This is a genomic window from Pseudoblastomonas aquimaris, from assembly GCF_035481675.1.
Classification (GTDB): Bacteria; Pseudomonadota; Alphaproteobacteria; order Sphingomonadales; family Sphingomonadaceae; genus Alteriqipengyuania_B.
Genome location: NZ_JAYJJW010000001.1, coordinates 1,959,411 through 2,009,310 on the forward strand (window position 1 = coordinate 1,959,411; position 49,900 = coordinate 2,009,310).

57 protein-coding genes (1 of these 57 running past the window's edge) are annotated in these 49,900 nt (G+C 66.6%); 28 read left to right on the top strand and 29 right to left on the bottom strand.

Going from position 1 to position 49,900, the window contains the following annotated elements; genetic code table 11:
* The 4 genes in view from VCJ71_RS09790 to VCJ71_RS09805 are tightly spaced (at most 51 nt apart) and all read left to right on the top strand, a layout consistent with a single transcriptional unit that may run on beyond the window.
* Positions 1–162: the 3' portion of a hypothetical protein gene (locus tag VCJ71_RS09790; RefSeq protein WP_324640781.1), read on the top strand. Its footprint begins 102 nt before the window's first position; 162 of the gene's 264 nt are visible here — the last part of the coding sequence; the start codon falls outside the window, past its left edge; it ends in the stop codon at positions 160–162.
* A gap of 46 nt (positions 163–208) precedes the next feature.
* A complete protein-coding gene (locus VCJ71_RS09795) occupies positions 209–1,051 on the top strand; it encodes a diacylglycerol kinase family protein (protein ID WP_324640783.1) in 843 nt (280 codons plus the stop codon).
* Positions 1,048–1,929, top strand: coding sequence for a metallophosphoesterase family protein (locus VCJ71_RS09800; RefSeq protein ID WP_324640784.1), 882 nt, complete (start codon positions 1,048–1,050; stop codon positions 1,927–1,929). Before VCJ71_RS09795 ends, VCJ71_RS09800 begins: the two co-directional genes overlap by 4 nt.
* Before the next feature lie 51 nt (positions 1,930–1,980).
* Positions 1,981–2,181: a hypothetical protein gene (locus tag VCJ71_RS09805; protein WP_324640785.1), complete on the top strand. Its 201-nt coding sequence runs from the start codon at positions 1,981–1,983 to the stop codon at positions 2,179–2,181.
* Between the two features lie 78 nt (positions 2,182–2,259).
* On the opposite strand, the gene rpsI is transcribed toward VCJ71_RS09805, so the two are convergent.
* From rpsI to VCJ71_RS09825, 4 genes are all read right to left on the bottom strand, one after another.
* Positions 2,260–2,790, bottom strand: coding sequence for a 30S ribosomal protein S9 (gene rpsI, locus VCJ71_RS09810; protein WP_324640787.1), 531 nt, complete (start codon positions 2,788–2,790; stop codon positions 2,260–2,262).
* Complete coding sequence (gene rplM, locus VCJ71_RS09815; protein WP_324640789.1) at positions 2,790–3,269, bottom strand: 50S ribosomal protein L13; 480 nt, start codon at positions 3,267–3,269, stop codon at positions 2,790–2,792. The genes rpsI and rplM overlap by 1 nt, the downstream gene beginning before the upstream one ends.
* Positions 3,270–3,469: 200 nt before the next feature.
* Positions 3,470–3,793, bottom strand: a complete 324-nt coding sequence (gene cutA / locus VCJ71_RS09820) for a divalent-cation tolerance protein CutA (RefSeq protein ID WP_324640790.1) — start codon at positions 3,791–3,793, stop codon at positions 3,470–3,472.
* Entirely contained in the window at positions 3,790–4,848 is a 1,059-nt protein-coding gene (locus VCJ71_RS09825) for a COX15/CtaA family protein (protein WP_324640791.1), read from the bottom strand. Before VCJ71_RS09825 ends, cutA begins: the two co-directional genes overlap by 4 nt.
* Positions 4,849–4,972: 124 nt before the next feature.
* Between VCJ71_RS09825 and VCJ71_RS09830 the strand changes: the two genes are divergently transcribed.
* From VCJ71_RS09830 to VCJ71_RS09850, 5 genes are all read left to right on the top strand, one after another.
* Complete coding sequence (locus VCJ71_RS09830) at positions 4,973–5,344, top strand: MerC domain-containing protein (protein WP_324640792.1); 372 nt, start codon at positions 4,973–4,975, stop codon at positions 5,342–5,344.
* On the top strand, positions 5,334–5,570 hold the full coding sequence (gene thiS, locus VCJ71_RS09835) for a sulfur carrier protein ThiS (RefSeq protein ID WP_324640793.1): 237 nt from the start codon (positions 5,334–5,336) through the stop codon (positions 5,568–5,570). Before VCJ71_RS09830 ends, thiS begins: the two co-directional genes overlap by 11 nt.
* A gap of 58 nt (positions 5,571–5,628) precedes the next feature.
* A complete protein-coding gene (locus tag VCJ71_RS09840; RefSeq protein ID WP_324640795.1) occupies positions 5,629–6,429 on the top strand; it encodes a bifunctional sulfur carrier protein/thiazole synthase protein in 801 nt (266 codons plus the stop codon).
* 142 nt (positions 6,430–6,571) lie between these two features.
* A complete protein-coding gene (locus VCJ71_RS09845) occupies positions 6,572–6,742 on the top strand; it encodes a CsbD family protein (protein WP_324640796.1) in 171 nt (56 codons plus the stop codon).
* Between the two features lie 136 nt (positions 6,743–6,878).
* Positions 6,879–7,400, top strand: coding sequence for a hypothetical protein (locus tag VCJ71_RS09850; RefSeq protein WP_324640797.1), 522 nt, complete (start codon positions 6,879–6,881; stop codon positions 7,398–7,400).
* Between the two features lie 6 nt (positions 7,401–7,406).
* Here the strand turns inward: VCJ71_RS09850 and VCJ71_RS09855 are convergent, their stop codons facing one another.
* The 4 genes from VCJ71_RS09855 to VCJ71_RS09870 form a co-directional block, all read right to left on the bottom strand.
* Positions 7,407–7,679, bottom strand: coding sequence for a cupin domain-containing protein (locus tag VCJ71_RS09855; protein ID WP_324640798.1), 273 nt, complete (start codon positions 7,677–7,679; stop codon positions 7,407–7,409).
* Between the two features lie 130 nt (positions 7,680–7,809).
* Positions 7,810–9,597, bottom strand: coding sequence for an AMP-dependent synthetase/ligase (locus VCJ71_RS09860; protein WP_324640927.1), 1,788 nt, complete (start codon positions 9,595–9,597; stop codon positions 7,810–7,812).
* Between the two features lie 142 nt (positions 9,598–9,739).
* Positions 9,740–11,479, bottom strand: coding sequence for a gamma-glutamyltransferase (gene ggt / locus VCJ71_RS09865; protein ID WP_324640799.1), 1,740 nt, complete (start codon positions 11,477–11,479; stop codon positions 9,740–9,742).
* A gap of 10 nt (positions 11,480–11,489) precedes the next feature.
* A complete protein-coding gene (locus VCJ71_RS09870; protein ID WP_324640800.1) occupies positions 11,490–12,521 on the bottom strand; it encodes a quinone-dependent dihydroorotate dehydrogenase in 1,032 nt (343 codons plus the stop codon).
* A 157-nt stretch (positions 12,522–12,678) separates the two neighbouring features.
* On the opposite strand from VCJ71_RS09870, the gene VCJ71_RS09875 reads away from it, so the two are divergent.
* From VCJ71_RS09875 to VCJ71_RS09925, 11 genes are all read left to right on the top strand, one after another.
* Positions 12,679–13,575, top strand: coding sequence for a helix-turn-helix transcriptional regulator (locus tag VCJ71_RS09875; RefSeq protein WP_324640801.1), 897 nt, complete (start codon positions 12,679–12,681; stop codon positions 13,573–13,575).
* A 68-nt stretch (positions 13,576–13,643) separates the two neighbouring features.
* Positions 13,644–14,600, top strand: a complete 957-nt coding sequence (locus VCJ71_RS09880) for an AraC family transcriptional regulator (protein WP_324640802.1) — start codon at positions 13,644–13,646, stop codon at positions 14,598–14,600.
* Positions 14,601–14,709: 109 nt separating this feature from the next.
* Positions 14,710–15,135 carry an SUF system Fe-S cluster assembly regulator gene (locus VCJ71_RS09885; RefSeq protein WP_324640803.1) on the top strand — a complete coding sequence of 142 codons (426 nt, stop codon included), beginning with the start codon at positions 14,710–14,712 and terminating at the stop codon, positions 15,133–15,135.
* Complete coding sequence (sufB, locus tag VCJ71_RS09890) at positions 15,132–16,628, top strand: Fe-S cluster assembly protein SufB (RefSeq protein ID WP_324640804.1); 1,497 nt, start codon at positions 15,132–15,134, stop codon at positions 16,626–16,628. Before VCJ71_RS09885 ends, sufB begins: the two co-directional genes overlap by 4 nt.
* A 256-nt stretch (positions 16,629–16,884) precedes the next feature.
* A complete protein-coding gene (locus tag VCJ71_RS09895; RefSeq protein WP_324640805.1) occupies positions 16,885–17,376 on the top strand; it encodes an endonuclease domain-containing protein in 492 nt (163 codons plus the stop codon).
* A complete protein-coding gene (locus VCJ71_RS09900) occupies positions 17,373–18,065 on the top strand; it encodes a hypothetical protein (RefSeq protein ID WP_324640806.1) in 693 nt (230 codons plus the stop codon). The genes VCJ71_RS09895 and VCJ71_RS09900 overlap by 4 nt, the downstream gene beginning before the upstream one ends.
* 1 nt (position 18,066) lies before the next feature.
* Positions 18,067–18,825, top strand: a complete 759-nt coding sequence (sufC, locus tag VCJ71_RS09905) for a Fe-S cluster assembly ATPase SufC (RefSeq protein ID WP_324640807.1) — start codon at positions 18,067–18,069, stop codon at positions 18,823–18,825.
* Positions 18,825–19,583, top strand: a complete 759-nt coding sequence (locus VCJ71_RS09910) for a SufD family Fe-S cluster assembly protein (protein ID WP_324640808.1) — start codon at positions 18,825–18,827, stop codon at positions 19,581–19,583. Before sufC ends, VCJ71_RS09910 begins: the two co-directional genes overlap by 1 nt.
* Positions 19,580–20,821, top strand: a complete 1,242-nt coding sequence (locus tag VCJ71_RS09915; protein ID WP_324640809.1) for a SufS family cysteine desulfurase — start codon at positions 19,580–19,582, stop codon at positions 20,819–20,821. Before VCJ71_RS09910 ends, VCJ71_RS09915 begins: the two co-directional genes overlap by 4 nt.
* A gap of 79 nt (positions 20,822–20,900) precedes the next feature.
* Positions 20,901–21,350: an SUF system Fe-S cluster assembly protein gene (locus VCJ71_RS09920; RefSeq protein ID WP_416379166.1), complete on the top strand. Its 450-nt coding sequence runs from the start codon at positions 20,901–20,903 to the stop codon at positions 21,348–21,350.
* The gene (locus tag VCJ71_RS09925) at positions 21,350–21,709 is read left to right on the top strand and encodes a HesB/IscA family protein (protein ID WP_324640811.1); all 360 of its coding nucleotides are present in this window, start codon (positions 21,350–21,352) and stop codon (positions 21,707–21,709) included. The genes VCJ71_RS09920 and VCJ71_RS09925 overlap by 1 nt, the downstream gene beginning before the upstream one ends.
* A gap of 21 nt (positions 21,710–21,730) precedes the next feature.
* On the opposite strand, the gene VCJ71_RS09930 is transcribed toward VCJ71_RS09925, so the two are convergent.
* The 3 genes from VCJ71_RS09930 to VCJ71_RS09940 form a co-directional block, all read right to left on the bottom strand.
* Complete coding sequence (locus VCJ71_RS09930) at positions 21,731–22,705, bottom strand: hypothetical protein (RefSeq protein WP_324640812.1); 975 nt, start codon at positions 22,703–22,705, stop codon at positions 21,731–21,733.
* An 82-nt stretch (positions 22,706–22,787) separates the two neighbouring features.
* Positions 22,788–23,105, bottom strand: coding sequence for a hypothetical protein (locus tag VCJ71_RS09935; protein WP_324640813.1), 318 nt, complete (start codon positions 23,103–23,105; stop codon positions 22,788–22,790).
* 85 nt (positions 23,106–23,190) lie between these two features.
* On the bottom strand, positions 23,191–23,919 hold the full coding sequence (locus VCJ71_RS09940; protein ID WP_324640928.1) for an EI24 domain-containing protein: 729 nt from the start codon (positions 23,917–23,919) through the stop codon (positions 23,191–23,193).
* Positions 23,920–24,128: 209 nt separating this feature from the next.
* Here VCJ71_RS09940 and VCJ71_RS09945 point away from each other — a divergent pair, with 209 nt between their 5' ends.
* Complete coding sequence (locus VCJ71_RS09945) at positions 24,129–25,124, top strand: adenosine kinase (RefSeq protein ID WP_324640814.1); 996 nt, start codon at positions 24,129–24,131, stop codon at positions 25,122–25,124.
* A 231-nt stretch (positions 25,125–25,355) separates the two neighbouring features.
* Here VCJ71_RS09945 and VCJ71_RS09950 read toward each other — a convergent pair whose 3' ends face one another.
* Together VCJ71_RS09950 and purD are read right to left on the bottom strand one after the other, a co-directional pair.
* Complete coding sequence (locus VCJ71_RS09950) at positions 25,356–26,054, bottom strand: class I SAM-dependent methyltransferase (protein ID WP_324640815.1); 699 nt, start codon at positions 26,052–26,054, stop codon at positions 25,356–25,358.
* A gap of 2 nt (positions 26,055–26,056) precedes the next feature.
* The gene (gene purD, locus VCJ71_RS09955; protein ID WP_324640816.1) at positions 26,057–27,352 is read right to left on the bottom strand and encodes a phosphoribosylamine--glycine ligase; all 1,296 of its coding nucleotides are present in this window, start codon (positions 27,350–27,352) and stop codon (positions 26,057–26,059) included.
* Between purD and xseA the strand changes: the two genes are divergently transcribed.
* Genes xseA through VCJ71_RS09975 form a run of 4 tightly spaced genes read left to right on the top strand, consistent with a single transcriptional unit; the run spans position 27,351 to position 30,959 of the window.
* Positions 27,351–28,835 carry an exodeoxyribonuclease VII large subunit gene (xseA, locus tag VCJ71_RS09960; protein WP_324640817.1) on the top strand — a complete coding sequence of 495 codons (1,485 nt, stop codon included), beginning with the start codon at positions 27,351–27,353 and terminating at the stop codon, positions 28,833–28,835. The genes purD and xseA overlap by 2 nt on opposite strands.
* A 27-nt stretch (positions 28,836–28,862) precedes the next feature.
* Positions 28,863–29,069 (top strand): DUF2093 domain-containing protein, encoded by a 207-nt coding sequence (locus tag VCJ71_RS09965; protein WP_324640818.1) that lies wholly within the window; start codon positions 28,863–28,865, stop codon positions 29,067–29,069.
* A complete protein-coding gene (locus VCJ71_RS09970) occupies positions 29,066–29,977 on the top strand; it encodes a M23 family metallopeptidase (RefSeq protein ID WP_324640819.1) in 912 nt (303 codons plus the stop codon). Before VCJ71_RS09965 ends, VCJ71_RS09970 begins: the two co-directional genes overlap by 4 nt.
* A gap of 10 nt (positions 29,978–29,987) precedes the next feature.
* On the top strand, positions 29,988–30,959 hold the full coding sequence (locus VCJ71_RS09975; RefSeq protein ID WP_324640820.1) for an esterase-like activity of phytase family protein: 972 nt from the start codon (positions 29,988–29,990) through the stop codon (positions 30,957–30,959).
* Positions 30,960–31,035: 76 nt separating this feature from the next.
* Here VCJ71_RS09975 and rpmB read toward each other — a convergent pair whose 3' ends face one another.
* The gene (gene rpmB, locus VCJ71_RS09980; RefSeq protein ID WP_324640821.1) at positions 31,036–31,332 is read right to left on the bottom strand and encodes a 50S ribosomal protein L28; all 297 of its coding nucleotides are present in this window, start codon (positions 31,330–31,332) and stop codon (positions 31,036–31,038) included.
* A gap of 122 nt (positions 31,333–31,454) precedes the next feature.
* Here rpmB and VCJ71_RS09985 point away from each other — a divergent pair, with 122 nt between their 5' ends.
* Positions 31,455–31,913 carry a nucleoside deaminase gene (locus tag VCJ71_RS09985; protein WP_324640822.1) on the top strand — a complete coding sequence of 153 codons (459 nt, stop codon included), beginning with the start codon at positions 31,455–31,457 and terminating at the stop codon, positions 31,911–31,913.
* On the opposite strand, the gene VCJ71_RS09990 is transcribed toward VCJ71_RS09985, so the two are convergent.
* The 15 genes from VCJ71_RS09990 to VCJ71_RS10060 form a co-directional block, all read right to left on the bottom strand.
* Positions 31,910–32,635 carry a ribonuclease T2 family protein gene (locus VCJ71_RS09990; protein ID WP_324640823.1) on the bottom strand — a complete coding sequence of 242 codons (726 nt, stop codon included), beginning with the start codon at positions 32,633–32,635 and terminating at the stop codon, positions 31,910–31,912. The two genes, VCJ71_RS09985 and VCJ71_RS09990, sit on opposite strands and share 4 nt — an antisense overlap.
* Positions 32,632–33,066 carry a hypothetical protein gene (locus VCJ71_RS09995; protein WP_324640824.1) on the bottom strand — a complete coding sequence of 145 codons (435 nt, stop codon included), beginning with the start codon at positions 33,064–33,066 and terminating at the stop codon, positions 32,632–32,634. Before VCJ71_RS09995 ends, VCJ71_RS09990 begins: the two co-directional genes overlap by 4 nt.
* Before the next feature lie 57 nt (positions 33,067–33,123).
* The gene (locus VCJ71_RS10000) at positions 33,124–33,597 is read right to left on the bottom strand and encodes an A24 family peptidase (RefSeq protein WP_324640825.1); all 474 of its coding nucleotides are present in this window, start codon (positions 33,595–33,597) and stop codon (positions 33,124–33,126) included.
* 6 nt (positions 33,598–33,603) lie between these two features.
* Positions 33,604–34,380, bottom strand: a complete 777-nt coding sequence (locus tag VCJ71_RS10005; RefSeq protein WP_324640826.1) for a tetratricopeptide repeat protein — start codon at positions 34,378–34,380, stop codon at positions 33,604–33,606.
* A 4-nt stretch (positions 34,381–34,384) separates the two neighbouring features.
* Positions 34,385–35,362, bottom strand: coding sequence for a type II secretion system F family protein (locus VCJ71_RS10010; RefSeq protein WP_324640827.1), 978 nt, complete (start codon positions 35,360–35,362; stop codon positions 34,385–34,387).
* A gap of 4 nt (positions 35,363–35,366) precedes the next feature.
* Entirely contained in the window at positions 35,367–36,368 is a 1,002-nt protein-coding gene (locus VCJ71_RS10015; protein ID WP_324640828.1) for a type II secretion system F family protein, read from the bottom strand.
* A 3-nt stretch (positions 36,369–36,371) separates the two neighbouring features.
* Positions 36,372–37,775: a CpaF family protein gene (locus VCJ71_RS10020; protein WP_324640829.1), complete on the bottom strand. Its 1,404-nt coding sequence runs from the start codon at positions 37,773–37,775 to the stop codon at positions 36,372–36,374.
* Positions 37,775–38,965 carry an AAA family ATPase gene (locus tag VCJ71_RS10025; protein WP_324640830.1) on the bottom strand — a complete coding sequence of 397 codons (1,191 nt, stop codon included), beginning with the start codon at positions 38,963–38,965 and terminating at the stop codon, positions 37,775–37,777. Before VCJ71_RS10025 ends, VCJ71_RS10020 begins: the two co-directional genes overlap by 1 nt.
* Positions 38,966–38,975: 10 nt before the next feature.
* The gene (locus VCJ71_RS10030) at positions 38,976–39,647 is read right to left on the bottom strand and encodes a TadE family protein (protein WP_324640831.1); all 672 of its coding nucleotides are present in this window, start codon (positions 39,645–39,647) and stop codon (positions 38,976–38,978) included.
* Complete coding sequence (locus VCJ71_RS10035) at positions 39,644–40,159, bottom strand: TadE family protein (protein WP_324640832.1); 516 nt, start codon at positions 40,157–40,159, stop codon at positions 39,644–39,646. Before VCJ71_RS10035 ends, VCJ71_RS10030 begins: the two co-directional genes overlap by 4 nt.
* The gene (locus VCJ71_RS10040) at positions 40,156–41,880 is read right to left on the bottom strand and encodes a pilus assembly protein TadG-related protein (protein ID WP_324640833.1); all 1,725 of its coding nucleotides are present in this window, start codon (positions 41,878–41,880) and stop codon (positions 40,156–40,158) included. The genes VCJ71_RS10035 and VCJ71_RS10040 overlap by 4 nt, the downstream gene beginning before the upstream one ends.
* A gap of 25 nt (positions 41,881–41,905) precedes the next feature.
* A complete protein-coding gene (locus tag VCJ71_RS10045; RefSeq protein ID WP_324640834.1) occupies positions 41,906–42,196 on the bottom strand; it encodes a hypothetical protein in 291 nt (96 codons plus the stop codon).
* Positions 42,186–43,586, bottom strand: a complete 1,401-nt coding sequence (locus tag VCJ71_RS10050) for a type II and III secretion system protein family protein (protein ID WP_324640835.1) — start codon at positions 43,584–43,586, stop codon at positions 42,186–42,188. Before VCJ71_RS10050 ends, VCJ71_RS10045 begins: the two co-directional genes overlap by 11 nt.
* 3 nt (positions 43,587–43,589) lie before the next feature.
* Positions 43,590–44,540, bottom strand: a complete 951-nt coding sequence (gene cpaB / locus VCJ71_RS10055; protein ID WP_324640836.1) for a Flp pilus assembly protein CpaB — start codon at positions 44,538–44,540, stop codon at positions 43,590–43,592.
* A gap of 63 nt (positions 44,541–44,603) precedes the next feature.
* A complete protein-coding gene (locus VCJ71_RS10060) occupies positions 44,604–44,834 on the bottom strand; it encodes a Flp family type IVb pilin (protein WP_324640838.1) in 231 nt (76 codons plus the stop codon).
* Between the two features lie 452 nt (positions 44,835–45,286).
* Between VCJ71_RS10060 and VCJ71_RS10065 the strand changes: the two genes are divergently transcribed.
* The gene (locus tag VCJ71_RS10065; RefSeq protein WP_324640839.1) at positions 45,287–46,087 is read left to right on the top strand and encodes a DUF2569 domain-containing protein; all 801 of its coding nucleotides are present in this window, start codon (positions 45,287–45,289) and stop codon (positions 46,085–46,087) included.
* A 371-nt stretch (positions 46,088–46,458) separates the two neighbouring features.
* The coding region (locus VCJ71_RS10070) for a beta strand repeat-containing protein (protein ID WP_324640840.1) at positions 46,459–49,900 on the top strand (3,442 nt) is incomplete at its 3' end.

A 49,900-nucleotide genomic window follows, 5' to 3' on the forward strand; every position in this document is an offset into this window, starting at 1 on the left:
TTCGGCGGCAAGGGGATGGTTTCGCTCGGCTTCGAGTTCGCCGTGCTCCTCGCCGCGATGCTCTTTGCGGCGAACGGATCGCCGGGCGTGATCTGGGCCTATGCCATCTACAGCGGGGCGAACGCGGTGGCGGCCTGGCTGGTGCTGTCGCAGCGGATCTGACCGCGGGCGGCGCGGAACCGCGCGAACCGCGGCTCGTTCCCCGTGCATGCGCATAGAGCCGCAACCCATCTGGCTGATAGTCAACGAAAAGAGCGGAAGCTTCAGCGAGGACGCCGTGCAGGCGCTCGCCGAAGCCTTCGACGCCGCCCGCTTTCCGGTACGCCGCTTGGTGCGCATCCCCACCGACGACGCGCCCACACCCGCGCAACTCGACGAAGCGGAGATCGGATTGGCAGCGATCTTCACCGGCGACGGCACGATCAGCTCGGTCGTGGCCGGACTTGGCGGATGGGGCGGCAAGGTGCTGGTGCTGCCCGGCGGGACGATGAACCTGCTCTCCGGCCGGCTCCACGGCGAGGTGGACGAATGCGAGATCGTCGCGCGGCTGGCAGGCGAGGTGACGGCGCGCGACATGCCGATCATTTGCCATGGCGAACGGCAGGCGCTCGTCGGCATATCCGCCGGACCCGGCGCCATGTGGTACGACGTGCGCGAGGATATGCGCGACCTGTCCATCGGCCAGCTGGTCGGCGATGCGGCCGATGCGGCAAGCGCCACCGTTGCGGGACCCTTCGTGCACTGCGTGGAACCTGCACTCGGCCGCGACACCGGCTATCCGCTGATCGAACTCGAACCGAGCGAGGAGGGAATCCGCATCGTTGCCTTCACGGCCGAGACGCTGGGCGGCTATCTCGAACAGGGGTGGGCCATGCTGAAGCGCGAATTCCGCGAAGGACCGCATAAGGTGCTGGGCCATGCCGATAGTGTGACGCTGCGCGCGGACGAGGATATCGCCCTGTCGGTCGACGGTGAGCCGCAGGAGGGCAGCCGCGAGGAAACATTTGTCGTGGCGCGGTCCGGTGTCGATCTGGTAGCGACCCGCGCATGACCGATGGCAACGGCACGGAAGGCCGCGATAACGCACTGCTGTTCCACTTTTCCGACATCCATTTCGGGCTGGAGGACAACGAGGCGCTCGACTGGGCGAAGGACGAGATCGCCCGCCAGTGCCCCGACGCGGTGGCGATCACCGGCGACCTCACCATGCGGGCCCGACACCGCGAATTTGCCGCGGCCAGGGACTGGATCCTGTCGCTGAAGGCGCCGGTCACGGTCGAGGTCGGCAACCACGACATGCCCTATTTCAACCCGATCGAGCGGTTCTTCGCGCCGTATAGCCGCTTCAAGGGGATGGAGCAGCTGGTCGAGCGCGAGATCGACCTGCCTGGCATCGCTGTGGTTCCTTTAAAAACCGCAGTCCGCGCGCAGCCGCGCCTCAACTGGTCGAAGGGCTGGGTCACCGGCCGGGCGCTGAAGAAATGCCTCGATGCGATCGACGCCCTGCCGCCCGGCACAAGCGCCCTGGTGACAGTGCACCATCCGCTGCGCGAAGTGGGCACGGAAGGCACTGCCCTGACCAAGAATGGCGAGCGGGCGCTGGCGGAGCTTGCCAAGCGCAACGTTCTCGCGGTCCTGTCGGGCCATGTGCACGATGCCTTCGACCTGGTCGAGCCGACGCCCAACGGTCCCGTACGGATGATCGGGGCCGGCACCCTGTCCAAGCGGACGCGCTCGACCCCGCCCAGCTTCAACGAATTGCGCTGGGACGGGCAGCAGCTGACCGTGTCGGTCCGCAACCTGGAACACGTTTCCAGCCGCGACATGATGATCGACGACGTGCCCGAAGATGCGCTCCCCCCGCGCGAGCCGGGCGAGCCCGTGGCCCCGGTCGGCCGCATACCACGCACCGACCCGCCGGTTCACTAACGCGTTCTTAACCGCCCCGTGCGAGTTTGCCCCGACAATCGTGGGGGCGATATGATCAATTTCTTCAAGGCCATTCCGCTCGGCGGACTGTTGACGTGGGTCGTGTGCATCTTTGCAGGCTCGGGCGGGGCATCGGGCGGCCAGCTGGATATAAGGCCGATCGAGATCGTCGATCACACGGTGCTGTGGTCTTGGCCACTCTTCGGCATCGGCACGCTGCTAGCCTGGGGGATCATGGCCCTGCAGAAATAGCGCGCATCCGTACCAGACATGGAAAAAGGGCGGCCCCGCGAGGAGCCGCCCTTTTCGTATCCGTATTGCGCGGAAGGATCAGCGCTTGCTGAACTGGAAGCTGCGACGCGCCTTGGCACGGCCGTACTTCTTGCGCTCCACCACGCGGCTGTCGCGGGTGAGGAAGCCGGCGGCCTTCACCGTGCTGCGCAGGGCCGGCTCGTACTTGGCGAGTGCCTGGCTGATGCCGTGCTTCACGGCGCCTGCCTGGCCCGACAAGCCGCCGCCCTTGACGGTGGCGACGATGTCGTACTGGCCTTCGCGCTCGGTCACCTGGAACGGCTGGTTCAGGACCAGGCGCAGGGTCGGGCGGGCGAAGTAGACTTCCTGGTCGCGGCCGTTGACGGTGACCTTGCCTGTGCCGGGCTTCAGCCAGACGCGGGCGACCGCGTCCTTGCGGCGACCGGTGGCATAGGCACGGCCTTGGGCGTCGACTTCCTGCTCGCGCAGCGGGGCGGAGCTGGTTTCGGCAGCGCCTTCGGCCGCAGCGGTTGCATCGGCTGCCGGAGCGTCGCCGGCGATGTCCTTCAGGTCCGACAGGTCGGACACGGTGTTCTTTTCGTCAGCCATCACGCGGAAGCCTTGTTCTTGCGGTTCATCGAGGCAACGTCGAGCGTGGCGGGCTTCTGCCCGTCGTGCGGATGCTCCGTGCCGTTGTAGAGGTGCAGCGCCTTCATCTGCTGGCGGCCGAGCGGACCGCGCGGGATCATGCGCTCCACGGCCTTTTCCAGCACGCGGTGCGGGAAGCGGCCTTCCAGCACCTTGGCCGGGGTCGTTTCCTTGATGCCGCCGACATAGCCGGTGTGCTTGTAGTAGACCTTGTCGTTCATCTTCTTGCCGGTGAATTTCACCTTGTCGGCATTGATGACGATGACATGGTCGCCGCAATCGACATGCGGGGTGTAGCTCGGCTTGTGCTTGCCGCGCAGGTGGTTGGCGATGATCGCGGCGAGGCGGCCGACGACGAGGCCGTCGGCATCGACGATGTGCCAGTTCTTCTCGACCTCGGCCGGCTTGATCGACCGGGTCTGCTTGCTGAGCGCCTTCATGGCTGGTGGTTTCCGTTGCTGGAATGAATGGGCGAGCGGCGGGCGGCTGGACTGCGTGCGCGAATCCGGGCTGCCATCCGTTTCGAAGGCGCGCTTCTTGCAGAAAAGCGCCGCAAGTCAAGCGAAACAGCGGGTTTGCGGAGAGGTAAAATAATACCGCGGCGAAGATCGCGCGCCTTATTTCGGCGTGGGGATGATCGTTAGATGTCCTGCAGCGTCGCGCTGTCCAGCCACTGCGCGGTCACGCCCGGCACGGCATCGGCCTGCCACCCGATCACGGCAGGCTGGTCGTACGAGTGGATTTCGGCGAGCACTTCGCACGCCGCCGCGAGCCTTGCCTCGCTCGTCTTGAAAAAGACCCCGACCTCGCGCGCCGTTTGCACCTCCCCTTCCCAGCGGAAGAGCGATTCGACACCGGGCAGGATGTTGGCGCAGGCCACCAGCTTGCGGTCGAGCAGTTCGTGCGCGGCCGCCCTTGCATCCTCGAGCGTCGCGAAAGGGCACCAGATCATGGCGCCGCTCATGCGCGCCTGCCGATGGCATGGGCGGCCCAGGCGGTCGCCGCCACCAGCAGCGCGCCCACCACCTGGTGGGAGGCGGCGAGCCACAGGGCCACGCCGCTCGTCACGGTGAAGATGCCGAGCAGGATCTGCGTCCCGAACGCGGCGTGGACCGCCACCGCGGCGCGGCGGTCGGCAGGCTTGGCCTTGCGCGCCAGCACGACCAGCGCGGCGACCGCAGCCCATGCCCACCAGCGATGGAGGAAATGGAGCCAGAACGGATCGTGGGTGAAGGTCCACCATGCGCCGCGCGACCAGTCGACTTCGGGGACCAGGCGCCCTTGCATCAGCGGCCATGTATCGGACGCGAGCCCGGCGTTGAGCCCCGCGACCCAGGCGCCCAGCAGCAACTGGACGAAAAGCACCAGCCCGACGACCGCCGCGAGGCCGGTCAGGCGCGCCGGGCGGGAATCCCCGTCGCGGGCGAGCGCCCGCAGGTCGAGGGCGGTCCACACTAGCCCGGCCAGCGTGAAGAGCGCGGTCAGGAGGTGGATGGAAAGCCAGAAGTGGCTGACGTCGGTCATCTCGCCCGTCAGGCCGGAGCGGACCATCAGCCATCCGAACGTGCCTTGCAGCCCGCCGAGCGCCAGCAGCGCCAGCAGGCGCGGCTTGTATCCGCGCGGGATCATGCCGCGCATCCAGAAGACCGCCAGCGGCACGGCAAAGGCGATGCCGATCAGCCTGCCGAGCAGGCGGTGGAACCACTCCCAGAAGAAGATGAACTTGAAATCGGACAGCGTCATGCCCGCCGGGCCCGCCTCGAGCCGGTATTCGGGCGTGGTGCGATATTCGGCGTATTCGGCTTCCCACTGCGCTTCCGTCAGCGGGGGGAGCGTGCCGGTCACCGGCTGCCACTGGGTGATCGACAGGCCCGATTCGGTCAGGCGGGTGATCCCGCCAACTGCCACGATCAGCACGACCATCGCGGCGACGACCAGCAGCCAGCGCGCAATCGGCCCCGGCCGCGCGCCGCCTTTCGCTATCGATTCCGCGGATATCTGCCCGGTCGCTGCGCCCATGCGGCATCCATGGGGAGCGCCGCGCCGCCGCGCAAGGGCGTAACCCGCGCGGCTTGCGCATTTCGCCCGGAACCGTGGTGCCCTTGAAACGTGTTATGGTATCACATACATAGGCCACCAAGTCATGACGCAGACCCAGACCCCGATTCGCCGCAGGCTCGACCGTGCCGGCATCTGGCTATCCGCCCTGTGCGCGGTGCACTGCGTTCTGGGCGTGCTGCTGGTGGCCGGGATCGGGCTCGGCGGTTCGTTCCTGCTCGATCCTATCTTTCACGAAATCGGCCTTGCCATTGCCATGCTCATCGTCGCGGTGGCCATCGGTATCGGTGCGGTCCGGCACAATCGCCCGCTGCCTTTCGTGGTCGCGATGATGGGCCTGACCTTCATGGGCGGCGCGCTGGCCGTGGGGCACGGCACGGACGAGGCGGTGCTGACCGTGATCGGCGTGACCCTGGTGGCCATCGGCCACATCCTGAACTTGCGTCATGCCCACTAGGGCCTATCTCGGCAGCATGGCCGAACCCCGCAGCATCATCCTGAACGGCGAACCGCGCTCCACTGCGGCAGCGACGATCGGCGCGCTCGCGCTGGAGCTGGAGATCGATCCCGCGAAGATAGCGGTCGAGCGCAATGGGGAGATCGTGCCACGATCCACGCTCGGCGCCGCCCCCCTCTGCGACGGCGACGTGCTGGAAATCGTCCACTTCGTCGGTGGCGGCTAGGGAATAAGCGGCGGGCAAGAGGGTTGGCTTGGCTGGGCCCTGCGCCTATCGCGCACCCATGACCGACAGCCCCAATTCCGACAAGCAAGCCACCGACAGCTGGACCGTCGCCGGACGGACCTTCACCTCGCGCCTGATCGTCGGCACGGGGAAGTACAGGGATTTCCGCCAGAACGCCGACGCGCTGGCCGCCAGCGGTGCGGAAATCGTCACCGTAGCGGTGCGCCGGGTCAACGTCTCGGACCCCAAGGCGCCGATGCTGACCGATTTCATCGATCCCAAGCAGGTCACCTACCTGCCGAACACCGCGGGCTGTTTCACGGCGGAGGAGGCGATCCGCACACTGCGCCTGGCGCGCGAGGCGGGCGGCTGGGATCTCGTGAAGCTGGAAGTGCTTGGCGAAGCGCGCACGCTCTATCCCGACATGCGCGAAACGCTGAAAGCGACCGAGGTTTTGGCGAAGGAGGGTTTCCACCCGATGGTCTACTGCGCCGACGATCCGATCGCGGCGAGGCAGCTGGAAGATGCCGGCGCGGTCGCGATCATGCCGCTCGGCGCACCCATCGGCAGCGGGCTCGGCATCCAGAACCGTGTCACGATCCGCCTCATCGTGGAAGGCGCGAGCGTGCCGGTGCTGGTCGACGCAGGGGTCGGCACGGCGAGCGATGCGGCCGTGGCGATGGAGCTTGGTTGCGACGGCGTTCTGATGAACACGGCCATCGCTGAAGCGAAGGACCCGGTGCGCATGGCCCGGGCGATGAAGCTGGCGGTGGAGGCCGGGCGGGAGGCCTATCTTGCGGGCCGTATGGCCACGCGCAAATACGCCGATCCCAGCAGCCCGCTCGCCGGCCTCATCTGAGCGCAACAGGCTTTCCGTCCGTCGCAAGTTGACGGAACATCGCCCCATTTCAAACCGTTACCTATTCGAGCCGCCCCCCCGGCGACTTGCACCGGACCGATCCCCCCAGGCCCGCTGCACCCTCGAAGAACGGAGACATATCATGGGCGAACTGACCGAGAAGATCAAAGGCAACACCAACGAAGCCATCGGCAACGTGAAGCAGGAATCGGGCAATTCCGAGACCCGCGCCGAAGGCCGCGCGCAGGAACGCAAGGGCGAAGCCCAGCAGATCAAGGGCGAAGTCGAAGGCGCACTCGGCAACGACGTCTGATCGAAAGCCACAGCTGATACGAATGGGGCCGCGGGGATCACCGCGGCCCTTTTCGTATGCCCCGGCGACGAGCGTTTACGCTTCGCTAACCATATTGCGCGACAGTCTCCCTCGGAAATTCAGGGGGAATGCGACGATGGGCGTTATGGCAAACGGATCGCTGGCAATCGCGGAGTGGCGGGAGTTCGCCAGCTTCAGCGGGGCCGAGCAGGCCTATATCGAACGCGCGCTCGACATCGGCCTCGCCCGGCGCGACGCTTTCCGCGATCCGATGGGCAAGGACGCGACTGCAACGCGTCGCCACTACATCGCCTACCAGCAGCTGAAGGCGCTGCGCGGCACGATCCCGGCGGCCTATTCGCGCGACGAGCTTGATTGCTTCATGGCGGAGCTGATCGGCCTTGCCCGGTTCGACCTGTCGTGCGGCGCGATCCAGAGCTTTTCGGCCTTCCGCTTCCTGTACGAACGCCTGCTGGGTGCCGCCGTGCGCCCGTGGCTGCCGGCCGCCTTCTGCGCCGCCGCCGCCCTGCCGCAGATCGACCCGCCGCGCCGCAAGGACCTGCTGCAATCGCTCAGCGAAGCCGCCGCCACCGCGCCCGGCTGGAGCGAAACCGAGCCGCAGTTCTTCCCGGAACAGGTAGAGCTGGACGTGGCCTGAGCCGGGCTACTCCCCGCTCAGCTCTTCGAAAATCAGGTAGGTGACCGTAGTGTCGCCGACATTGACCACTTCGTGCCAGGCGACACCCTCGCTTGAATAGCTGGAGCCGGTTTCGATCGTCGCCGTGCGCTCTCCGTCCGCAGACACGAGTTTCATCGTCCCCCCGGTGAGGGCATAGCCGAAATGGGCGGGGTGGAAATGCCGCTCGTGCCCGACACCCGGCGGAAAGGTGCAGCGCAAGACCCGGCGGTCGGAAGTCTGGTAAAGGCGCTCGCACACGCTCTCGCCAGCCCACCCGGCCTCTAAAGCGCCGGGCAGGGAATCGTTGCCTGGAGCGGTCGCGTTCGCACAGCCGCCCAGGAGCGCCAGCGCAGTGCAGGCGACGATTATCGGTAGTGACTGGCGCAAGCTAACTCCGGTACAGCCCGTCCAGCCGTTCTTGGTAGCGGTCGCGGATCTTGTGGCGGCGGATTTTCATCGAGGGGGTCATTTCCTCGTTCTCGATGGCGAAGGGCTCGTCCGCAAAGGCGAACTGGCGGACCTTCTCGATCACCGACAATTCCTTGTTCACCCGGTCGACGGCGGCGCGCACGGCGGTCTTGAAGGCGGGCAGCTGTTGCAGCGCTTCCATGTCGAACTTCTCGCCGTTGGCGCGCGCCCATTCCACCGCCCATTCGGCATCGGGCACGATCAGCCCGACGATGTAGGGCCGCTTGTCGCCCGCCACCATCGCCTGCGCAATCTCCGGCTGCAGGGTCAGCATGCCTTCGACCTTTTGCGGGGCGACATTGTCCCCCTTGTCGTTGACGATCATGTCCTTCTTGCGGTCGGTGATGACGATGCGGTTCTTGTCGTCGAGGTGGCCGATATCGCCCGTGTGCAGCCAGCCGTCCTGCAGCGTGCGCGCGGTTTCCGCCGGATTCTGCCAGTATCCCTGCATCACCAGTTCCCCGCGCACGAGGATCTCGCCGTCGTCGGCGATCTTCACCTCGACCCCGCGCATCGGCGGGCCGACGGTGTCCATCTTCAGCCCGGCAGCGGGCCGGTTGCAGCTGATCACCGGTGCGGCTTCGGTCTGGCCGTAGCCCTGCAGCATGGTAAGGCCCATCGCCTGGAAGAAATTGCCGACTTCCGGGTTAAGCGGCGCGCCGCCCGAAACCATTGCCTTCATCCGCCCGCCGAACTTGTCGCGGATCTTCGGGCGCAGCGTCTTTTCGAGGATGAAGTCCATCGGCTTGTCGCGCAGCCGCGTCTTGCCGCCGCGGGCATTCTCCACGATGCGGAGCGCGCGGTCCATCATGTAATTGGCCGCCTTGCCCTGCTTTTCGACCTGCTTGATGATGCGCGTGCGCAGCACTTCGAACAGGCGCGGGACCACGACCATGATCGTCGGGCGCGTTTCCTCGATATTGCTGGCGAGCTTCTCCAGCCCCTCGGCATAATAGATTTCCGCACCTACCGCGATCGGCAGGAATTGCCCGCCAGTGTGCTCGTAGGCGTGGGAGAGGGGCAGGAACGACAGGAAACGCTCCTCGTCGATGCCGAAATCTTCCTGCAGGATGTCGGCCGCGCCGGTCGCATTGGTCAGGATGGCGCCGTGGTGCTGCAACACGCCGCGCGGGGCGCCGCCGGTGCCGCTGGTGTAGATGATGCAGGCGGTGTCGGCCCGGCCAATGCCCTCAAGCCGCTTGTCCACCGCCTTGCGGTTGGCGGCCGCGTCGCCGCTGACCATCTGGCTCCATGCGTGGCAGGTGAAGCCCATCGACTGGCTGCGCTTCACGCCGTCGATCGGGATGATGTGTTCCGCCGCGCCGGAGCGCATCATGGCGGGGATCAGCGGCTGGGCGAGCTTGTCGGAACTCACGATGACGGCCCGCGCGCCCGAATTGTCGAGGATGTGCTGGTGGTCGCGCTCGGTATTGGTGACGTAGGCGGGCACGGTGATGCAGCCGGCGGCCATGATGCCGAGGTCGGCGATGCACCATTCGGGGCGGTTCTCGCTCACGATCATGACCCGGTCGCCAGCCTCCAGCCCCAGGCTGCGCAGGTTTTCGGCAAGGTTGCAGACCTGGTCCGCCACTTCGCGCCAGCTCATCGTCTGCCAGCCGCCCTCAAGTTTCGCGCCGAGGAACGGGGCGTCGCCCTTGGCGTCGGCGCGCTGGAAGAACAGTTCGACCAGGCTGCTCACCCGGTCCATGGCTTCGATGTCGATCACGGCCAAAGCGGCACCTCTCGTTCTGTGCGACCTGCAATAGTTGCAATGGCAACCGGATGGCGGGGTTTAGGGTTCCGCCGCGCCCGCCGCAAGCGTGCGCGGCCTGCGCGCGGCCTGCGCGCCGTCACTGCCCGTCGGGCATCACCAGTTGCGGGGCGAGGCGCGGGTCGATCGCGGTCACCCACGCCTCCCCGTTCCAGCGCGCGCCGGTGGTCCAGTGGTTGAGCGGGACGAGGCGCGGGGCGGCATGGCCCATCGCTTCCAGCTGCGGCGCGAGCGCGGCAAGCGGCGTGCCCTGCTCCAGCGCGGGGCGGTCGCCGTAATACATGGCGAAGGGCAGGGCGAGCGCCTCTTCCAGCTCCATCCCGAAGTCGATCACCCCGATGATGCTGCGCGCGGTCTGGACCGGTATCGTCGGCCCGCCCTTCGCGCCGATGATGAGGTAGGGCGACCCGTCGGGCGCGAAGACGATGGTCGGCGCCATCGAGCTGCGCGGGCGCTTTGCCGCCTCCACCCGGTTCGCGACCGGCCGCCCGTCCACGTCCGGGCTGAAGCTGAAATCGGTCAGTTCGTTGTTGAGGTAGAACCCGCCGAAGCGATGGCCCGAACCGAAGGCGCTTTCGATGGTGGAGGTGTAGCTGACCACCGTGCCCGCCCCGTCGGCGGCGACAAAATGCGTCGTGCCGGATTCGATCGGCTCGTCCCCGTCGGCCTGCGCGGTCGGTGCGCCGGGCGGCGTGCCGGGCAGCGCGCGGTCGAGGGCGCGTTCGGCGTTCAGCAAGGCGCCGCGCCCGGCGACATAGGCCGGGTCGACCAGGCCTTCGGTCGGCACGAACACATAGTCGCTGTCGCCGATGTAAAGCTCGCGGTCGGCGTAGGCGAGGCGCTGGGAATCGAGGAACAGGCTCCAGAATTGCGGCGAGTCCGGACCCATCGCGCCAATGTCGAACCGCTCGAGCTGGCCGAGCATCTGGACCACTGCCACCCCGCCCGAAGAGGGCGGGCCCATGCCGCAGATGCGATAGGCGCGGTACATGCCGCAGACCGGCTGGCGCTGGCGGGCAGTGTAGGCCTCGATATCGCTCGCCGTCATGCCGCGCGCGCCGGGGGTGGCCTGCCAGATCACCTGCGCCATCTCGCGCGCCCTGTCTCCGCTGTAGAAGGCTTGCGCACCGCCATCGGCAATCGCCTGCATCGTGTCGGCAAGTTCGGGGATGCGGATCACAGTGCCGACGGGCTTCGCGCTGCCGTCCGGCTGGTAGAAGATCGCCGCCGCATCCGCTCTGAGGGCCCCGCGGCCCTTTTCGTCGGTCAGCGCGCCGTGCAGCCGCGGGTTCATCGCGAACCCGTCGCGCGCCAGGCGGATCGCGGGGCCGAACAGCGTGGCCCAGTCGAGCCGGCCGTATCGTTCGTGCGCTTCTGCGGCGAGGGCGACGTTGCCCGGCACGCCGATGGCAAGGCCGGTGGCCACGGCATCGGCGAAGCTGCGCGGGTTGCCGGCGCTGTCTAGGAACCAGTCGGGCGTGGCGGCGACCGGCGCGGTTTCGCGCCCGTCCAGCGTCACGACGTTGCCGGCGCGGTCGCTCCAGACAAGGAAGCCGCCCCCGCCGATTCCGGAGCTTTGCGGCTCGACCACCGTGAGCGCGAGCATGGTGGCGATGGCCGCGTCGGTCGCACTGCCGCCCAGCGCCAGCATCTCCTCGCCCGCGGCGGTGGCGCGCGGGTCGTTGGCGGATACAATCCCGCCGCGCTCGGTGGCTGCGATGGGATTGCCGGGGGCGGCCCCGGCGAGGGTCTGGCAGGATGCCAGAGCCAGGCTGGCAAACGCGGCGGAAAGGGCGGTGAGCGCGGTCCGGAGTGTCATGCGCCGGTGGCTATTCGCTTCCGACCGCCTCGGCAATGGTGGAGTACCCCTCCCGCTGCATCGCCGCCAGAAGGCCTTCGTTGATCCGGCGCGGCAGGCCGGGCCCTTCGTAGACCAGCGCGCTGTAGAGCTGGACCAGGCTTGCGCCGGCCTTGATACGTGCCCACGCATCTTGCGCGCTGGCGATCCCGCCGACGCCGATCAGCGGGATCCGCCCGCCCGTCGCCTTGCGGAAATCGCGGATGCGCTGGAGGGCGAGGTCGCGCAGCGGCGCGCCCGACAGCCCGCCGCTCTCAATCCGGTGGGGCGAGGCAAGGTCGGGCCGCGCAATCGTGGTGTTGGACACTAGCAGCGCGGAAAGCCCGCTCTCGATCGCAATGTGCGCGATGGCATCGATATCGGCAGGCTCTAGGTCGGGTGCCACTTTCAGGAACACCGGCGGACCGACGCCGCCGCGCGCCTCGAACACCGCATCCAGCAAAGCGGCGAGCGCGCCCTCGTCCTGCAGGGCGCGCAGGCCCGGCGTATTCGGGCTGGAGATGTTGACCGCAAGGTAGCTGGCGAACGGCGCCATCAGCTGGGTCATCTTCGCGTAATCGGCGATGCGATCCTCGCTGTCCTTGTTCGCCCCGATATTCACGCCGACCACGCCCGGACGCCCCGCCCGCTTGCGCAGGCGCGACAGGGCGGCTGCAGCGCCTGCATTGTTGAAGCCCATCCGGTTGATGACCGCCTCGTCCTCGATCAGGCGGAACAGCCGCGGCTTCGGATTGCCCGCCTGCGGGCGCGGGGTGACGCTGCCGATCTCGACCGAACCGAAGCCGAAGCCCAGCATCGCGTCAGGCACCTCGGCATCCTTGTCGTATCCGGCGGCGAGGCCCACCGGATTCGGAAAGCGGACCCCTGCAACCTGCGTCGCAAGCGCGGGATCGCTACCGGGCGGCGTCCCGGGCGGCAGGGCCTTCAGGCCGTTGATAGTCAGGCGGTGGGCGCGCTCGGGGTCGAGGGCGAAAATGGCCGGGCGGACGAGGTCGAACAGCATGGGCGCCCTAATGCGTCGAAAGGGCGCAGGTGGCAATCTTGCGCAGCCTGTTCGCGGAAAGCCATTGGCATCGCAGCGTATTGTAATGCATATGTCACAATTGTCGCGTCCTTACACATCAGGGTCGGGCGCGTTGCGACTGGGGGATAAGGCGCACATGGTCGATTTCGACAAGTTCCGTTTTCGCTTCCTGCCGGCGCCCGAAGGGCTCTCCCCGTTCATCAATTCGCTCTACACGTTCGAAACCGACGTCAGCGAGATCGACGACATGCTGCCAGCCTATTCGGCGCAGTTGATGGTGTTCGCCCGCGGGGAGGCGACGATGGAGATGCCGGGTGGCGGCACCGGGCGGTCGAGCGACGCCTATTTTCTCACCCCGCTGCTGGAAGCGGCCCCGTTTCACCTTTCGGGCCCCGTGCGAGCCGCCGGCGTATCGCTCACCACGCGCGGTTGGGCAGCGCTGTCGGGCATGCCGGTGGACGAATACGGCAACCGGACGATGGATGCGGCCGAAGTGCTGGACGGCGATCTGGCGGACCGGCTCATGGCCATCGCTCCGGCGCTGCGGGACGGTGAGATCGATGCCGAAGGCGCGGCTGGGTTGATGGCCGAAGTGGTTCGCGACGGGCTGAAGCCGCTGCGCCCGCAGCACGTCCAGATGATCGAGCGGACCTTCGCCTGGCTGAATTCCGACCTCAATCCCCAGATCGCGGACCTGGAAAAGGAACTGGGCCTGTCGGCGCGCCAGCTCCAGCGCCTGTGCCGCCGCTTCTTCGGCCGCCCGACCAAGGGCGTGGTCACCCGTTTCCGCGCGATTCGTTCGGCAACCATCCTAGCCGATCCCAATTTGACGGCGGAGCTGCGCTCCAAGGTGACCGATGCCTATTACGACCAGGCGCACATGATCCACGAGATTCAGCGCTACACCGGCCGCACGCCCAAGCGCCTCTCGCCGGAAGAGCCGCACCTGGGCGTCGATACGCTCGGCACCGGTGGTTACGGCAACATCGACCTCCATGCTGTCGAACAGGGCGGGAAACGCCCAACCAATTGACTTTCTCTGTAATTTCTCCAATAGGCACCCGGCATCGTAGTTAACCGGGTCGCTCTGGAGAACTAAAGATGAGCTTCGACGGAAGGGAGCCCAAAGCCGGCATCCCCTCTGCTTGGGGCAAGCAGCGCGGCGGACTTACGCCGGGCTCGTCGTTCACGGTCGATTACTTGCCCGTTCCGACGCATTTATCCGATTACATTACAACGATGTACTGGTTCCGCTGCGAGGATAGCGAGATATCCGACATCCAGCCTGCCTCGATCGGCCACCTGTCGCTGTTCGCCAAGGGCGAAGGTACCATGTATTTCGGCGAGGGGCGCAGCGAGCCGTCCCACCGCATGAACCTGCTCACGCCGCTATCCATCGCCGCGCCGTTTGAAGTGCAGGGGCCCTTCCACGCGATCGGCGCGGCGCTGACGCCGCTGGGCTGGGCCGGGCTGACGGGCCTGCACGCGGCGCAGCACAGCAACCACATCTACCGGGCAGAGGATACGCTGGGCGGGGAGATCGGCCGCCTCGGCGAGATCTGGAGCGAAGGCTATCGCAGCGGCGCCTTGTCGGCGCAGGACATTGCGGCGGCCCTGGCGGATTACATCGGCGCGAATTCGAAAGCCGTGCCGGCCAAGCACCGCGACCTGATCGCGGCGACCAACCGGTGGCTGGCCGCCGACCTCGATCCCGACCTCGACGATCTCTACGACAGCCTCGGTTATTCGCGCCGGCAGGTGCAGCGCGTGCTGGAGCAGTATTTCGGTCTCCCGCCGGTGGCACTGAAGCGCAAGTATCGCGCGCTGCGGGCGGCCGCGCTGCTGTCCCTGCCCGAACTTGCGCCCGACTTCGAGCGCCAGGTCCGCGACGCCTTCTTCGACCAGCCGCACATGATCCGCGAGATCAGCCTGTTCGTGGGCCGCACGCCTGCGCGTTTGACCGATGACGCGAGCCCTTTCCTGAGCGAAATGCTGGACACGCAGAATTTTCGCGAGATCGGCGGGCTGCCGAAAAACGAAGGCGATACCGGCATTTAAGAACGACTCGCAACAAGGCCTTTCGCCTTGAAAGGGCGGTTTTGCGCGCCTAGCTGCTATTCGGAACGAATTGGTCCGAATTGATGCGGGCCGCAGAATCGAGCCCCCTATGCGCCTGTCCAACCTTGCCGACTATGCCGTGCTCACCATGAGCCAGGCCGCGCGCCACTGCGGCGGCGGGCGGACCAGCGCGGCGGAGCTGGCCGGCGAAACCGGCCTGCCTGCGCCCACCGTGCAGAAGCTGGTCAGCAAGCTTTCGGCAGCCGGCCTGCTGCGTTCCACCCGCGGCGCGAACGGCGGGTTGCAATTGGCGCGCCCGGCGGCTGCGATCACGCTGGCTGACATCGTCGAGGCGGTGGAAGGGCCGATCGCGTTGACTGCCTGCGTCGAGGGTAGCGACTGCGCAGTAGGTCATGAATGCTATGTCCGGCCGCATTGGCCGATGATAAATTCCGCCCTGCGCGGCGCATTGGCGGGCATCAGCCTGACCCAGCTGGCGCAGGCGGCGGACACGAACTCCAGGGAAGCGGCATGAGCCAGGATACCGACATTCAGGAAAACCCCGTGATGGACGCCGAGGCGCGCGAAGCCGCCGCCAAGGCCGCCGAGTACGAGTACGGCTGGGCCAGCGACATCGAACAGGATTTCGCGCCCAAGGGCCTGAACGAAGACACCGTCCGCTTCATTTCCGCCAAGAAGGGCGAGCCCGAATGGATGCTCGACTGGCGCCTCAAGGCCTTCCGCCTGTGGCAGACCATGGAAGAGCCGGACTGGGCCAAGCTCGGCTATCCGAAGATCGATTACCAGGACGCCTATTACTACGCCGAGCCCAAGGCGAAGCCGAAGCTGGATTCGCTCGACGAGCTCGATCCGGAAATCAAGGCGGTCTACGACAAGCTCGGCATCCCGATCGCGGAGCAGGAAGTGCTCGCCGGGGTGGAAGGCGCGCGCAAGGTGGCCGTGGACGCCGTGTTCGACAGCGTCAGCGTGGCGACCACTTTCCGCAAGGAACTGGAAAGCGCCGGCGTCATCTTCATGTCGATTTCCGAAGCGATCCGCGAACATGCCGAACTGGTGAAGAAATGGCTCGGCAAGGTGGTGCCGCAGCGCGACAACTATTTCGCCACGCTCAACTGCGCGGTCTTTTCGGACGGCACCTTCGTCTACATTCCCGAAGGCGTGCGCTGCCCGATGGAGCTTTCCACCTATTTCCGCATCAATGCGGAGAACACCGGCCAGTTCGAACGCACGCTGATCGTCGCCGAGAAAGGCAGCTACGTCAGCTATCTCGAAGGCTGCACCGCGCCGATGCGGGACGAGAACCAGCTGCACGCCGCCGTGGTGGAACTGGTCGCGATGGACGATGCGGAGATCAAGTATTCGACCGTGCAGAACTGGTACCCCGGCGATGCCGAGGGGAAGGGCGGGATCTACAATTTCGTCACCAAGCGCGGATTGTGCCAGGGAGCGCGCAGCAAGATCAGCTGGACGCAGGTGGAAACCGGCAGCGCGGTGACGTGGAAATACCCCTCCTGCGTGCTCAACGGCGTCGACAGCGTGGGCGAATTCTACTCGGTCGCGGTTACGAATAACCACCAGCAGGCGGATACGGGAACCAAGATGGTTCACAACGCGCCGGGCACCCGCAGCACGATCATCTCCAAGGGGATCAGCGCGGGCAAGAGCAACAACACCTATCGCGGCCTCGTCCGCGTGGGGCCGAATGCGGACAACGTGCGCAACCGTACGGAATGCGACAGTCTGCTGATCGGCAGCGAATGCGGCGCGCACACCGTGCCCTATATCGAGGTGAAGAACCCCACCGCGCAGATCGAGCACGAGGCCACCACCAGCAAGATCAGCGACGACCAGCTGTTCTACGCCATGCAGCGCGGGCTGGGCGAGGAAGAGGCGATGGCGCTGATCGTCAACGGCTTCGCTAAGGAAGTGATGAAGCAACTGCCTATGGAGTTCGCCGTCGAAGCGCAGAAGTTGCTGGCGATCTCGCTCGAGGGGAGCGTGGGGTGAGTTTGTCCGGCGATATTCTAGAGATCGTGCTCGGCATCCTCGCTTTCAGTGGATGGCTCTATTTGTCGGCCGCGTATGTACGGGCAGCGAAACGCGGCCGTTTCGATGTCTGGCGCCGGAAAGCGGGAGGTCCGACGTGGCCTCCCGTGCGCGCTGAAAGCCCGTTGAAGTTCTGGGCCTTTTGGACGCTCACGGTGTGGCCTTACTTGATTGGGTCAGTCGTTCTCCTCGGCATCGCTACTATGGCATTTTCCGCATGACTGACCGCAAAACCCTCAACCTGCGCGACTCCTCCGAGGCGCCCGCGATCAAGAAGCGCGGGCGCGGCTGGGAGATTTCCGACAAGCGGCTCGACCGGCTGCATGACCAGGCGCGCGAGATGCGGCGGCATCCGTCCGAGGCGCACAAGGCGCTGGCCGAACGTTTCGCGAAGGCCGATTTCGGGCGCTATTCCTTCAAGCGCTTCGCCGTGGTCGGCAGCGCGATCGTCGATTTCAACTGCCACCAGCTAGGCATGGCGATCGTGATCGACGAGGACGATACGCCGGAAGAAATCGCCCGTCGCCGCGACAAGAGCCTGGAAGCGGTCGGCATCCGTACCATGCATCTTGCCGCCAGTGACGTGCTGGAAAACATGGATGCCGTGCTCCAGCGCATCACCGCCGGCATGCGCCTGCGCATCGCCGATAAGCAGGAAGCCCGCCGCGAACACCGCCGCAATTCGCGCCCGCGGGAAGAACGCCAATGATGGCTCTCTTCGCATCCACCCTGCTTGTCGCAACGCCAGCCCCGCAGACCCCGCCGGCCGAGACGTTCCTCGTCACCGACGACGGGGTCACGTTCGAACTCTACCCCCGCAGCGTGCGCGACAGCGGTCGCGGCTTGCTGATCGCGGAAGTGATGATCACGCTCGACACGCCGATGGATGACGGCTTTGCCAGCGCTTTCCAGATCTGGTCCTTCCAGTGCGACAAGCGGACCTCGCAAGTGGCACTTTCGACCAGCTTCGACGCGGACGGCGAAACTCTCAAGAGCTGGCAGGAAGCTCCGCATCCCACCAAGCACGAACCCGTGGCCGAAAACAGCGCGGCGGGCATCGCGCTGACGCGTGCCTGCGAAATCGCCGGTCGCCCGGTCGGACAGGCAGCCGCCTCGCAGTCTCGCGAAGAGCTTTCGCCCGCACAGGCCGAGCGCCGTCTCGACGCCTGCCTGAAAGCGGGCGCTGCCGGCGCCCCCCGCACCAGCCTCGTCGAAGCCGTCGTCGCATTGCGCGCCCTGTGCGGGGCGCAGATCGGGCGGGTGAAGGAGCACCGCGTCGCCGTCGCCACGCACGGCCTCGAAGGCGCGGCCCGCGACCAAGCCGAAGACCAAGCCATCCGCGCGCTCAACGACGAGATTGCGCGCATCATTGCCAACCTAACCGGATTGACTGCCTGACATGCTGAAAATCGAAAACCTCCACGCCACGGTCGGGGAAGGCGAAAGCGCCAAGCCGATCCTCAAGGGCCTCAGCCTCGAACTGAACGCGGGTGAGGTCCATGCGATCATGGGGCCGAACGGCGCGGGCAAGTCGACACTGGCCTATGTGCTGGGCGGCCGTCCGGGCTACGAGGTCACGGACGGCAGCGTGACCTTCATGGGCAAGGATCTGCTCGACCTCGAACCGCACGAGCGTGCCGCGCTTGGCCTGTTCCTCGGCTTCCAGTACCCGGTCGAAATCCCCGGCGTTTCCAACGTCCAGTTCCTGCGCGAGGCGCTGAATGCCCAGCGCGGGGAGCGCGGCGAGGAACCGCTGTCGGGCGGCGATTTCCTGAAGCTGGCGCGCGAGCAGGCAGGCCTGCTGCAGCTCGACATGGACATGCTGAAGCGCAACGTGAACGTCGGCTTCTCCGGCGGCGAGAAGAAGCGGGCCGAGATGGTCCAGATGGGCATCCTCGGCCCGAAACTCGCGATCCTCGACGAAACCGACAGCGGGCTGGATATCGATGCGCTGAAGATCGTCGGCAGCGGCATCAATTCGATCATGCGCGCGGCGGACAAGGCGGTGCTGCTGATCACGCATTACCAGCGCTTGCTCGATTACGTGCAGCCCGATTTCGTCCACATCCTCGCCGACGGCCGCATCGTGAAGACCGGCGGTCCGGAGCTTGCTCAGCAGCTGGAGGCAGAAGGTTATGACGAGGTGATGGCGGCGTAATGGCGGAGGCAGCAACCCTTTCCGGCGTCCGGCCGACCCGCAAGGACGAAGCCTGGCGCTACTCCGCCGTCGAAGCGCTGGGCGATGCGCCGCTGGACGACTGGCGCACCATCGAGGTGGGGCCGGGCGAAACCTTCCGCGACAGCTTCGCGATCGATGGCGACGGCACAGACGTGCGCCGCCTGCGCGTCAACGTGGGCGAAGGCGCGACGTGCGAACTCTTCGGTGTCATCGCGGGCGGCGAGTACGCCCGCGTCGAGGTTGAGGTGACGCTGGCGCGCGGGAGCCATTTCGAACTGGGCGGCGTGACCGTCGGCGGGCGGGAAACGGTGCGCGAATTTGTAACCCATGTGGTTCACGCAGAGCCCGAAGCAACCAGCAACCAGGTTGTCCGCGCTGTGCACTGGGGGCAGGGGACGGGCAATTTCCTCGGCCGCATCGATTGCGTGCGCGATGCCCAGAAAACCGATGCGGCGCAGGACTTCAAGGGGCTGCTGCTGGAAAAAGGTGCAAGCGTGAACGCCGTGCCGCAGCTCGAAATCTTTGCCGACGACGTGAAATGCGCCCACGGCGCGACGGTCGGCCAGCTGGACGAGGCAGCCCGCTTCTACATGGCGGCGCGCGGTCTTTCGCCCGAACTGGCGCGCAAGCTGCTGGTCCGTGCCTTCCTCGGTGATGCCTTCGTGGCGCTGGACGACGAGGCGGAAAGCGAGCGGCTGATGGATCTCGCCCTGTCGAAACTGGACGCGCATCTGTGAGCGAGGCCGATACCCTGGTCAGGCAGCGCGACCTGCGCGCCGATTTCCCCGGCCTGCTGACCGCGGACGGCGGAACGTGGCATTATCTCGACACTGCCGCGACGGCGCAGAAGCCGCAGGCCGTGATCGACGCGATGAGCCGCGCGCTCGGCCGCGACTACGCGACCGTGCACCGCGGCGTCTATTCGCGCTCCGCCAACATGACGCTGGGCTTCGAAGCGGCGCGGCGGCGGGTGGCGGATTTCATCGACGCGGCTTCCGAAAACGAAGTCGTGTTCGTGCGCGGCGCGACCGAGGGGATCAACCTCGTCGCGCAAAGCTGGGGCGATGCGAATATCGGGCCCGGTGACCGGATCATGCTCAGCCAGCTGGAGCACCATTCCAACATCGTGCCGTGGCAATTGCTGGCAGAACGCACAGGCGCCGAAATCGACGTCTGCCCGCTGACCGAGGACGGCCGCATCGATCTCGACTGGCTGGAAGCCAACTTGACGGAGCGGCACAAGCTCGTCGCGCTGGCGCATGTCTCGAACGTGCTCGGCTCGATCCTGGGCGCGAAACGGGCGGCGAAAGCGGCCCGCGCGGTCGGCGCGAAGATCCTGCTCGACGGATGCCAGAGCGCGCCGCGCATGCGCCTTGCCATGGCGGAGCTGGACTGCGACTTCTTCGTGTTTTCCGCCCACAAGCTTTACGGCCCGACCGGCATCGGCGTGCTGTGGGCGCGCGAGGATATCCTAGAGGCCATGCCCCCGTGGCAGGGCGGCGGGGCGATGATCGATACGGTCGATTTCGGCGGCACGACCTATGCCCCCGCGCCGCAGCGGTTCGAGGCCGGTACGCCGATGATCACAGAGGCGATCGCGCTCCACGCCGCCATCGACTATGTCGAAGATGCCGCGGGGGAAGGCGGCATGGAAGCGCTGTTCGAACACGAGAGCAGCCTTGCCGCCACGGCGCGCGCGGAATTGTCGCGCTTCAATTCGGTCCGCCTGCTCGGCCCGGAAAAAAGCGCCGGGATCGTCTCCTTCGTGATGGAGGGGGTTCATCCGCACGACCTCGGCACCATATTGGACGAGGAAAACGTGGCGATCCGCGCAGGCCACCACTGCGCGCAGCCGCTGATGCAGCATCTCGGTGTGCCGGCGACGGCGCGCGCCAGCTTCGGCCTCTACTCGACGGAGGGCGATATCGCGGCGCTGGTTCGCGGGATCGACCGCACCCTCAAGATTTTCGGCTAGGACAGGATACATGACCGACAGCCAGACCGATACGAAGCGCGAATTCATCGCCGCACCCTCGCCCACCGAGCAGGAGGCGATGAAGCCGCCGCGCGCGCGCGTCTCCGATGCCGTGGATGAGGAAGCGCCCACGGAGAATTTGGCGGAAAAGCTCGAGCGCAAGCGCGACTATCTCGAAGGTTTCCTAGCCAAGAAGCCGGCCAACGTGCCTTCGGGCGAGCCGGGCGGCGAGCTTTACGAGGCGGTCGTCGCGGCGATCCGCGAAATCTACGATCCGGAAATCCCGGTGAACATCTACGACCTTGGCCTCATCTACGCTGTCGACGTATCGGCCGAAGCGGACGTGGTCATCACCATGACGCTGACGACGCCGCACTGCCCGGTCGCCGAATCGATGCCTGCCGAAGTCGAGCTGCGCGCCGGCGCGGTGCCGGGCGTGCGCGACGCGCAGGTGAACCTCGTGTTCGACCCGCCGTGGGACCCGGCCAAGATGAGCGACGAAGCGCGCCTCGAACTGGGGATGCTGTGATGGCCGAAACGAAGACCCGCCCCGCCCCGAAAGCCGCCGTTGTCCTGACGACGCGCGCCGAAGCGCGGATCGCGCAGCTGATGGACAAGGCGCCCGCCGATGCGATCGGCGTCAAGCTGTCGACCCCGCGCCGGGGCTGTTCGGGCCTCGCCTACTCGGTCGACTACGTCAGCGAGGAAGCGAAGTTCGACGAGAAGATCGAAACGCCCGGCGGCACGTTCTATATCGACGGGGCGAGCGTGCTCTACCTCGTCGGCAGCGTGATGGACTGGGTGGAAGACGACTTCTCTGCCGGTTTCACCTTTCAAAACCCCAACGCAAAGGGCGCCTGCGGCTGCGGCGAAAGCTTCATGGTCTGACGCGTAGGGGCGCCGCGGGCCTCAGCGGTTCGCGGCCTCTTCCTCGGCCAGGAAATCGAGCAGCGCCTGCTCGTATTCGTCGACTTCGCCGTCCGCCTCGATGCGGGCGTAGAGCCATTCCAGCTCGTGGTCTTCAAGCGCGGCTTCGCGATCCACCCCGGCGCTGCGCGCCGCGATGCGGTGCTTCTCCGGATCGCCGCCGAAGGCGACTTTGACGCCCCATGCGGCGTCGTTGAGGACATTCCCTTTCGCGTTCCACGCCCGGCCGATCATGCTGCCGATCCCGCCGCGATCCTCGGCGATGACAGCATTGAGCTCGATCGCCCGTTCGCGGCTGATCTGCGCATTGGCGCCGACGAAGCCCATCAGGAAATTGGCGACCCCTTGCACGAACAGGCGTTTCCATTCGGGATCGTTGGCCTGGCCGAGCGAAGCGTCCTTGAGGCGGAACAGCAGCTCGGCCTCGCGCGCGCCGACGGCGGCCGGGCGGTCGCTCGCCGGGGCGAAGACGAAGCGGCGCAGGATCTGCGCTTCGGTGGCGTTGATGGCGTTCGCATCGAAGGAACCGCCGCGGCGCGTCGGGCCTTCGCCGGTCAGCACGGCCTGCTCGATTCGCTCCATCGCGAACAGCTTCAAATCGACCGGCACGTTCTTCGCGATCTCGAACACGCGGACTAGCAATTCGCATTCTGCCATGGTGCCGAACTGCCCGTCGTTGTCGAGGCAGCGCATCAGCCAGTCGCCGTTGGCCTGGCTGACATAGCCGCGCGGCGGCAACTGGTTGACGGTGAATTCGGCCAGCGCCTCGACGAAGAAGTCCACCCATTCGGGCGTGCGTTCGGTCAGTGCGTCGTTGGCCGCGAAAATCGCCTCGGCTTCTTCCTGCGAGATAGCGTTGTCGTCCCAGCACACGCGGCGCAGGGCCATGACCTCTTCGGGGGTGATGACCCCGTCGGCGCGGGCGCGTTTGGCGATGGTGGCGAAATGCAGGCTCATGTGCGGCTGGTCCCCCGGTAATATCCGGCGAGAACCATAGGCAAACGGCGTTAATTCGCGGTTAGCGCCGCCTGTTCGGGCCTCAACGTCGGAGGGCCTGGATGCAGGCCGCCCGGTCGACATCCAGCCCATCGCTGGTCCGCCGAGCTTCCACCCAGGTTGCGATGGCGACGCCGTTCTCGGCCGGGTAGAGGTAGAATTCGAGCACGCAGGCCTGCCCGCGGTACTGCAACTTGCGCGCATCGCCTTCCGCCACGTCGAGATCGGCGACGCCGAATTGCGAGCTCAGCTGGCTGGCCGTGGCGCCGATCACCGTTTCGAGGCCCGGCAGCTGCATCACCTGCACGCCCGGCACATTCGGCGTGTTGGGCACCGGTGCCTGCGGATAGGTGACGCGCACGCTCCCCCCCTGCGAGCGCGTCTGCGGCGCAGATTGGGGCGTCGTGGCACAGGCTCCCAAGAGGGCAAGGAGGGCGATCGAAATGCTAGGACGAAGCGACATCGCCATGCCTCATATTGCGATGGACGAGGTGCGTCGAGGCCGCAGCGCCCAGAACCGGTGCGACGAGGTTTATGCCCGGCAGGCTGAGCAGCACCGCCGCCACGCCGCCGAGCCCGAAGCGCTGCAACGGCCCGACCGGCGGCCCCACCGGCGACTTGGTCCGCATATCCGGCGCCACATGGCGGCTCCAGACCATGTCCTGCAATTCGCGCCCCAGCAGGATCGCATTGACGAACAGGAACACGAAGGCCGTGCCCACGCCCGTGACCAGCAGCGCGAGCGCGACCGGCAGGGCGATCAGGTTGACGAGCAGCGCCCGGCCCGCGGCGCGCAGGCTGGCGCGGACCTGCTCGCCCATCGGTATGGTGCGGGCCGACATGGCGCGGCCGGGATAATGCTTCGCCTCGACCACCGCGACCACATCGTCGGCGAAGAATTGCACCACCGCCATCGCGACGATGCGCCACAGCAGCCAAAGCCCGATCAGCGAGAGGATGAACGCCAGCGCGCCGCGAATACCGCCTGCCCCGGGCACCACCGTATCGGTCAACCCGCCGCCTGCCAGCAACGCGTCGATGGCGTACCAGCCCGCAAGGCCCAGCGCGGCAAAGATCGCGAGGGAAACCAGCACCGATTTCAACAGGATGCGCAGGATCTGCGGATCGAACAGCTGGCGCAGCGCGAGCAGGTAGGAGGCGGGGAGGGCGGTCATCGAAGCCACGGTCACTCGCCTGCACCCGCAGCGCTGTCAATTACCCATCGACCGGCGCCCTCGGGAACGGCCTCCACGCACCCGTTTGCCGGGAGCGATGCTTGCATGGCGGGCCGGTGCCGCCTATCGCGCCGCCAGTCTCTTCAGGCGCCCCACCACCCAAACCGCTTCGACGGTCGGTTCCGGCGCCCCAACTTGCAGGAAGTTCCATGTCCGAACCCCGTTACGACGTCATCGCCATCGGCAACGCCGTGGTCGACGTCATCGCCAGCTGCTCCGACGAACTCATTGCCGAGCTCGGCCTCAATCGCGGCGGAATGACGCTGGTCGATGCCGAGGGCGCGACGCGGCTGTACGACGCGATGGGCCAGGCGCGCGAAGTCTCCGGCGGATCGGCGGCGAATACGCTGGCAGGCGCATCGCTGCTCGGCCTGCAATGCGCCTTCGTCGGCCAGGTGTGCGACGACCAGCTGGGCGAAGTCTTCACCCACGACATGCGCGCCACAGGCATCGATTTCGACACGCCGCCGCTCAGCGACGAGCCGCCCACCGGGCGCTGCCTGATCTTCGTGACGCCCGATGGCGAGCGGACGATGAACACCTTCCTCGGCGCGGGCCAGTTCCTGCCGGCATCCGCGCTGGACGAGGACCTGATCGCCAGCGGCGCGATCCTCTATCTCGAAGGCTATCTCTGGGATCCCGAGGAACCGCGCAAGGCAATGCGCCGCGCGATCGACGTGGCGCGCAGCGCCGGGCGCAAGATCGCCTTCACCGCCAGCGAAAGCTTCGTGATCGACCGCCACGGCGACGATTTCCGCGCCATGATCGACGACGGTGTGATCGACATCCTGTTTGTCAACGAACACGAACTGGCAACGCTGACGGGCGAAAGCGACTTCGAAGCGGGCATCGCCGCCGTCGCCGGCAAGGTGCCGCTGCTAGTCGCGACCAAGGGCGAAAAGGGCGCGGTCGCCATCCATGACGGCGAGCGGGCCGAAGTGGCGGCGGAGCCGGTCGACAAGGTCGTCGACACCACCGGCGCGGGCGACCAGTTCGCCGCCGGGTTCCTGTCCGGCCATGCCAAGGGCGAGAGCCTGGAGCGCTGCCTGAAGCGCGGCGCCATCGCCGCTGCCGAAGTCATCAGCCACTACGGCCCGCGGCCCGAAGCCGACATGAAGGCGCTGATGGCGGAAAAGCTGGGCTAGACCCTACACTCCGCGCGCCTGTTCCCTCGCGTCACCCCGGCCACCGAGCCGGGGGCCCGCTTTTTACGCGGGCGAGCCTCGCTGCCGAGAACGCAGTGGGACCCCGGATCAAGTCCGGGGTGACGGTGGAGAGCGAGATAGGCAGGGTGGCGAAGCGCAAGCGCCCTGGCCGCCGGCTATTTCGCAACGGCATTGACAAGGCGCACGCCCTGTTTGCGGTTCCGAACGCCCTTACCCTTTGCGCGCCAAAAAGCAGATGTGGCCCGAAAAACGCAGCTTGGCATAATTCTGCGTGCGCGCGTCCCAGCCTTTCAGCTTCGCGGCGATTGCGAACAGCGGGTAGGCGAGCGGCAGGCGGCCGATCGTCCGCATCGACAGTTGCCGCGCGATCAGCGCCATGCCTTCGATACCGGGACGCATCGCGTCCAGCACCAGGCCGTTGTCCTCGACGATGCGAAACAGGCCGTATGGCGTGTAATTGAAGATCGAGAACGAGTGATAGGGCTCCAGGTTGGACAGCGAGCCGGCGAAGATCCCGCCCGGTTTCAGCACGCGGGCGATTTCCGCCACCACCCGGTCCGGATGGCGGACATGCTCGAACACCTGCCGCGAATAGACGATGTCGAAGCTGTCGTCGGCAAAGGGCAAGTCGGTGCCGTTGTAGCTGACGAACCTGCCGTCCTCGCGCGTGCGGCTGGCGACTTCCGGCGAAACCTCGATATCGCAGCCGGTGTAGTCTGCCCCGGGCGCGAGGGCGCGGATGACGTCGAGCCCGCGCCCGTCCCCGCAGCCCAAGTCAAGCACCTTGGGCGTGTCCGCACCGCACCGTGCCAGCGCCTCGGCAACCATGTCCTCCGCGCTGGACGTGCGCGCATGGTCGCCGGGGATGGTGCGCGCGATCCGGTCGAATTCGGGGCCGTGGATGCCCACGCTCAGGCGCTCTTGCGTTGCCGCTCGCGCGCGATCTCGCGGTGGCCGATGTCGCTGCGGTAGAAGCCGGTCGCAAAATCGATCCTGGCCACGGCCGCATAGGCGGCATCGCGCGCGGCCTCCACCGTCGGTCCGCTGGCGGTGACGTTGAGCACGCGCCCGCCCGCGGCGACCAGCGTGCCATCCTCAATCCGCGTGCCGGCATGGAAGACCTTGGCGCCCCCCGCCTCGGCATCCTTCAGGTCGATCGCGCCGCCGCGTGCCGGGGTGCCGGGATAGCCATCTGCCGCCATCACCACCGTCATCGCGGTGTCGGGCGACAGCTGCGGCGCGGCGATTCCCGCCAGTTCGCCCTTCGCGCAGGCGAGCATCAGTTCGCCGAGATCGCTGTCCAGCCGGGTCATCAGCACCTGGCATTCGGGATCGCCGAAGCGGCAATTGTATTCGATCAGCTTGGGGCCGTCTGCGGTCAGCATCAGCCCGGCATAGAGCACACCTGAATAGGGCGTGCCTTCCGCCTTCATCGCGGCGACCGTGGGCCGGATGATCTCCGCCATCGCCCGCTCGCGCAGCTCCGGCGTCAGGACGGGTGCGGGGCTGTAGGCGCCCATGCCGCCGGTGTTGGGGCCGGTGTCGCCGTCGCCCACGCGCTTGTGGTCCTGTGCGCTGCCGCACGGCACCACGGTTTCGCCGTCGGTAATCGCAAACAGGCTGGCTTCCTCGCCGGTCAGGAATTCCTCGATCACCACCTGCGACCCGGCATCGCCGAACTTGCCGCCGAACATTTCGGCCAGCGCCTCGTGCGCTTCGCCCGGGCTCTCTGCGATGACCACGCCCTTGCCCGCCGCCAGGCCGTCGGCCTTGATGACATAGGGCGGCTCGCCCAGCTTCTCGAGCGCGGTGAGGCCTTCGTCGTAGGTCGCGACTTCGAAATAGCGCGCAGTGGGGATGCCGGCCCGGTCGCACAAGCGCTTGGTAAAGGCCTTGCTGCCTTCCAGCTGCGCTGCCGCCTTGTCGGGCCCGAACACGGGGATATCGCTTGCGCGCAGGCTGTCGCCCAAGCCGTCGACCAGCGGCGCCTCCGGCCCGATCACGACGAGGCCGATGTCGTTTTCGGCGCAGAACCCGGCGACCTTGCCGTGGTTTTTGACGTCCAGCGGCACGTTGCGCCCGCATTCCGCCGTCCCCGGGTTGCCCGGGCTGACGAAAAGCGTACCGCCGCCCAGCACGCGGGATTGCGCCAGCTTCCATGCCAGCGCATGTTCGCGTCCGCCCGAACCGATGAGCAGGATATTCATGGCCGACCCCCATAGCAGCGATGCCGATGTTCCGAATGGCGATCTGGTAGCGAAGGGCGTGCGCGGGGACAACGCCGAGCCGGTTTCCGTCAGCGAGATATCCGCGCGTTTGAAGCGCATGGTGGAAGGCGAATTCGGCTACGTCCGGCTGCGCGGGGAGCTTTCGGGCGTGAAGCGGGCGGCATCGGGCCATGTCTATTGCGCGCTGAAGGACGACAAGGCCGTGCTCGACGGGGTGATGTGGCGCGGCACCGCGCAGCGGCTCGCCTTCGCGCCGGAAGACGGGCTGGAAGTGGTCGCGACCGGCAAGCTCACCACCTATCCGGGCCGCTCCAAATACCAGATCGTGATCGAACGGATGGAGATCGCGGGGGAGGGCGCGCTGCTCGCCCTGCTGGAAAAGAACCGCCAGCGGTTCGAGGCGGAGGGGCTGTTTTCCGCATCGCGCAAGCAGCCGCTGCCGTTCCTGCCGCGTAGGATCGGCGTCGTGACGTCTCCTACAGGGGCGGTCATTCGCGACATCCTGCACCGGCTGGCCGACCGCTTCCCGACCCACGTGATGCTGTGGCCGGTCATCGTGCAGGGACAGGGCGCGGCAGAACAGGTCGCCGCCGCCATCCGCGGCTTCGACGCCATGGCGAAAGACGGCCCCCTCGCGCAGCCCGATCTGCTCATAGTGGGCCGCGGCGGCGGCTCGATCGAGGATTTGTGGGCTTTCAACGAGGAAGTCGTGGTGCGCGCCATCGCGGAATGCAGCATCCCGCTGATCAGCGCGGTCGGCCATGAAACCGACACCACGCTGGCCGATTTCGCCGCCGACCGCCGGGCCCCCACACCCACCGCCGCGGCCGAAATGGCAGTGCCCGTCCGGGCGGAACTTGCCTTGCAGATAGACGATCTCGCCCTGCGCCAGCGCCGCTTCGCCACCCGTCCGGTGACGCTGGGGCGCGAGCGACTGGAAGCGCGCTGGCAGCGCCTGCCCCGGCCCGAAGCCCTCACCCAGCAAGCCGCACAGAAGCTCGACGATCTCGGCGAGAGGCTGCGGCGCGGCCTTGCCGACCGGGCGGCGAAGGCGCGAGAGCCGCTGCTCGGCTGGGCGGGGCGGCTGCAATCGGGCCTCGTCGAGCGCGGTATCGCGGAACGCCGCCGCCAGCTGGACCGGGCGAAGCCCGCCCCGCAGCTGCTCCAGCGCAACGCGCGCACTGCGCAGGAACGCTTCGCCGGTCTTGCGCGGGTTTTCGGGACGCTCAGCCCGCTCGGCCCGCTCGACCGGGGCTTCGCGCTCGTCACCGGCCCCGACGGCGATCCGCGGACTTCGGCCGCCGCTGCCCGGCAGGAACCCTCGCTGGTGCTACGCTTCAAGGACGACACAGTGGAGGTGAAAACCGGCAGCGCGCCGCCCGCCAGCCAGCCCACCGCCAGGCCGAAATCGAAGCGCGCGCCCGCAAAGGCTCCCGGTGCGGACCAACCGAAATTGCTTTAGCGCCGCCGGACCCCTACATGGTCCGACATGTTGTTTTCCCGCCAGGATGGCCCCGCCCAACTCGTCTACAGCGCCAACGATTTCCGCATCGTGCGCCCCGGCAAATTCGTCTTCTGCGCCGTGACCGAAGCGGAAATCCCGCTTGAGGCGCTGCGGTACTGGAGCGTCGACTTGCAGGAAGCCTACGCCACGGCCGAAGCCGCCACGCAGCGCCTGATGGGCGAGGGCGAATGAGGCTGTTCGCGAGCGTTGCCACGGCCGTGTTGCTGTCCGCCTGCATCCCGCAAGTGGACACCGCCGACACCTCTGGCAGGGCGCCTGCACCCGCTCCGACGATCACGCCGCAAGTTACCGCCCCTCCGCCGGCGGTCGCCATACCCGTGCCTGCGGAGTTCACCGCCCTGGAGGGTGAGTTCACCCAAGGCGGCTTCGTGCGCGGCTACGCCCCTGTCGGGACGGTCGGCCTGACCATCGACGACGCGGAGGTCGCGCTCGGTGTGGACCGCTATTTCTTTGCCGGCTTCAATCGCGATGCCGAAAGCAGCTCCACGCTCGTCGCGAGACTGGAAGACGGGCGCACTGTCCGCGAGACAATATCCGTGTCCCCGCGCGAGTGGCGGCTGGAGCGGGTCAACCTCGCCCGCCCCACCGGCAGCGCCAGCGAGGCATTCATGCGCCGCCGCGCGCCGGAACTGGCCCGTATCAACGCCGCGCGTGAGGTCCGCTCGGATATCGACGGTTGGCGGCAGGACTTCATCTGGCCGGTGGAGGGTCGCATCTCCGGCATGTTCGGATCCCAGCGAATCTATCGCGGCGTTCCCGGCAGCTACCACTCCGGTATCGACATCGCGCCGGGTGCCGGGGTGCCCTTCGTCGCGCCGGCAGACGGGGTTGTGGTGCTTGCCGCGCCCGAGGAATTCTCGCTCGAAGGCAAGCTCCTCATCGTCGATCACGGCAACGGCCTCAACAGCGCTTTCCTCCACGCAAGCGAACTGGCGGTAAGGGAAGGCGAAACCGTGCGGCAGGGGCAGTATCTCGGGAGGATCGGCGCGACCGGCTCGGCCACCGGCCCGCACTTGCACTGGAGCGTCAAGTGGGGCGCGGCGCGGCTCGATCCCATCCTCCTGACCGGCCCCATGTAAAGCGCCCGCGATGGCGGTTTCGCGCAGTCGCCTTGGCGCAGTGTTGCTGCTGGCGCTCGCCGCCGTGCCGGGGCAGTGCATCCGGCACGAACCGCCTCCGTCGAACGACCGCGTCGGGCTGGAGCTGACGGCAATCCCGCTCGACCCCGCCGTCGATATCGCGCGTGGCGGAGCGGACATCGCGCTGGAACAGGCGTGGGAGATCACGAGCCCCTTCACCGGCTTCGGCAGCCTGTCCGGCCTAGCCGTGCAGCGCAGCGGCCGGCTGGTGGCGGTGAGCGATCAGGGCATGCGTATCGGTTTCGCCCCGCCGCCCGCGCGGCCCGACCCGGTGTTCGAAGCCTTGTCCAATACGCAGGTCATAAAGGACCTGCGCGATCTCGAAGCGGTCGCCATCGATCCCGCGGGGCGTGAATGGGTCGCTTTCGAAGGCGCCGACAAGCTCGCTTCTCGCGCAAGTGCGCGCGAGCCGTGGCGCTATGTCGAAACCCCCGGCACCGCGGACTGGCCGGCCAACGGCGGGGTCGAGACCATGACCTTCCTGGCCGGCGGCGAACTGCTCCTCGTCGAGGAAGCGACCGACGCGGACAGGAACGCGCGCGCCTTGCTGTATCGCGACCCGGTTGCGGAGCCGTTGCGCTTCGCCTTCCACCCGCCGCTCGGCTACCGCGCGACCGATGCCGCGACGCTACCCGACGGGCGCGTGCTCATCCTCCTGCGCGGATTGCGCATCATGCCCCCCGGCTTCCTTGCCAAGATCGTTCTGGCGGACCCTGAGGCTATCTGCGAGGGCGCGGCATGGTCGGGCGTGGAGATCGCGCGCATCGCCGCTCCCGCGCCGGTGGACAACATGGAAGGGATCGCGGTGGCGCCGCGTCCCGACGGTGCGCTCGACGTGTGGCTGGTCAGCGACGACAACGGCGTGCAGTTGCAGCGCACGGTGTTGATGCGGCTGCGCTATCGCCCGCCGCCGCGCGGCTGACGGACAGCAAAAAGGGCGCTGCCGTCATGGCGCGCCCTCGTTGCACTTGTGGCGCGGGCCTTGGGCCCGCAGCCGGTCAGGCTGCCTGTTCGGCGCCCTCGCTCTTTTTCAGCTCGCGCTTCACCTTGAGCGCGCGGGGCGACAGCTTCGCGTCCGGCGTTTTCATCAGCCAGTTGTCGAGGCCGCCATTGTGCTCGACCGAGCGCAGCGCGTGCGTGGTGACGCGAAACTTGAAGCTGCGGTCCAGCTTTTCGCTGAGCAGCGTCACGTTCTGCAGGTTGGGCAGGAAGACACGCTTGGTGCGGTTGTTGGCGTGGCTTACGTTGTTGCCGACCTGGCGGGTCTTGCCGGTCAGTTCGCAGATGCGCGACATGGTTGGTTCTCGTTCAAATCTTCGGGTTTCACAGGAAAGGCGCGCGCATAGCGGCGCCCTTGCGAATCGTCAAGCGACGAGCGCCATTGCGGCGCTTGCCCGGGGGCACTAGCAGAAAGGCGATGGCAGCGCACCCCTTCTCGCATTTCATGGACGAGGCGCTGGCGCTGGCGCGAGAAGCGGCGGCGGCGGGCGAGGTGCCGGTCGGCGCCGTGGTGGTTTCGGGCGGCACGATCGTCGGCCGGGGACGCAACCGCACGCTGGCCGACCACGACCCCAGCGGACACGCGGAAATCGTCGCCTTGCGCGATGCCGCGCAAACGCTTGGCAACCACCGGCTGGGCGATTGCGACCTGTGGGTCACGCTGGAGCCCTGCGCGATGTGCGCGGGTGCCATCGCCCACGCACGGATCGCGCGGCTCTACTACGGGGCCTCGGACCCCAAGGGCGGCGCGGTGGAGCACGGTGCGCGCCTGTTCGCGCAAGCCCAGACGCTCTACGCCCCGCAAATTTATTCCGGGATGGCGGCGGACGAGGCGGCTGCCCTGCTGCGCGAATTCTTTGCCGAGCGGCGGGGCTAGAGGCCGCGCCAGATCTTGAGCGGCGCGTTGTCGGCAAGTCCGTAGCGCGTGCGATCGCAGCGGACCGGCATGAAATCGCGTCCGTAGCAGAGCCGCACTTCCTGCAGCCAGCCGCGCGCATTCGCCCTGATCCCCACCATCGAAGGCTGGAAGGGCGGGTTGGCGTCGGCAAACCGTTGCCGCAGGACCCCCGCTGTCAGCCCATCCTCGCGGGAAAGCCGGTCGAGGTCCGGCCAGCGCAGCGAATTCCACAGGATGCCCGATGCCTTGAAGTAGGTTTCCGGTCGGCGGACCATGCAGGCGCCGTGCTTCGCCCATTGCCGCGCTGCCAGCCGTGCAGACGGCGAGCGGCACATCTGCGCGCCCAGGAGCGTGGGGGAGGGCTGGCGCGCCGTCGGGCACCATTGCGGCCAGCGGCCCCCGCGACCGTCGGGCCACAGGCCGTGCAGCACCATGCCGAAGCGCCCGCTTCGGCCCGAACACTGGCGCGCGTGCGATGCCTGGCGCGCGCGCGTCCGGCAGAATTCCGGCGACCAGCTGGCGGCGAGGGTATAGCCCGTGACCGGCATGACCCGAACCGGCCCGTGGCGCTGCACGGGCGGGACGGAAACCCGCGCCGGGGCCTTGCACTGGTAGGCTTGTGCGAAGGCATTGCCGGCCGGAAACCCCGCCCCGGCCCACAGGATGGCGAGGGTGACGAGGAACCTTGCGAAAACCTTCATTCGCCGATGATGGTGCCTGCGCTGCGGCTCGCGCGGAAGTAATCCTCCGCATCCTTCCGGAACAGCATCAGCGCCGCGAGCACCCACATGGCGAAACGTGCGATTTCCAGCGTCGTCCCGAGGCCCCCCATTTTCTCTGCGAGCAGGGAGGCATTGGCGGCCGTCAGAGCCAGCATGATCATCGCAAAAATGGTGAAGACCCAGCGGGCGATCGAACTCGCCCGGCGGACGATGAAGAACCACAGGGCGGAAAACACAAGGACCAGGATGATCAAGCCGGCAGCGAGGAAAATGTTCGGATCAAGCGTGGTTTCACCCAGCCCGCTGACCTCGACCGAGACGTCGCGGTTGACGATCGCGGCGGCGATGTTGAGCAGCACGCCCAGCCAGAACATGGCATTGAACAGGCGGATCGATAGCGGTTTCTGCATGACGTTGGCCCCTTCCCGAAACCGACGCCTAGCCGATGGCTGCGCCCGGATAAAGCGTCAACCGATGGCGGGCAGGGGGGCGAACATGGCCGCCGTCGCGCCGCCCGCGATGGCGACGCCGTACGGCAGGGTCATGGCGCCTTGCGCATCGCCGCTCCCGCGGATCTTCGCCACGAGCCACCATACGACCGCGAGAAGCGCGCCGCACAATGCGACGAGCACCAGCAGCCGGATCGCTTCGCCGAGCGCGAACCACGCGGCGATTCCGGTATAGAACTTGGCATCGCCGCCGCCCCAGAGCTTGATCGCATAGATCGCCATGCAGACGACCAGCGCCGCGAGGGCATGCAGCGCGTGGTTGCCCGTGACGGACCAGCCGGAGGCATAGGCGGTAAAGCCCAGCCCGGTAACGAGCAGCGCAAGGCTGACCCAGTTGGGAATGCGCCGCGATCGCAGGTCCGAAACCGCGCCGATCGCGATCAGGAGGGCGAAGATCGCACCTCCGACAAGGACGCCGACATTTACCAGCACGTGCGATCAGTTGCCGAACTGGATGCGCACGGGATAGCGATCGCCTGCGCCGCCCTGTGCCGCCTGCACACCCCGGCGATAGGGCTGGGTGCCCGTCACCCGGGTGACGCCCTGGGTGGTGATGAACACCTCGCGATTTGCGGCGGCAACCTGCGGCGCTCCCGAACCGACGCGGATTTCGAGCGGGCGCTGCGTCGCTGCGGCGAGGGGCCGTGCGGGCTGCTCTGCGCGCGCGGCGACCATGATGGCGTTCGGCCGGGCTTCAGCGCCCGGACGGGTGGGCGTGAACGGCTCGAATGCGGCGGCAAAGCCCATGCCGCTGATAGCTTCCGGCATTGCCGGCATTTCGGCGGGAGCGGTTTCTGTGGGTTCGTCCTGTGCCTCGGCAAATACGGGTGCTTCCACGGTCACGCGGCGTTCGAGCCGGGCGAGGTTCCGGGCGAATTTCTCGTTCTCCGGCGCAAGCGTGATGGCTTCGCGGAAATAGCGCTCGGCCAAGTCTTCCCGCCCGATCCGCGCGTAGGAAACGGCCAGGCCATTTGCCGCATCGGCGGCATAGCCGCGGTGCACGCGCGCCTGCCGGAAAGCATCGATGGCGGCGGTGACCCGGCCATGGGCGAGGTGGGTCCGCCCTGCCTCGAGGCGCCCGGCGAAATAGTCGTCGAGCGAGGCGCCGGATGCATTCTCCGCACTTTGCGTGCCGCCCGGAGTGGTCATGGCCGAGCATGCGCCCAGCGCCAGCGGAGCGGCGACGAGGATAGCGATGGTGGCGGGCTTTTTCATGGGATCATCCCCCTTGCATGATCGGGAAAATATCGCGGGCGACGCGAATGCTGGCGGGCAGCATCAGCACGCCGATCATCGTCGGCAGCATGAAGACGACGAGCGGAATGGAAATGAGGACCGGCAGGCGGTGCGCCTTTTCCTCGGCTCGCATGCGGCGGCGCTCGCGCATTTCGGCGGCATAGACGCGCAGGGTAGAGGCGATGGAGGTGCCGAGCTTGTCGGACTGGATCAGCAGCGTGGTGAAGGAGCGGATTTCATCGACCGCGGCCATGTCCGCCAGCTTGCGGAAGGCCTCCTCGCGGGTCGCGCCGGCGCGCAGCCGCAAGGTCGTTACCCCCAGGAGGTTGGCGACCAGAGGATGCGAATGAACCATTTCGCGGCCCACCCGGTCGAGCGCGGCTTCGATGCCGAGGCCGGCTTCCACGCAGACGAGGATCAGGTCGAGGCAGTCCGGAAAACCGTTGATGATGGCTTCGCGCCGCCGGTCGGCCCGCGCGCGAACGAACAGGTTGGGCAGGTAAAGGCCGAGCAGCGCCAGCAGCGACCCGATGATGTAGACGCGCAGGAAGCTGGGCGGATCGTCGCCCGAAAACGCCAGCAGCACGTAGAGCGCCGGGATCAGAAAGATCATCCCGAGCCGCACGAGCGTGAAAATCTTCGGTGCGGCGGGCGAGGTATAGCCGGCTGCGACCAGTTTTTCGCGCAGGCGGTCGCTCTTGGTGTCGGTCAGGTCGAGGCCGGTGCGCTCGATCAGCTCGGCCAGCTTGCCCCAGCTGGTCGCCCGCTCGTCGGCGCGCAGGCTGGCGGTGCCGGCGGCAGTCTGGATCGTCGGCTTGCCGGCGATGGTTTTCAGCCCCGCACGCATCGTCGCGCGCTTCGAGGCATAGGCCATGGCCGTGAAGGCCACGATCGCCACGATCGCGAAAATCGCCAGGAGGACGGCGAGGCGGGCGGCGTTGCTGGTGGCGATGACGTCCATGGGCTCAGACTTTCAGGTCGATCAGCTTGCGGATCCAGATGAACCCGATGGTGTAGAGGATGCCGAGCGTGATGAAGCCGAACAGGAACATCGGCTCGTCCGCCGTGGCGAGGTAGAATTCGGGGTTCACGCTGAACATGCCGACGAAGGCGACGATGGGCAGGGCGGTCAGCATCCAGCCGGTCATCCGCCCCTCGCTGCTGAGCGCGCGGACCTTCATGTAAAGGCTGGCCCGTTCGCGGATCACGTCGGCAAGATTCTGCAGGATTTCGGCAAGGTTGCCGCCGGTTTCGCTCTGTACCGAGAGGGAGACGACGAACATGCGGATATCGTCGAGGTTCCAGCGGTCGGCCATCGCGTCGAGCGCGTCGGTGAGCTCCGCGCCATAGGCGATCTCGTCTGCGACGATGCCGAATTCGCTGCCGATGGGATCTTCCAGCTCGCGGGTCAGCAAGTCGATGGCCGAGGCGATGGGATGGCCGGCGCGCAGGGCGCGGACGAAAACGTCGAGCGCGACCGGGAACTGCTCCTCGATCTTCTTGCGGCGGCGATGGGCGATGGCGGTCAGGACCAGTAGCGGGACGACGAAGGCCACGCAGGCCGCGATCGCGCCGCACAGGAAGATGATCCCGATGCTGATCGCAAAACCCAGCTGCCCGCTCATGAACAGGAGCAGCGCGACAAGCAGCACGAAGGCGACGGCGGAGGCGAAGAACAATTGCGGCGCAGTGATCGGCAGGCCGACGGCCATCAGCGTGCGCTGGAGCGAGGCAACCGGCCTTGCGATGAACGACGGCAGGTGATCGTAATCGCCCGGCTCGTTCTTGCGCAATTCGGCGAATACCTGCTCCCGGCTGGCGCCGGTCTTGATCATTTTCAGGCGCTTGTTGACCGCCTGGGTGTGGGCGGTGCGCTGCCACAGGCGGTTGAGGCCGAGCTGGGCGACGATGAAGACCGAGGCGAAGATCGCCAGCAGGACCATCAGCTTGAGGAGGGCTTCGAGCATCGCCTATTCCATCGTGAAGTCGGGCCGGAACAGCTCGGCCGGCAGGTCGATACCTGCGGCAACCGCATCGGCGTGGAATTTCGGGCGGATCCCGGTCGCTTCGAACTTGCCGTGAACCGTGCCGTCCTCGCCGCGGCCGGTGATCCGGTAGCGGTAGATTTCCTGCATCGTCACGGTCGGCCCCTCCATGCCGGTGATCTCCGAAAGGCTGACCACGCGGCGATGGCCGTCGGCAAGGCGCGCAACCTGGACCACGACGTTGATGGCCGAAGCGATCTGCGCGCGCGTGGAGGATTGCGGCATATCGATGCCGCTCATGCCGATCATCTGTTCGAGGCGGCTGAGCGCGTCGCGCGGGGTGTTGGCGTGGACCGTGGTCATCGACCCGTCGTGGCCGGTGTTCATCGCCTGCAGCATGTCGAACGCCTCACCGGCGCGGACTTCGCCCACGATGATGCGGTCGGGCCGCATGCGCAGCGCGTTCTTGACCAGCTCGCGCTGGGTCACTTCGCCGGTGCCTTCGATATTGGCGGGCCGCGTTTCCAGCCGGGCGACGTGCACCTGCTGCAGTTGCAACTCGGCGCTGTCCTCGATCGTGACGATGCGCTCCTTTTCATCGATGAAAGAGCTCATCGCGTTGAGAAGCGTCGTCTTGCCCGAGCCGGTACCGCCGGAAATCAGCACGTTGCGCCGCGCGGCGACCACGGCTTCCATGACCTGCGCCATTTGTTCGGGCACGGAGCCGAGTTCGATCAGGCGCTGGATGCCGATCCGCTTCTTGGCGAACTTGCGGATGGAAAGCAGCGATCCGTCGACCGCCAGGGGCGCGACGATGGCGTTGACGCGCGACCCGTCGGCCAGGCGCGCGTCGACATAGGGCGTGCTCTCGTCGATCCGGCGGCCCACGGCGGACACGATCTTCTGGATGATCCGCATCAGGTGCTTTTCGCCCTGGAATTCGGTCTCCACCCGCTCGAGCAGGCCGTGCCGTTCCACGAACACCACGGTCGGGCCGTTGACGAGGATGTCGGTGATGGTCTCGTCCTGCAGCAGCGGCTCGAGCGGCCCGAGGCCGAGCAGTTCGTTGAGGACGTCGTCGGTCAGCGCCTCGCGCTCGGCACGGTTGAGCACCTGCTGCCGGTCGATCAGCAATTCGGAAATGATGTCGCCGATCTGCGACTTCACCTGGTCGCGCGGCATCTGGTCGAGCGCGCCGAGGTTGATCTTGTCGAGCAGCCCGCGGTGGATCGAGGTCTTGAGCTCCAGCGATTCCTTGCGCCGCTTATCGGCCTCGCTTTCCGGGCGCAGCTGCGGCGCGGCAGCGGCGGGGGCTTCGGCGACGCTATCGTCGTTGTCGCCGGCGGTTTCCGGTGCGGGCGCTGCGGGCTTGGCGATGGTCCATTTCATCACGCGCTCTCCCACAGCGACTGGACGAGGTGGCCCGCGAGCGCGTCGACCGACTTCTCGTAAGCGGAGCGGCTGCGCAATTCGGTCAGGAGGAGCCCCTGGTCCTGCGCTTCGGCCATGTCCTTCTCGCCGAGCGCGATCGTGCCATCGACGCTGCAGCCCAGCGTGTCCTCCACATCGCTTTTGCCGACGGAGCGGAACAGGCTGCGGCCGGTGCGCGTCAGCACGATGTCGACGCACTGCCGGTCGATCCCGACCTCGTCGAACAGCGCGATCCGGCGGCGCGCCTGGCGGATCGATTTGAGTTTCTCGTCGGTCACCAGCAGGATGCGGTCGCTGTGGGCGATGGCGGACAGCGTCCAGTTCGCCCAGCTCGCCGGCAGGTCCACCAGCACGCAATCGAACTGGGTGCGGGCAAGGTCTATCAGCGCGGCAAGCCGGTCGGCGGGGACATTTTCGATGGGTTCGATATCGGTCGGGGCCGCGATGACGTGGAGGTCGTCCCCGCGTCCAACCGCTGCGTCACGCAGCATATCGGCATCGAGCCTGTCACCCGCCTCGAGGAGATCGCCAACCGTACTGATCGGCTGGACGCCGAGGTAGTTGGCGACTTCGCCCGATTGCATGTCGAGATCGATCAGGCAGACGGAACGGGGCCCGCCTTCGGCAGCGGCGAGGGCGGCGCCGAGGTGGGTCAGGAGCGTGGTCGCGCCGGCCCCTCCGCTTGCCCGCATCACGGTGATCTGCGGGGCGAGCTGGAGCGGTTCCGCCACCGCCGAATTGGCCGCGCAGTCCACGATCCGGTCGAACAGTTCGGCGGGGTCCATCGGCAGGTCGACGACGTCGTTTACCCCCCGGCGCAGCAACGCGCGGACAACGCGGGTGTCGGTTTGTGCCAGTGCGACGATGACCGGCAGCGTCGGCGCGACGGTGCGCACCCGTTCCAGCCGCGCGAGCGAGGCGGGTTCCCCGGGATCGACTTCCAGCACGATCACCCGGACCCCGCCCAGCCGGTCTTCGGGCAAGGGCTCGCTGGGCTGCAAAGCGCAGGTGCCTATATGCGAGGCCGCGAAATCAGGGTCTGCGGCCTGCAGGGCATCGATGTGCGCGGCTTGCGCGACGATGAGAGTTTCCATTCCGTGTCCCATGGCGAAGCTGCCGGGCAGATCGAGTGTCGAGCGTGTGTTCATGCCGGTGTCCTCAATTTCCGAACCCGCCATCGCCGTCTTCCATCGTCAGCGAATAGCTTGGACCGGGCAGGCCGAAATCGTAGATTCCGGCTAGGAAGATCGGCCTGAAGCCGAGCCCGGTGACCCCGACTGTGACGATCGGCGCCACGTCCGGCCCGTTGGGATCACCGGCATAGCCGATGCCCGACCAGGCATATGAAATCGTGATATTGTCCGCGGCGATCCGCGGCTGGACCACTGCCATGCGCGCGACCAGCGCGTCGAAAGCGGCTTGGCCGACCGTGTCGACGGTGGTGTCGAAGGGGCAGCCGGCGCAGGCACAGCTCACCGTGCCGCCGCTGGATGTACAGGTCGTGGTCGGGAAATCCGACTGCGGTACCGGATCGCCTTGCGCGATCGTGCCGCTGAGCGCGTAGCTGTAGCATTTCATGCCCGGCGTAGCGTTGTTGTTTCCGCTGGTGTTGCATCCGATATCGCCGCCCGGAATGATGTCGGTTGTAACCGCCCAGCGCGCGCCGATCTGCACCGCCTTTTCGGTCTCGTTGACCGCCCAGATGAAGCGGCCGACGTCGATCGTGCCGAGCAGGAAGAACAGGAACACCGGCAGGACCAGCGCGAATTCCGCCGCACCTGCGCCGCTGCGGTCGCGCCACAGGCGCATGGGGGAAAGCCGGCGCATCATATCCCCGTCACCGCGGATTGCGCCTGCGCCCGCACGACCGCAGAGCTGGTGTCGAAGCCGAGCGTGGAGAAGAGCGACTTGTAACCGACCACCGCGTTCACCAGCACGCGGGGAACCTCCTGCTTCTCGCGGTAGATGCCGTTGTTTTCGTAAGAGGCGGTGTCGCCGCTGGTCGCGCAATCGAGCGTTACGTCGAACGTGTCGTTGGCGCCGGCGGTGAAGCGGGGAAAGCCCGTACCGTCGGGTGTGCCGGTGCGCGTCATGTTGAGGATCGCGGTCGTCGCCGTCGCCGAGACCGTGCCGCTGGCGCAATCGAATTCCTTGTACGACAGGCGCGAGGCATAGCGCGCGCCGTCGCGCACAGCCTTGATGACCTTGTGTTCGTTGAGGAGGTAATTGCCGCCTTCGAACGTGGTGAAGATCAGCGCCAGCATCACCGGCAGCATCAGCGCCAGCTCGGCTGCAGCGGCGCCGCTATCGGCCCGGCGGACGAGGCTAAGCGCGCGCATCATTCGATCAGGTACGGCACGTCGCGCCGGATCGTCTGGAGGTTGCTGCCATTGTCGCCGCCGATGTCGGTGCGGCCAATCAATTCCACGTAGACTTCGAACTGGTTCGCCAGCGTGTCGTTGCAGGAAATATCGTAGTCTGTGCCATCGATGGTGAAGGTGGCGCTTCCGCCGCCTCCGCCCCCACCCTGGCACCGCTTGCGTGCGCGGGCCGGTTCGACAAGGAAGATATCGATCCATGTGCCGACTTCGAGAATCTTGTTGTTGAGGCTGTTGCCGTATTTCGCCTGCAAGGCGTTGCAGTTGAGGACGGCGACACTCATCCTGCGCCGGTCGAGATCGCTGCCCGGCACAAGGCCGTAGGGCGCATTCGGCAGGGCGACGCCGTAGCCCGGTTGAGGCTGGGCGTAGGCGTACTTCTGTCCCGTCGCGAGCTTGCTCACCCCGCCGGGAAGGGTGCCCGCCAGGATCTGGTCCGCTTCCCAGCGATACACCTGGTACCGGGTGGGATAGCCTTTCGGCTGTGCACCGTAATCGGCGGCGGAAATCTGGCTGGCGTAGGGCGCACCGAAGTTCGAGCGCCAATAGGCGTCGATGTCCCACTGCCCATCGCCGATCAGGCCGCTGGGAAACGAAGTGAAGCTGGTGCAATTGCCGCTGTCGCTCCACGCATGGCAAATGTCCCTGGGATGCCCCATGATTTTCGGGAAAGTGCCGGCACCGAAAGTGGACGCATAGGTGCGGGCAATGATGGGGCGATAGGCAAACTGGTGCGCCGTGGCCGCGGTGTTGCCGAGATAGGGTTCCCAGTTGCTGGAGTTCTGCGCGCGTATCAAATCCTTCCGGGAATTGACCGAAGGCGAGCACGTGCCGCTCACGCCGTTGATGCTAGGGCAATATTGCCCGGTCACGTCCGCGTCGAAACGGACGTTGATGCCATCCCGGGCGCTGTTGACCACGCCGTCCTGGACCTCGACGCCGTCGACCGAAACGCAGTCACCGCCGCGCACGTCCCACCCAAGAGCGGCGAGCAACCCGTTGGCACCGGATCCGAACTCGGTTTGGAGGAAGCCGAAGGCGCCCGGGACATTCGTCTCGTTACCCAGCAACTTGATCCCCGCGCCAACATTGCCTTCGACCGGGAAGTCGAGAAAGACGTCGGTGTTGCCGGCCGGTTCGGCTGGATTGCAGATCTTCAGCGGCGGCACGCGGCAGATCGCGCTGCCGACCCCGGCGAATGCGGCCGCGTTGAGGTTGCCCGAATTGGTGATGGAGCTACCCACCGGCGTCAGCGCATAGCGGGCGACGCGCGGGTTCACCCGCACTTCGACATAGCGCGCTTCCTCGTCGCTCGTGGCCGGGGTGGTCTTTTCCTTGTCCTGGTAAAAGCGGATGAAGCCCGTGGCGTCGCACGCCGCCTCGTCCGTGAAGGTGATCGTGTTGCCATCCGCATTGCCGTCGTTCGCCAGCAGGGTGACATTGCGCAGCAGGCCCACCGCCGCACTGGAGGCGCGCGAGCAGGCGCCGGCGTTCTTGTCGAGCTGGGTGGCGGCGGCGATGGCGGCCTGGTCGGCGGCGTTCTGCAGCTCCGAATCGAGCCCGTACATCCGCGCGACGTCGTAGCCGACGCCGGCAATGGCGATCAGGCCGAGCAGGGCGATGGAGTAGGTCGCCGCAACCGCGCCGCCTTCATCCCTGCCGAATTGCCCGATCCCGAATGCCATGGTCCTTGTCCTCTTGCGCTCCTGCTCAGTTCGGCCCGCTGACCGCGCGGGTGCTGACGCGTTCCGGCTGCTTGACGCGGCCTTCGCGGACACGCTCTGCGGCCTCGGCGGCAGCTTCAGCGCTGGCGGTGGCCGGTTCGTCGTACTGCGGGTCAGGGTTGGCGATCATCGCGGCATAGGTCTGCCGGTTGGCCTCCCCGAAGGCTTCGGGATCGATCGGACCGGCGGCGAAGCTGTTGGTCGCGGCGCAGGCGGAAAGGGCCAAGCCCATCCCGGCCCCCATTCCGGCGACAAGGGCGATGCGCTTAATATTCATAGCCGGTCTCCGTATCGGTTGCCGTGGTCGTCGCCGCGCCTGCGGGCGGCAGTTCCTGCGGCTGGTAGTTGTCGCCGTTCAGCAGCGTGTCGACGACCTGCGGGTCGCGCACCCGGTCGGTCGGCAGGCGGACCTGCTCCGGCCGGATCGGATTGACGAGCCGTGGGGTGACGATGATCAGCAGTTCCGTCTCGCCCTTCTGGAAGCTGGTCGAGCGGAACAGCGTGCCGATGATCGGGATCGAGCCGAGGATCGGCACCTGCCGCACGGTGGTGGTGAATTCCTCCCGCAGCAGGCCGGCGATGGCGAAGCTTTCGCCGTCGCGCAGCTCGATGGTGGTGCTGGCGCGCCGGGTCTGCAGGCCCGGGACATTGAGGCCGTTGATCGACACCGACGCGCTCGGATCGATGGAGCTGACTTCCGGCTCCACGATCATGTTGATGACCCCGTCGCCCAGCACGGTGGGCGTGAAGCCCAGGCTGACGCCGAAGGGTTTGAATTCCACGGTGATGGCGTTGTTGCCTTCACCCCCGCCGCCAGAGCCCTGGATCACCGGGATCGGGAACTCCCCACCGGCGAGGAAGGATGCCTTTTCGCCCGACAGGGAGACCAGTGTGGGTTCGGCCAGCGTCTTGGAAAGGCCCTGCCGTTCCAGCACGTCGAGGAAGGCATCGATGTCGACATTGCCGATGTTGAACAGCGCACCGAACACACCGAAAGCGCCGGTGATCTGGTCGAGGCGGAAGACGCCAGCATCCTGCTCTGTCCCGGCCCCTTCACCGATGGCGGCGCCGAAATCGCCGTCGCGGCTGAAGCCGAAACCGCTGACCCCGAGATCTTCGCCCAGGTTGCGGGTGACTTCGGCGAATTTCACTTCCAGCATCACTTGCTGGCTGCTGCCGACGCCCATCAGGTTGATGACCCGCTCGCCGGCAAAGGCCTCGGCAATGCGCATTGCGCGGTCCGCTTCGCCGGCATTGCCGACAAGGCCGGACAGCACGATGTTGCCGTTGGAAAGCGAGGCGTCGATCTGCGAGCTCGGGATCATGTCGCGCAGCTGGTTGCGCAGCGACATGACGTCGGGGCCGACCGACACGTCCATCACCGCGATCACGCGGTTGGACCGGTCGTACAGCGTCAGGCTGGTGGTGCCGAAATCCTTGCCCAGCACATAGACCGACCGGTCGCTGATGGGCACGATGTCGGCGATGTCCGGATTGCCGATCAGCGCCTTGCCGATCGTCTGGTCCGTGCTGACCACCTGGCTCTTGTTGACCGGGACCTCCAGCTCGCCGGCGTGGAGCCCGCCGCCCGCATATTGCGCGGCTGCCGGGCTGGCGATTCCGAGCGATGCGGTGGCAAGGGCGAGTGCGCTTACGTATTTCAACATGGCTTATCTCCCCAGCCGTCCGACCGATTCCTCGGTCTGCTCGGTCCCCCGGACCACGGTCATCGTCGGGCCGTAGCTGCGCGGCTCGGCCGATGCCGGTCGCGGCGCGGCATCGCGCGGCTCGCTGCGCGTTTGCCGAGGCTGGCCCTGCGGGAAAACGAAGTTGGGCACGGAGAACATGCCCGGGTTCGGCGTGGATCCGCCGCCGGTGTTACGCGCCGCGATATACTGGCCCGATCCGCCTAGGTCGCGCGCGGTGACGGTGGTCAGCGCGGCGGGGTCGGTGTTCTCGACATTGCGCAGCGCAAGGCTCAGCTGGCCCAGCTTCTGCGCCAGGACGAGCTTCTGTGCATCGAGCAAGTCGACTTCGACCACGGCGGTCTTGCCGACGCCGGGCTGCGTCGCGTTTTCGTCCGCCACCTGGTCGATGGCGAGGACGCGGACCTTTTCGAGGATCACGTCAACCATCTGGTCGGTGCCGGTGGCGCCGTCACCCGGGATCTGCCGGGTCAGCATCACGTCGACCATGTCGTTCGGGCGCACGAAACCGGAAACGCTGGAAACTGCGCTCACGGGAATGGAGATCGCGCGCATTCCCGGCGGCAGGTTCGCCGACAGGATCGCGCGGTCGGAAATCTTGGATAGCAGGACCGGTTCGCCCGGTGTGATCGCGCGCAGGGCCACGTTGCCGCCGCCGATCGCATCCTGGATGGTCCTGAAAGAGCCCGCCGGCACGGATGCCGCGGGCCATGTCTGCATGCGCAGATTGTTGGTGTTGAGCGGCGTGCCGAACTCGAGCGGCTGCGTCGCCACCACGATCCGGGACATCGCCATTTCGTCGGCGCGCGCTTCTTCGCGCTTTTCGACGCCGGAAAAATACGAATTGGCCAATACCACCGCGATCAGGCCCAATGCGAGCGCAACACCGATGATAATGAGATTGCGCCCCCCCATGGCACGTCCCCCCAATTAGAGAAAAAATGCTCCGCCGAGCAGTGCCCGGCGGAGCGTTCTAGATCAGCACTTGTCCGGCGCGGTTGCGACGTAAGCGTCGGTGCCACCAGTAGCGGCTGCGGTGCCGCAAGCTGCGACTTCGTTGGAGGCGTCGGAAACAGCCTTGTCCACGTTCTGGCCGAGAGCCAGAGCAGCGGCGCCGATGCCAACCGCGACCACGGCGATGATCAGGGCATATTCGGCAGCCGAAGCGCCGGATTCGTCGGCAATGAAATTCTTGATGAAGTTGGTCATGATAAAAGTGTCCTAAATCCAAATCTCGACAGTAACGTCGAACCAAACGGGCCCGGCTTCTATTTCCGGTTACCCCCCAAGCCCGGCGGCTCCCCCTGTCTGGTCTTCCCGAAGCCCCGGCTGAACCGGAGAAACCTTCGGGAAGGCGGGATCGCTTTCCGAACACCAACATTGTCCATAAGACTGATTCGCTTAGCAATATCCAATCGTAAACGAATTATTTACCTTTCTTTTGAATAGTTTGAGAGGGAAATTTGCAAAGGAAAACGGTTAATTGTCGGTTATTTACAACAACTAAGTGGGGATAATCCTTGCATAAATGCGACATTATGGCGCTTTCGGCCAATAACGGGCCAAGAACGGAAGTGCCGAGTCGCCGGTGATTCTGTAAGAAACCGCCGCGTTTGTATAAATCCGACATTCCGTGTTCCGAATCGAAAAGGGACGACGCGATGAAGCTCTTGAAAGATCTATTCTTTCGCTATGCTGCCTATCTTACGGCCAAGAGCATCGTTCTGGTCGCCTGGCTCCGCTCCAACATGCGCATTGTCGCCGGCCTGTGGCTGGCCTTCGCCGCCCTCGCCGCAATCCTTCGCTTTTCTTCCGCCGCGACGCCCACGGGCACTTTCGCGCAGGCCTGGCCCATCGTGCTGGCCTATTCGCTGATCATCGCCGCGCCGCTGTGCGGCTATCTCGTCGCCTCCCACGCCTTCCCGGAAGGCGAGGAGCGGGAGCGGCTCGATTTCAATCTCGCCTTCGTCGGCCGCTGGCGCGCCCTCGCGCCCGCGCAGGCGCGCGCCAATCCCTTCTACGGGCCGACCGGGCTGATGGCCTCCGTGCTCATGGGCATGATGTTGACCGTGTTCTTCCGCGCGGGCGAATTCTTCCTCTCGATCCCCGCGATCGGCGCCACCGGCCCTGCCTGGGCGCAGGCCCTGTTCGGCCTGATGGCCTTCGACGCCGCGATGGTCGGTTTCTTCTACATGGTCGCCTTCGTCATGGCGATCCGCGCGGTACCGCTATTCCCGCGCATGCTGGTGTTCGCCTGGCTGCTCGACGTGTCGCTGCAGCTGTTCGTCGCCAGTCGCCTCGGCCCGATGGCCTCGCTGCCCGGCACCGTGTCGGAACCGCTCCACGCGCTCATCAGCGGCAACATCACCAAGGTGCTGATCGGCGCCACGATCTGGCTGCCTTACCTCATCCTGTCGGAACGGGTGAACGTCACCTACCGCCGCCGCTCCTACTGCGGCTGAGGACCCTCGCCAAAGGCCCGCGACTCGATTCGCCGACCGATTCGCTCGTTTCGCATACAAGTCGAAATGTCGCGTTTATACAATGCGGCTGCTCGAAGTGTCGGATTACTACAACTTCCGGCACATAATTGGCTCGATTCAAGACCAATATGGTTACCGCTCTTGTAACCATGTTGATTTGTTGGTCTCGTTTGAAACGAAAGGACCGGCCCCGACTCCGCCCGACGCGGAACGGGACGCTGGTTTCGTTGCAGACGGGGGTTTGTACTTTCGGGGGATTTAGTCCGGGTTTCAACGCCTTGGCTCCCCCATCCGGATCTCCGATCGGCTTGCCGCCGCAGCAATGCGGCGGGTCATGACGGGGAACGACGATGAGCAATTCCGACGATTTTGGCCTCCGCGGGCAGTTCGAAGGCAGCGATGCCGGCGATTCGGCGCACGTGCCGGACAGCGCCCTGGCTGCGGAAAGCGCGGGCAGCGACGCCAACATGTCGATGGCCGCCATGGCGCAGGCCGGCGGCGTGATCCTGCGCCCCGATGCCAACAATGTCGTTGTGCTCCCCGCCGGCGCCTCGCTGGAAGATATCCGCGTCGAGGGCCGCGACCTCGTCATCGAACTGGCCGACGGCCGCCGTTTCGTCATCCCCGACGGCGCGATCGACGTGCCGCAGGTGGTGATCGGCGACGTCGCCGTCCCGCCGCTCAACCTCGCCGCGCTGCTGATCGACAACGAACCGCAGCCCGCCGCCGGCAATCCGCAAAGCTCGGGCGGCAATTTCGCCCGTGACGTCGATCCGCTGCAGGACGCCTTCGATCTCGGCAACCTGTTGCCCTACACCGATTTCACCGACACGCTCGAGCCGGACGAGGAAGTCATTCCCTACCCGGTCGACCGCGAGCCCGACGTTATCGTCATCAGCGAAGACAATCCCGCCGGCGCGCCCGACGCCTCCGCCACGGTGGAGGAATCCGGCCTGGCGGAGCGCGACGGGGAACCGGAAGGCACGGAGGAAGCCGGCGACGGCGAGCTGACCAGCGGCACCATCGAATTCTCCGCCGCCGACGGCGTCGATGTCGTGTTCATCAACGGCGTGGAAGTGACTTTCGTCGGTCAGCAGTTCGTCGGCGACTACGGCATCCTCACGATTACCAGCATCGCCCCCGGCGTGCTCGGCTACACCTACGAGCAGACCGACAACACGCTGGGCGACAACGCGTTCGACGAATTCGACGTGACCGTGCGCGATACGGACGGCGACACCGCCACCGGCTCGCTCACCATCCGCATCCTCGACGATGCGCCCATCGCGGCGGACGACACCAACACGGCGGACGAGGACACGGGCATTGCCACCGGCAACGTCCTGACCGGCGACCCGGCCAGCCCCGGCGACGTGGCCGACCAGGTCGGCGCCGACGATGCCTCGCTCACCTCCGTCACCGGGGCCGGCGGAACCGACACCACGTTCGACGAGGACGGCAATCTCGAAGTCGCCGGCCAGTACGGCACGCTCGTGATCGACGGGCAGGGCAACTACACCTACACCGCCAATCCCGAAGCGCCGAGCGATGCAGTCGACGTTTTCACCTACGTCCTCACCGACGCCGACGGCAGCACGTCGGAAGCGACGCTGACCATCACCGTGCCCTTCAATCCCGAACCTTTGTTCGGAGAGCCTGCCAACCTGGAGCTCGACGAAGACGGCCTCGAAGGCGCCAATGCCGACGATGGCCAGGCCGATCCGCAGGAAACCGCGGGCACCGGCAGCGCCAGCGCCTCCGGCTCGGTGGCGGTCGAATTCGGCTCGGACCTGCCGGCCGACCTCGCCGCCTCGATCGTGCTGCTCGACAGCCCCGCGCTCGATGGCCAGCTGACCACGCTTGCCGGCGATCCGGTGGTGTTTGCGCTGGAATCCGGCGCGCTCGTCGGGCGCGACGGCAGCGGCGGCGAAGTGCTCCGCATCGAGCTGACCGGCTTCGCTACCGCCGAAGACGGCACCGTGACCGCCAACTACACCGCGACCCTTTCACAAGGCGTCGCCGATGCTGCGACGGGCGCGGAAGGCCTCGTTTCGCTCGACGGCATTACGCTTCAGGCGACCGACAATTCGGGGGATGTCGCGACGACCAGCTTCTCTGTCAGCGTGCGCGACGACGTCCCCACCGCGACCGACGACGGCACCTATGCCGTGGCCGAAGACACCAGGCTCGACGGCATCGATGCATTCGCAAACGACGCCGCGGGAGCGGACGGCGTCGACCTCGCCGCAGGGATCGCCATCGCCTCGCAGGCCGCGAAGGGCAAGGTGATCTACAACGACGACGGGACTTTCAGCTTTATTCCCGACGCGGGCGCCGAAGGTGCCGACAGCTTTACCTACACGATCACGGACGGCGACGGCGATGTTGCTACTGCCACCGTCAACCTGCTGATCGCGCCGGACTCCACTCCCCAAATCGCGGTGGCGGGCGACAATGATGTTACCGAGGCCGGCCTGCCCGCGCGCGGCACCGAGCCCGAAGGCACCGCGGCTGCGACCGACGGCGAAATCGCCAACGGTTCGATCCCGGTCACCACCGGCAACGACACGGTCGCCTCGCTCGTCATCAACGGTGTCGATGTCACTGCCGGCGGCACCGTTACAACGGCGAAAGGCACGCTCCTCGTTTCTGTCGATGCGGCCGGGGCCTACAGCTACAGCTACACGCTCGCCGACAATACGCTGTCGGACCCGGATTCGGACACGTTCACCCTTACCGTCACGGACAGCGACGGCGACACCGCCGCCACCACGCTGGTCATCGCCATCGTCGACGATGCGCCGTCGGCCGAAAACGATGCCAATGCCATCGATGCGGGCGAGTACGGCCCGGTGGGCGGGAATGTCCTTGCCAACGACACGCAGGGTGCAGACGGCGCAGTCGTCACCTCCTATTCCAATCCTGCCACCGGTTCCGATGGCGTCGCCGGCCAGACGATCGAAGGCGAATACGGCACGCTGACGATCGCTCCCGGCGGGATCTACAGCTATACCCGCAACGCGGATTCCGAAGGCGGCGTGACGGAGACCTTCACCTATACCATCACCGATGGCGATGGGGACACGGCAACCGCGCAGCTCATCATCGAGATCGCCGACAGTCCGGTCGAACTGTTTGTACCGCAAGTCGAAGAGCCCGGAACGATCGTCTTCGAAGAAGGCCTGCCCGCCCGCCCGGGCGAAAGCGAAGGTACCGACGCGGCATCGGACAGCGAAACGACGCAAGGTACGATCACCTACGATGCGGCGGACGGTCCGGCCACGATCACCATCGGTGGCGTGGCGGTCGCCGCGGTCGGCCAGACGTTTGCCGGCGGCGAAGGCACGCTGACCATCACTTCGATCGCGGAAGGCGTCATCGGCTACAGTTATACCCTCGCCGACAACACGTTTGGCGACGCGACGTCCGACAGTTTCGCTATCGTGGTCACGGACCAGGATGGCGACAGCGATTCCGGTACACTTGTGATCGCCATTGTCGACGATGCGCCCGCCGCCAGCGACGACGGCACGTACAACGTGGCCGAGGACACGGCGCTGGTGATCAGCGATGCGCTGGACAACGACCTGTTCGGCGCGGACGGGGTGGATCTTGCGACCGGGGTTGCGGTGGCGAGCCAGGGCGCGAAGGGCAGCGTCGTCTATAACGGCGACGGCACGTTCACCTATACGCCGGATGCGGGCGCCGAAGGCAGCGACAGCTTCACCTACACGATCACCGACGGCGACGGGGACCCGAGCACGGCGACCGTGACCGTGACGATCGCGCCCG

Coding starts and splice junctions, on each gene's coding strand:
- VCJ71_RS09970 (WP_324640819.1), top strand. CDS start 29,066: ATGAGGCTGTTCGCGAGCGTTGCCACGGCCGTGTTGCTGTCCGCCTGC.
- cutA (WP_324640790.1), bottom strand. CDS start 3,793: ATGAGCGGCGCCATGATCTGGTGCCCTTTCGCGACGCTCGAGGATGCA.
- VCJ71_RS09880 (WP_324640802.1), top strand. CDS start 13,644: ATGAGCTTCGACGGAAGGGAGCCCAAAGCCGGCATCCCCTCTGCTTGG.
- VCJ71_RS10035 (WP_324640832.1), bottom strand. CDS start 40,159: ATGATGCGCGCGCTTAGCCTCGTCCGCCGGGCCGATAGCGGCGCCGCT.
- VCJ71_RS09940 (WP_324640928.1), bottom strand. CDS start 23,919: ATGACCGCCCTCCCCGCCTCCTACCTGCTCGCGCTGCGCCAGCTGTTC.
- VCJ71_RS10030 (WP_324640831.1), bottom strand. CDS start 39,647: ATGATGCGCCGGCTTTCCCCCATGCGCCTGTGGCGCGACCGCAGCGGC.
- VCJ71_RS10025 (WP_324640830.1), bottom strand. CDS start 38,965: ATGAACACACGCTCGACACTCGATCTGCCCGGCAGCTTCGCCATGGGA.
- rpmB (WP_324640821.1), bottom strand. CDS start 31,332: ATGTCGCGCATCTGCGAACTGACCGGCAAGACCCGCCAGGTCGGCAAC.
- VCJ71_RS09930 (WP_324640812.1), bottom strand. CDS start 22,705: ATGAGCCTGCATTTCGCCACCATCGCCAAACGCGCCCGCGCCGACGGG.
- VCJ71_RS09990 (WP_324640823.1), bottom strand. CDS start 32,635: ATGAAGGTTTTCGCAAGGTTCCTCGTCACCCTCGCCATCCTGTGGGCC.
- VCJ71_RS09850 (WP_324640797.1), top strand. CDS start 6,879: ATGGGCGTTATGGCAAACGGATCGCTGGCAATCGCGGAGTGGCGGGAG.
- VCJ71_RS09900 (WP_324640806.1), top strand. CDS start 17,373: ATGATGGCTCTCTTCGCATCCACCCTGCTTGTCGCAACGCCAGCCCCG.
- VCJ71_RS10020 (WP_324640829.1), bottom strand. CDS start 37,775: ATGAAATGGACCATCGCCAAGCCCGCAGCGCCCGCACCGGAAACCGCC.
- sufC (WP_324640807.1), top strand. CDS start 18,067: ATGCTGAAAATCGAAAACCTCCACGCCACGGTCGGGGAAGGCGAAAGC.
- VCJ71_RS09825 (WP_324640791.1), bottom strand. CDS start 4,848: ATGGGCGCAGCGACCGGGCAGATATCCGCGGAATCGATAGCGAAAGGC.
- VCJ71_RS09840 (WP_324640795.1), top strand. CDS start 5,629: ATGACCGACAGCCCCAATTCCGACAAGCAAGCCACCGACAGCTGGACC.
- VCJ71_RS10005 (WP_324640826.1), bottom strand. CDS start 34,380: ATGAAAAAGCCCGCCACCATCGCTATCCTCGTCGCCGCTCCGCTGGCG.
- VCJ71_RS10050 (WP_324640835.1), bottom strand. CDS start 43,586: ATGTTGAAATACGTAAGCGCACTCGCCCTTGCCACCGCATCGCTCGGA.
- VCJ71_RS09945 (WP_324640814.1), top strand. CDS start 24,129: ATGTCCGAACCCCGTTACGACGTCATCGCCATCGGCAACGCCGTGGTC.
- VCJ71_RS09920 (WP_416379166.1), top strand. CDS start 20,901: ATGAAGCCGCCGCGCGCGCGCGTCTCCGATGCCGTGGATGAGGAAGCG.
- sufB (WP_324640804.1), top strand. CDS start 15,132: ATGAGCCAGGATACCGACATTCAGGAAAACCCCGTGATGGACGCCGAG.
- VCJ71_RS10060 (WP_324640838.1), bottom strand. CDS start 44,834: ATGACCAACTTCATCAAGAATTTCATTGCCGACGAATCCGGCGCTTCG.
- VCJ71_RS10015 (WP_324640828.1), bottom strand. CDS start 36,368: ATGCTCGAAGCCCTCCTCAAGCTGATGGTCCTGCTGGCGATCTTCGCC.
- VCJ71_RS09975 (WP_324640820.1), top strand. CDS start 29,988: ATGGCGGTTTCGCGCAGTCGCCTTGGCGCAGTGTTGCTGCTGGCGCTC.
- VCJ71_RS09965 (WP_324640818.1), top strand. CDS start 28,863: ATGTTGTTTTCCCGCCAGGATGGCCCCGCCCAACTCGTCTACAGCGCC.
- rplM (WP_324640789.1), bottom strand. CDS start 3,269: ATGAAGGCGCTCAGCAAGCAGACCCGGTCGATCAAGCCGGCCGAGGTC.
- VCJ71_RS10045 (WP_324640834.1), bottom strand. CDS start 42,196: ATGAATATTAAGCGCATCGCCCTTGTCGCCGGAATGGGGGCCGGGATG.
- VCJ71_RS09860 (WP_324640927.1), bottom strand. CDS start 9,597: ATGGACCGGGTGAGCAGCCTGGTCGAACTGTTCTTCCAGCGCGCCGAC.
- VCJ71_RS09795 (WP_324640783.1), top strand. CDS start 209: ATGCGCATAGAGCCGCAACCCATCTGGCTGATAGTCAACGAAAAGAGC.
- rpsI (WP_324640787.1), bottom strand. CDS start 2,790: ATGGCTGACGAAAAGAACACCGTGTCCGACCTGTCGGACCTGAAGGAC.
- VCJ71_RS10065 (WP_324640839.1), top strand. CDS start 45,287: ATGAAGCTCTTGAAAGATCTATTCTTTCGCTATGCTGCCTATCTTACG.
- VCJ71_RS09845 (WP_324640796.1), top strand. CDS start 6,572: ATGGGCGAACTGACCGAGAAGATCAAAGGCAACACCAACGAAGCCATC.
- VCJ71_RS09925 (WP_324640811.1), top strand. CDS start 21,350: ATGGCCGAAACGAAGACCCGCCCCGCCCCGAAAGCCGCCGTTGTCCTG.
- VCJ71_RS09800 (WP_324640784.1), top strand. CDS start 1,048: ATGACCGATGGCAACGGCACGGAAGGCCGCGATAACGCACTGCTGTTC.
- VCJ71_RS10010 (WP_324640827.1), bottom strand. CDS start 35,362: ATGGACGTCATCGCCACCAGCAACGCCGCCCGCCTCGCCGTCCTCCTG.
- VCJ71_RS09995 (WP_324640824.1), bottom strand. CDS start 33,066: ATGCAGAAACCGCTATCGATCCGCCTGTTCAATGCCATGTTCTGGCTG.
- xseA (WP_324640817.1), top strand. CDS start 27,351: ATGGCCGACCCCCATAGCAGCGATGCCGATGTTCCGAATGGCGATCTG.
- VCJ71_RS09875 (WP_324640801.1), top strand. CDS start 12,679: ATGGTCGATTTCGACAAGTTCCGTTTTCGCTTCCTGCCGGCGCCCGAA.
- VCJ71_RS09885 (WP_324640803.1), top strand. CDS start 14,710: ATGCGCCTGTCCAACCTTGCCGACTATGCCGTGCTCACCATGAGCCAG.
- VCJ71_RS09870 (WP_324640800.1), bottom strand. CDS start 12,521: ATGCTGTTCGACCTCGTCCGCCCGGCCATTTTCGCCCTCGACCCCGAG.
- VCJ71_RS09910 (WP_324640808.1), top strand. CDS start 18,825: ATGGCGGAGGCAGCAACCCTTTCCGGCGTCCGGCCGACCCGCAAGGAC.
- thiS (WP_324640793.1), top strand. CDS start 5,334: ATGCCCACTAGGGCCTATCTCGGCAGCATGGCCGAACCCCGCAGCATC.
- VCJ71_RS09985 (WP_324640822.1), top strand. CDS start 31,455: ATGGCAGCGCACCCCTTCTCGCATTTCATGGACGAGGCGCTGGCGCTG.
- ggt (WP_324640799.1), bottom strand. CDS start 11,479: ATGACACTCCGGACCGCGCTCACCGCCCTTTCCGCCGCGTTTGCCAGC.
- VCJ71_RS09895 (WP_324640805.1), top strand. CDS start 16,885: ATGACTGACCGCAAAACCCTCAACCTGCGCGACTCCTCCGAGGCGCCC.
- VCJ71_RS09830 (WP_324640792.1), top strand. CDS start 4,973: ATGACGCAGACCCAGACCCCGATTCGCCGCAGGCTCGACCGTGCCGGC.
- purD (WP_324640816.1), bottom strand. CDS start 27,352: ATGAATATCCTGCTCATCGGTTCGGGCGGACGCGAACATGCGCTGGCA.
- VCJ71_RS10040 (WP_324640833.1), bottom strand. CDS start 41,880: ATGGCATTCGGGATCGGGCAATTCGGCAGGGATGAAGGCGGCGCGGTT.
- cpaB (WP_324640836.1), bottom strand. CDS start 44,540: ATGGGGGGGCGCAATCTCATTATCATCGGTGTTGCGCTCGCATTGGGC.
- VCJ71_RS09805 (WP_324640785.1), top strand. CDS start 1,981: ATGATCAATTTCTTCAAGGCCATTCCGCTCGGCGGACTGTTGACGTGG.